The organism is Ligilactobacillus sp. RTP31139st1_D10_RTP31139_211217, from assembly GCF_040226755.1.
Taxonomy (GTDB): domain Bacteria; phylum Bacillota; class Bacilli; order Lactobacillales; family Lactobacillaceae; genus Ligilactobacillus; species Ligilactobacillus animalis.
On sequence record NZ_JBCOAR010000015.1, the window covers coordinates 1 to 43,541 of the forward strand.

Genomic DNA, 43,541 nt, shown 5'->3' on the forward strand with positions numbered 1-43,541 from the left:
TTCGGTTTTAACATTGTCATAATAACCACCCACATTTTTACTTCTTTCCATGGTTTGTTATAACAAATTTTTCTACACTATTCTATGTTTTTGGTAACAGTTAACCACTCCTCATTGACCTTGATCACATATCCAGCTCATCTTATGCTAAACTATATACCTTTTGACACCTAGCTTGCAACAAAAAAAGCCGCAGTCAATCGACCACGGCTTTTAAGCGACAAACTTATTCTTATAATGAGTTTGTGTCAAGTGTAACACTTGGTCCAAATGTTGATGCCAAGGAAACATGCTTGATGTATGTTCCTTTAACAGCAGCTGGACGTAATTTAGCAATTGTATCGTAGATTGCTTGGAAGTTGCCAACTAAAGCAGCTTCGTCAAATGATACTTTACCAACTGGCACGTGTACGTTACCGTCACGGTCTGTACGGTATGTTACTTGACCGCTCTTAGCGTCAGAAACAGCTTTAGCAACGTCCATTGTAACTGTACCAGTCTTAGGGTTTGGCATTAAGCCTTTAGGTCCAAGTACACGACCTAAACGACCAACTTGTGCCATCATGTCTGGTGTTGCAATCGCAACGTCAAAGTCCAACCAGCCATCTTGGATACGTGCAACTAAGTCATCGTCACCGACAACGTCTGCACCTGCATCCTTAGCTTCTTGAGCTTTAGGACCTTTAGCAAAGACAACAACTGTTTGTTCTTTACCTGTACCGTTTGGTAAAACTAAAGCACCACGTAATTGTTGGTCTACTTGTTTTGTATCTAAGTTTAAGTTAAATGCAACTTCAACTGTTGCGTCGAAGTTTGCAAAGTCGATTTCTTTAACCAAAGCAACTGCTTCGTTAGCTGTGTAAGCTTTGTCTGCTTCGACTTTTTTAGCAGCTTCTAAATATTTCTTGCTTTTCTTTTTAGCCATTAGTGAGTTCCTCCTTGCAAAATGTGGTCTATCGGATATACCTCCCACTTGACAGATCTGCTTTCACAGAAGTGTCCGTCTGAGAAGCATGGCCGTAGAAAATTAGTCTTCTACAACAAAGCCCATGCTTCGTGCAGTACCTTCAATCATGCGCATAGCAGCTTCTACGTCTGCAGCGTTTAGATCTTGCATTTTTGATTCAGCGATTTCCTTAACTTGTGCTTTTGTAACTGTAGCAACTTTGTTTGTGTTAGGTTCGCCGGAGCCTTTTTCTACACCAGCAGCTTTCTTAAGTAAAACTGCAGCAGGCGGTGTCTTTGTAATGAAGTCAAATGAACGATCTTCATAAACACTGATAACAACTGGGATGATCATACCAGCTTGGTCAGCTGTACGAGCGTTAAATTCTTTTGTGAATCCCATGATGTTGATACCTGCTTGACCTAAAGCAGGGCCTACTGGTGGAGCTGGAGTTGCTTTACCAGCAGGAATTTGTAATTTAACAACGTTGATTACGTTTTTTGCCACGGGTCATTCCTCCTTATTCCGTGTGTGGTACGGATGGTCAGCATATTTGACCTCCCACTTCAATATGCTAAAAGCATACTTATAAAATATAACACGCTTTTTTTCAAAAAACAATATTTTGCCCGAAATTTTTTCTGAACTGAGATCTACTTATCCGCAAATGCCTGTAAAGCTTGCTTACCAAATAAAAATTGGCCGATCATCTTATCGACTTGACGATTTTCATGGAGACGTGAATGCGATGCCTTTTTATCCTTCACGATCACTTCATGGTAGACTTGGCGTGGTAACAAATAGCGCAAACTCAAGACTGAATCTAAAGAGACCGAACCATCTGAAGCCGTCCCATTTTCCAGATCACCCGCGATATTCAAAAATTTCGTATCGGGTGAAATGATATAACGATGCTTTTTGATCTTACTAAATAGCGGTGCCATCGTAAGCGGCCCGTACTGAGTCAACGGGCGATATTCGATCTCCTTACCATCCTTGCCGACTTCAGTATCGTTGAAAGGCACACCTAAAGTCACGACTTTTTCCACATGTGGAACACGATCCGAGATCCCAAACTTGCTCAAAAAGTTCAAAACGGTCACGCCTCCCATCGAATGAGCAATGATATTTATCTTTTCGATGCCATAGTTATTTTTCAAATAACTCATCAAACGCCATAACCAGTCAGTCTGATGAATGATCGACATCCGATTTTTATCAAATAATACTTGGATAAAACCACCAGGGATACTAGGGTCGCCCTTGATCTTTAAACGGCCATCGGCTTTTACCACGATCACTGTACTTTTTTGCCCCCACCCATAGTGTTCGAACCGTTTGATCATCAAGCCTGAGGACAAGCGGGTCCCAGCATAGCCGTGAATAAATAATGTTGGGATCTGATTTTGAAGCGTCACTTCTCGATTTTTACTCGGTTCAGCTAATTTATACCACTCAAGCGCCGCTCCCAAAGCTAGACCGCCCGCCGCTATAACTGTTGTCTGGACCAATTTATTAGCATCTTTAAGCATCTCGCATTCACCCCATTTTGAAAAAAGACTACAGTAATTATAACTGTAGTCCTAGATCCTAAACTAAACGCTCAACTTGGTCAAAGTCCAATTCGGCCATTGTTTCACGGCCAAACATATCGATCATAACTTTGACTTTTGACTTTTCAGCATTGATCTCAGTGATCTTACCGACCATGCTTGCAAACGCACCTTCGATGATCGTCACTGCATCGCCTACTTCAGCATCAAAATCAGCTTGATGTTCACTACCTTGAAGTTGGTTCAAGATGTGATCGATCTCTTCATCAAGCAATGGAGCTGGCTTACTACCAGCACCGTGTGACCCAACAAAGCCTGTTACGCCTGGTGTGTTACGTACAACGTACCATGATTGGTCAGTCATCACCATTTCAACTAGCACATAACCTGGGAAAGTTTTCAAAGTTTCAACTTTTTCCTTACCGGTCTTAGTTGTTTCAACTTTTTCTTCTTCTGGAACGACTACGCGGAAAATATAGTCTTCCATCCCCATTGATTGTGCCCGTGATTCCAAGTTAGTTTTGACTTTATTTTCATAACCTGCGTATGTATGTAATACATACCATTTCTTTTCAAATGATTCTGCCATGTTTTTCTCCTTAATTATACTTATCATTTAACTGCAAAATAAAAACCCCCGAATGCGTTCGAAGGTCCTGTCCTTACTTAATTGTAACAAAAAAAGGCCGGTAATACCAGCCCTTTAAAAACTAGACTAACAAATTGATCACAGCTTGAGCCGCATAATCAACTAAACCAAAGAAGACTGCAAATGCTAATGACATGACTACTACTGTGGTCGTATCACGTCTGGTCTCCTTAGCTGTTAACCAAGTCGTATCCTTCATTGTTTTGATAACACTTTTAATGAATTTCATCTATATTACGCCTCCATGAACTACTTGGTTTCACGATGGATCGTATGTTTGCCACAGTACTTGCAAAACTTTTTAACTTCTAAGCGTTCTGCGCGGTTAACATTTTCGGTGATCGAATAGTTTCGTGAACCACATTCTGAGCAAGCAAGTGCCACTTTTTTCTTCGACATTCTTTTACTCCTTAGATCTTTATCAGTATAACTCTATCAGTAAAGTAAGTTGCTGTCAATTAGTTGAAATACTTAAGATTTTCCTTTGTTGCATCCAAAACTTCAGCTAATTCACCTTGAATGATCGTACGATCGACTTCGCCATCATCACCCGAAGCACAGGTCACCAAAGTTATCATCTTTTTGCCCGGTTCATCATAAATATATTGAACTTCACTCTTGTTAACAACTGTTTTAACAGTAGTCGTGTAAACATATACTTTCTTTTCATCGGTCACATAGATCTTGTCTCCCAGCTTGGCATCAGCTAGCGGACCAAAAAGTAATTTGGCATCTTTCATATGGTGCCCAGCTAAGGCATAGTTGCCTTCTGCCCCCATTTGTTCGCCTTGCTTCATCGTTCCCGCACCACGTACCAGATCTTCATTGTTCAAGCCTTCAAAGATCGGTAATTTTAACCCTACACTTGGCATAGCGATCTTCCCGATGGCATCATTTTTAGCACTCGTGGCCGCACTAACGACCATTTGATTATCGACAGCTTTGATCTTTTTAAAGTTAAAATTTGCCTTTTTGGAGTTTTGATCAGCTTTAACAACTGTCGTGCTGACAGCTGAATTAGTCATATGGTTGACTAAGGCATTTTTGATCTGTTGGTTAAAGATAAGCGCCAATCCTACAACAAGCAAGACTACGATCAAACAATACTTTAAAAATTTTTTCATTAGTATTTAGCCACCTCACTAAAAATTCAACTTGATATAAAACGGTGCAAAGTCACGCTTAGCTCGCTCACCCGCCAATTCAGCGGTCGTTCCAATCAAAAGCTCGGTCCCATCTGGTAGTAATGGAGTCACTTGAGCTGCGATCTGTTGCGCTAAACGCTCTTTTTCAGCACTAGCTACAGTAGAGGCATATTCTAGGGTCACCATATATTCATAGTCACTCTTTCCTGGTAATAAGATCCCCAATAGCCAAGCACTGAGAACATCAGGTTTTGTCTTGACTACCCGTCTGATCTCATTTTCCAACGTCAAAGAAAGCTGTTCGGGCATTGTCTTTAATTTAAAGTCAGCTGTCTTCTTCTTTAAAGCTTGGACCTGAAAAACATTCTCAGCTGGAATGATGACATCACGTTCACCTTCATCAACTAACATTCCCGCTGCTCCAAGCGTTTTTAATTCTTGAGCTAGCCGTTCGAGTCCTAAAGCGACCGTGCTTAACCCTGAGTTTTCAAGGAGCTTAGTCGGTTCTGTCGTATAGACTAAAAGCTCTTTTTTACCATCATTTTCTTTTGTCTTAGGATAGCCGTATTCCAAGATAACATAGAGCTTCACATTGCCCAAACAAGTATAAAAGCGCAACGCTTTAGCTTGATCAGTAACATCTGCCACAAACTCATCTAATGCATCTAGAAATTTGGCTACTTTTTGTTCATTCATCTCATTTGTCATCTGCTTTGCCTCGTTTCTTACTTACATGTCGTGTTGCTTCTGTCACAAAATTCTCAGGTTGGTTAAAGTATGGATAAAAGAAGAAGTCAGAGACCTTTAATTCATCTACTGTGACCTCTTTTTGGATCGCAAGTGAAAGCATATGCAGTGTACCCGCTTGATCTGACCGGCTTGCGATCTGGGCTCCTAAAAGGCGATGATCTTCTTTATGGTAGACCAAACGCAATTTGATCTTGCTATTTTCAAGCATGAATTTTGGTCTTTGCCAAGTCTCATAGTCAACGTATTCATGGGGGATACTATAACGGATGGCTTCATTGACTGTCACACCCGTTGAAAATAGATTCAACCCGTAGACCCGCACCGCATTTGAAGCTTGGGTCCCACTTGAGGAAATATTTTCCCCCGCAATATTTTTGGCTGCAACATAGGCCCCCCGCAAGGCATCCGAGACTGAAAAGTTAACGACTAATTCTTTTAGGATATTTGAATACGAGGTCGAACAATCGCCTACCGCGTAGATATCTGGATCAGAAGTCTGTTGATACTCATTTACAATATAGGCACCATTAGTGTATAGCTCTAAATGGAAACGTCCTAGGGAAGTATTTGGTAAGAATCCCATCGTCAAAATGGCCATATCAGTCGAGTATTTCCCACGGTCAGTAATGATCTGATCGATCCGACCAGATTTACCGACATAGCTTTGGACCTCTTCTTCTAAACATAGATCGATCCCTTTTTCACGCAAGCGTTCTTCGACTAGGCGGCCAAATGGTTCATCATAGTGCGACATCATTAAATGCGGGTTGGCATCATAGATCGTTACATGCTTTCCACGTTTTTGGATCGCTTCAGCCACTTCGATCCCGATATAGCCACCACCGATGATCGCAACATTTTTGACATTATTCAGATCCAAACGCTGATTTACTTCGAGTCCCTCATTTAAATTCTTGATACGATAGATCCCACGTAGATCATTACCATTGATCCCTAGACTAACTTGTGACGCCCCCGTTGCTAAAACTAGCTTATCATACTTGACTCCTTGTAATCCTTGTTTATCCCTAAAGATCACTTTTTTGTTCCTAAAATCGATCGATTCGACAAGTGCTTCTGTGTAAAGGGCTGCAAGCTGCTTGCGTAAAGTTTCATTATCGACATAGAAGAAATTTCGATAAGAATTGATCTCGTTTGATAAAAGTAATGGTGTACCACAACTAAGATAGCCTAAATTATCACTCTTATCGATCATAGTGATCTCAAATTCTTTTCCACTATCCATTAAATTCCGAGCAACCGCCAACCCAGCATGGTTAGCTCCCACAATAACGATTTTTTCTGCCGACATTTTTCTTATCCTTTCTTTTTTATCGTTCGAGCCATAATGGTACTAGCTTCATTTATTTTGCCCCCAGTTTAATAACAAAATTTTTATTCTATTCTCATATACTTAATTATACTAAAATCAGCATACGCTGACTACTACATCAGCCTAGAAATATCTTGTTCAAAACAAAAAAGAAGGAGAATAATTCCTTCTTTCTTGTATTCTATTCACTTAAAAATTTAGAAGTTTTTTTCATCCTTCTTTTTAACACCAAAGCCAACTAAGCCTAAAGTAGCTGCAACAATTGCGGCACCGACCGCAGCCATCGTTGTTTCATTTGCATCACCCATTTGTGGTAATTCAGCAGCAGCTTGTGGGGCTTCTTTAGCTAGTGCTGGCGTTGTTGGAACTTCAACTGGTGTATCTTCACCTGGAACACCTGGGGTCACACTCACGATACTTGTTGTGTAACCTGGAACATTTGCCTTATCAGCATAGTAACCTGTGTTCACAGGAACTTTGACATCTTTAACGATCTCATCAGGAATGTCTAAGTTAGCCTTGACTGTATCAGCCGCACTACCAACTGTTACACCATTGGCATTTGTTGATTTGATCTGTGCTTCATAACCATCGATCTTTGGTGTATTTACCGCATCGTAAGCTGTCTTAGTATTGACACCCTCAGCGATCTGCCGACCAGTGATCGCACCACCAGCTGAATAACATTGTAAGTTGATATACAATGGATCTTGAATATCGATCTTAGAGTCAGCAGCCCCAATGGGAAAGAGATCAATTCAGCATAGAAGTTTGTGTTATCATCGCGAATATCGATGATCGCACCTTTTTTAGAAACAAAGCTAGCTGAAGTATTGCTACCACGTGAATCAAGTGAGATCACGTCATCCCAAGGGTTATCGCCACGGTTAGTCAAGATAACACGGAAAGTGGCAAATTCATCAATTAAGATATTCCCGCCTTCATTGACCCCGATGTAATTGTAACCATCGTAAGAACCAAATGTACCAGTTTTACCGTTTGATTCAAATAAAGTATCTGAATGTTTAGAGATCGTAATGTTAGAATCGTTTGCCAAGTCTAAAGCGCCCCCACGACCTTTGTTTTGGAAGTGGACCTTAGAATATTCACCTGAGACAAAGCTTGAGTTATTGCCTAAGATGATCCCGTCACGACCAGTAAAGTTAAAGGTCGAGTTTTCACCCAATTCAACTTTACTTGGGCCAGCATTACGTGATTGACCTGTACCGTAACGTTATGACCATTGCTTCCGATATTTCCATTGCTGGAAGCCGTGATCGCGCCATTAACATTGATCGTTTGGTAATTAGAATACCATAGCGCTGATCAATTCTTGCCAACTAGAAACATCAGCGATCGTATTGTCTGTATTAGCAGCTAAAGCACAGGCTGAAGTATCGACATTAGCACGTCGGAAACCTGCTGTATCTTGAGGTGTTGCAGCGGTTTCTTCATTGGCTTTTGCTTGACTTTCAGCCGAATTTGCTACATTATTATTGGATAATACCGAATCATTATTTGATTCAGCTTGATCAGCGGTTGTCGCTTCTTGTTTATTGTTTTCTACCTGCGTATTTGTCTGGTTGATTTCATCTGCGGAGGAATCTTGGGCATCGTTGGTGGAAGTTGTGGAAGTCGATGCTTGAGTACTTGTAGCATTTCCAGCTGCTTGCGCTTGATCGGCATCTGTGGTGGAAGTTGATGCTTGATCTTGGCTAGCTTCTTGAACTTTGAGTCGGGAAGAATCATTAGTACTACTTGTATCGGAAGCTTTAACTGCTGTGTCAGACTGTTGCGTTGTTTCTTGTTCTGAATCATTTGCTTGACTAGTAGAACCGATGAAAAAAGTCGTACCTACTAAAACAGAAGTTACACCTACACTAAGCTTTTTGATCGTATATTTGGAGACCTTGTTGGCGGATCTTCTCAAATACAGATCTCGATTATTTTTTGAGACCATTTGTCCTTATTTCTCTCCTTTAAATAAACATTAAATTTTTGAACATTAATGATGTATAGTCTTTGTTGAATTTTTCGAGAATGAATAATTCAACAAGAATTGTAAAAAACGTCATATTTTTTATCTAAATAATTGTATTTTTCAATAAAAATTGCAAAATCGTTGAATTTGTTAACTAGATTAAACGAAAAAAAGTTATAATGTTAATTGGATTAGCCAATTATTAAAATCTCTATATATCAATTTTAATTTATATATGTAAAGAGGTCACGATTTATATGAAAAGGCTAAAAATGATCAAATCTCTGCATATTTGTCTCAGACTTCCAATTATTGTCTTTGACGAAAATTTAGAGATCATCGAAGAGTATCGTTCCAATCAGACAACGGTGCTCTTTAACGACTATGAAAATATTCTAAAAGAAGCTTTGAACTCACACGAGTTGTTCAGCTTCATCAGTGGGGAACTAAACGACATGTTTTTACTCTATAATTTTGAGAATTTTCATATCCTATTTGGTCCCTTCAAATGCAATATCGTTGATAAAACCTTCTTCTATAAGGGAATGAAAGATTTAAAGATCAGCGCTAAAGATCAAGAGATCCTCTATAGTTATTTAAATGACCTACCGTTATTTTCAACTAGTGAGCTGCGTGATATTTTGATCATGGTCCACTACTTCTTTTCCGGTGAGATAAAAGATCTAATGTCTGATAAGATCCACCTTGAAACAAAGAAATATTCAGCTGAGATCACCGATGAACGGATCGAATATTTAGTTTCTCAAAACTTCGATTCAAATATGTATCTCTATCTCTATGAACATAAGATCTTAGACTATGTGCGCAGTGGTGATGTCAACAAATTACGCGATATGGTCTTCAAGCTAAGCAATGGGGTCATCCCTGCAGTTACAGGCGATACCTTACGTTCAGAAAAAAATTATTCGATCGTGGTCTTTGAAAAACTCTCTCAGGCTGGGATCGAATTAGGGATGGATATCATCACTGCTTATGGTAGTCGTGATCTTTTCATCAAAAAGACTGAACTAAGCAATACTTTAGATGAGATCTTGCAAGTCCGTGATTCGGCGATCGTGTATTACACCAGCGAAGTAAATAAGGTCATCACCTTACACCTATCGCCACTTACAACTTCGATCATTCAATATATCAACACTAATATGTATCGACCTTTGAAAGTCAAAGAGTTAGCGAGTTATTTTAACATCAGTGAATCTAAACTGCGAACACTCTTTAAGACTGAATTAGGTTCAACGGCCCAAGATTACATCATCGATCGTAAAATCGAAGAAGCAAAACTCATGCTCAAGTCAAATGTTACAACCAATGAAGCAGCTTATACCCTTGGTTTTGCAGATGCATCTCACTTCTCTAGGGTCTTTAAAAAGATCGTCGGTAAAACGCCTAAGCATTATCAGCAATCAGCTACTTTAGTCGACTGATCAAAATCAATATCAAAACGAGGTCCCCCTTGCGATATATTTACATCGCAAGGGGGACCTCGTTATTTATACAACTTTAAAAGTGGATCCTCCGTAAGTCCCCACACTCTATGTACTGAAAAAGAGAAGAAAATTCTCCTCTTTTTCAGGCTCTAGAAATTAGATGTTTTCTTCATCTTTTTTCTTTTTGCTGGCAAATCCGAACAAGCTAAGTAAGCTTGTGATCATTACCGCACCAAGCACTGCGATAGAATTGTTGTCTGCGTCACCCATTTGAGGAAGTTCAGCAGCAGGCTTGTCTGCCTTAGGTTGTTCCTTAGCAGCTGGTTGTGGTTTAGCCTCTGGGGTCGTTGGGGCTGGAGCTGGTGTGCTTGGTCGACCTGGTGTCTTTTCAGGATCTTTTGGTGTTTCTACCTTGTTGTAGACAACTGGTGTGTCTTCACCTGGTATGTTTGGTGTCACACTTACAGTATCAGTTGTGTAACCTGGAACATCTGGGGTATCAGTTACGACGACCTTCGTTGGATCGTTAGGATCGTTCTTGTATTGAAGTGTTGGTACACCCGGAATTGGGTTACCTTCTGGATCAACTGGAACGATCTTACCGATTTCGTTGTAAACCACATTTGTTTCGATGTTTTCTTGAGTAGCCTTAGGACCTGGTACATTTGCTTTATCAGCATAGTAACCTTCGATCACAGGAACTTTAACATCGTTGTAGTTGCCCGTATCACTTGTCCATACAGCATCTGGGTTCTTGACCTTACCTGTAACTGTGTCAACGATCAATGTCCGTGTCCATGTTGATGTTTGAACGTCATCATCACGTAACTTGTTGCCGTCTTTATCAACGAAGTGCACTGTAGAAGTAAATTCCTTGGTGTATTCGTCTTTAGCTGGCCATTTTGGTCCATTTGGATCGTTAGGGTTGATCGGTGTACCTGGTTCGTGTGGATCATTTGGTCCAACTGGTGCTTCACCGTGTTTGAATGTTACATAGTAAGTTTGATCCACATCATTGTCACTATTAAAGGCTGCGTCACTTGGGAAACCGTCATTCACTAGAACATAACCTTTAGCAAGCAATTCCTTGATCTTATCAGCTGTGCTGTATGTGATCTTAGAACCTGACTTACCAGTGAATTTCTCTGTTGCTAAGTCCGTATCTGTTGTCACATCACGGAAGATGATCTTAGCATTTTGATCACGTTCATTTGAAATATCTGGTTTCTTAGGATCTTCATTCTTTTCGTAAACGACTGGTGTATCCTTGCCTGGATCTTCTGGCTTAACGCTTGGTACGCGTGGAGTGTAACCCGGAATTTCAGGAACTGGTGTGATACCACCCTTAGTTGGGTCTTTTGGATCATTGTTGTAACCTGGTGTTGGTGCACCTGGAATTGGGTTACCATTTGGATCTTGTGGTGTGATCTTACCTAATGGAGTATAGGTGATCTTTTCAACCAGATTTTCTTGTACCGTTGTCAGGTGTACACTTTCTGGTATGGATAAAAATTCCATACCAGTTTTTTGCGTAAAAAAACACTTCCCACATTTCTGTAGGAAGTGCCGTACGGGTCTATCCATATCGGTTGACGGACACCCATAAAATAAAAATCGTATAAAACCACATCATCATTCTTTTGGTTTCATACGATTTTTTCTAATACATATATTTATTTAGAGAGCTCATCCCGTAATTTAGCTAATGCATTTAATTGTTTATCGCTAAACGGTGAGCGTCTGACCAAGGCTTGGTCTTGATATTGTCTAGCTGCTGCATGGACTTCGCGTTTTGCCCGTTTTATATCTTGGTACAATTCCCAAGCTGGTTTACGCAGGGCACCTTGAGAAAAAACAGTCCATTGTTCTGCTCCATCACTTGTCGCCACTTCAACTTGGGTCAAACGTGTCTGCAATTTTTTAGCCAAGGCTTCGATATAGCTATCTGCAGTTTGGCCTTCATCGGTCCAGACGACTTGGATCCCATATTGCTCATAGCTCTTTGACAAACCTGGCACATACATGGCATCAAAGACAACGATGATCTCCGCGTTACTTTGCTTATAGTAATCTGAGAGAATATATAATAGTTTATCGCGAGCTTCTTCTAGGCGATCAGCCTTTTTCAACTTCTCTAATTCTGGCCAATGCCCGATCATATTGTAGGCATCAACGATCAAAATTCGCTTCTTCATCGTTAATTGCCCCGTGAAGTAAAGCCTTGATAGATCAAAAGACTAGCAGCAACACTAGCATTTAAACTTTGAACATGGCCAACCATCGGGATCGTCAACATCTCATCACAATTTTTCTTAAGTAATGGGGCGATCCCTTTGCCTTCATTACCGATCACCAAAGCAGTCGGTCCCTTGGCACTCCATTTTCTAAAATCAGTCCCATGCATATCAGTTCCAAAGACCCAAACGCCACGTTTTTTAAGCTCCTCAACTGTTTGAACGAGATTCGTTACCCGACATACCGGCACATATTCGATCGCCCCAGTTGAAGTCTTCGCTACTGTTGACGTCAATTGTACGGCGCGGCGCTTAGGAATAATGATTCCATGGACTCCCGCAGCATCAGCCGTTCGCATGATCGAGCCTAAATTGTGCGGGTCTTCGATACCATCTAAGATGATAAAGAATGGATCTTCATCTTTAGCCTGAGCTTTAGCAAATAGATCATCTAAACTCGCATATTCATAAGCCGCTACAGCCAAGACGACCCCTTGGTGGTTTTGACCATCAGCTAATAGATCTAACTTAGCTTTTGGAACTTGATTGACGATCACACCTTTTTTCTTGGCTAAACTAGCCACTTCTTTTAAGGCATCAGCTTTTAGCCCCGATTGTAAAAACACTTTATTGACCGCTTGCTTGCTCTTCAAAGCTGCCACAGCTGGGTGGCGTCCGATCACAAAATCTTCATTTGTTGCCATTATTTTCCCTCCGCTTCAACCGTTTTGATGCACCAAGCTGCCAATTCATCTAGGCGCTCAGTCTGTCCACTTAGGTAAAGATAACCGAACAAAGCTTCAAAACCAGTCGAGATCCGATAAGTCACAACTGATGTGTTCTTCGCCGAAGTATAACTCTTCGCATTTCTACCGCGGCGGAAATACTCTTGTTCTTCTGGTGTCAACAGTTCTTGTTCTTCCATTTTCTTGATCAGCATTGCTTGGGCTTTAGCCGACACATAGTGCGTCGCGCGATGATGCAAACGTGTTGGTTTGGTCATTCCTTCATCTAATAAATGCTTTCTGATATAAACTTCATAGATCGCATCCCCCATATAAGCAAGTGCGATCCCATTTACTTGTTTGTAATCTGACATTTTACCCTCTCTTCCAGCGTGTCCCTTGTGGGGTATCTTCTAAAATGATACCTTGCTCTTTCAAAGTATCTCTGATCTCATCACTTGTAGCAAAATCACGATTTGCACGCGCCTCATCCCGTTTTTTGATCAATGCTTCGATCTTTTCATCACCGAGCTCTTCATTTTCAAACTCGATCCCAAAAATTTCCGCTAAAGTTGCAAAATTTTGTAAAAGATATTCTAAAGTTGCACGGTTGACCGCTTCTCTAGCTGCATAAATGTTTAATTCACGCGCTAATTCGTAGACCACTGTGATCCCATTTTGCGTATTAAAGTCATCATCCATCGCTACTTTGAATTTCACCACTAATTCTTCAACTTTTTCTTGGACCTCAGCTTCGAGCGCACCATCACCGGCATCTTCTAAACGGTAACGCACATTTTGAACAGCTGTCTTTAATTTGTTCAAGTTAGCCTTAGCATCATCTAAATTAGCTTGGCTATAGCGGATCGGATGGCGATATTGTGTCGTTGCCATCAGAAAACGAACGATCTGTGGATCGATCTCTTTAACTAATTCATGAACTGTCACGAAGTTGCCTAGTGACTTGCTCATCTTTTCATCGTCTTGACCGATCGTCACAAAACCATTGTGCATCCAATAGTTGGCAAATTTTTGTCCATTTTTAGCTTCACTTTGAGCGATCTCATTTTCATGGTGTGGGAATTCCAAGTCTTGACCGCCAGCATGGATATCGATCGTTTTTCCAAGATATTTGCCAGCCATCACTGAACATTCGATGTGCCACCCAGGACGACCTTGGCCCCAAGGAGAATCCCACGCGATATCTTCCGGTTTAGCACTCTTCCAAAGTGCAAAATCTAACGGATCTTCTTTTTTGCCTTGGTCACTTGCTTGGACACGTTCACTCGCCCCTTGTTCTAAGGCATCGATCGATTGCCCCGAAAGTTTCCCGTAATCTTTAAATTTACGTGCACGATAATACACGTCTCCTTGCGCCTCATAGGCATAGCCCTTATCTACTAAAGCAGCGATAAAATCAATTATCTCGGGCATATTTTCCATGACCCGCGGATTTTTGCTTGCCTTTTTGATGTTCAAAGCAGCGATATCTTCATAAAAGGCTGCAATGAATTTAGTTGTCACTTCTTGAACCGACAGCCCCGTTTCTTGACTAGCTTTGATGATCTTATCATCAACGTCGGTAAAGTTAGAAACATAATTTACTTCATAGCCACGATATTCAAGATAGCGTCGAACAGTATCAAAAGCGATCGCTGAGCGGGCATTACCGATATGAATATAATTGTAGACAGTTGGCCCGCAGACATACATGCTGACCTTACCATCGACAAGCGGTTTAAAGTCTTCTTTTTCTTTAGTCAAAGTATTATAGATCTGGATCATATTGTAAACCCCCTTTTATTTTTTGAGTGTGGAGCAAAGCGGGGTGCTCCGTACGGATAGCCTAGCAGATCAGATGATGCGCTTTTGGCAGCATTTGATCTGTGTAGCTATACGCTAGGAGCAGCTTTGCGTAGCACGTTATTTTGAGTGTGGAGCAAGGCGTCTTGCTCCGTACGGATGTAAAATAAAAGGGCTGCAACTTTTGTCACAGCCCTGATTAAGCTGCCTTTGCGCAGACTGATGTCTTTTTTATCGCAGCTTGTTATTATATTCTAAGCTTTCATTTCAGCTAAAGTCTTATCCAAATGTTCCAAAACTTTTTGGCGACCTAAAAGCTCGATCGAAGGAGCTAATTCTGGCCCGTGCATTTCACGCGTCGTTGCGATCCGGATAGGCATGTAAAGCTTGCGCCCACGTACACCAGTATCTTTTTGGATCTGACGGATCATGTTTTGGATAGATACAGCATCAAAGATCGGTAATTCTTTTGCTTGCTTAGCAAATTCTTCCAACACGATCGTTGCTGACTCATCTGCTAATTCAGCCTTAGCTTCTTCATCTAACATTGGTGGTTCAGTGAAGAAGATCTCAGCCATTTCAGCTAATTGACCCGTATAAGACATTTGACGCTTATACAAGTTAACTAATTGACGGACCCATTGGATCTTCATCGTATCTGGATCTGCTTCGATCTTGCCCGCCTTGATCAATTGCTTCAAGGATGAATCTGTGATCTCATCACTATCAGCTGATTTGACATATTGGTTGTTGATCCATTCAAGTTTCTTACCATCAAAGGCTGCTGGTGATTTACTCAAACGTTTTGGATCAAACATCTTGACAAAATCTTTTTGTGAGAAGATCTCAGATTCACCCACTGGCGACCAGCCAAGCAAGGTGATGAAGTTAAACATTGCTTCTGGCAAGTAACCTAATGAACGGTATTGTTCGATAAATTGCAAGACAGATTCATCGCGCTTGGAAAGCTTCTTACCTGTTTCGGAGTTGATGATAAGTGACATATGCCCAAAGACTGGAGCTTCCCAGCCAAAAGCATCGTAAACAGCCAATTGTTTTGGTGTGTTAGCCACGTGATCATCCCCACGTAAAACGTGTGTGATATTCATCAAATGATCATCAACAACTACCGCAAAGTTGTAAGTTGGCATTCCGTCGCGTTTTTGGATCACAAAGTCGCCCCCAATAGTATCGGAGTTGAAGCTAACTTTACCCTTAACGATATCATCCCATTCGTAGACCTTATCATGTGGTAAACGGATCCGGATAACTGGTTTTAAGCCCTTTGCCTTAGCTTCTTCTTGTGAAGCCTTGATCTGATCATCCGTCATACCTTCGTATTCGTAGATATAACGTGGGGCTTCACCGTTAGCCTTTTGTTCTTCACGTTGCGCTTGTAATTCTTCTTCTGTCATGTAAGATTCATACGCTAGACCCTTGTCCAATAATTCTTGGATCAATGGTTGGTAGATATCTTTACGTTCGGATTGACGGTAAGGACCATATTTACCTGGTTTATCTGGGCCTTCATCCCAGTCGATCCCTAACCATTTAAGGTTATCGAGCTGGCTTTTTTCGCCGTCTGCAATATTACGTTTAGTATCCGTATCTTCAATTCGTAAAACGAATGTCCCTTTATTGTGACGTGCAAATAAGTAGTTAAATAACGCGGTTCGTGCATTACCGATATGCAAATGCCCCGTTGGACTTGGTGCATAACGAACGCGAATCTTATTTTTTGCCAATTTAAGCGCCTCTTTCTTGTTATTACTTTACATACCCTACAATTTTACAATGAATAAGGTAAAAAATAAACTACTCTAGGCTAATTCCTTAGTTTTTTTCACGTAACTTCTTCTTAGAATGGTAAGGTTTCGCAAAGATCATCCGCCCAGCATCGGTCTGGATCGCCGAAGTAACTTCAACTTCGATCGTCTTGTTCATGTAATAACGCCCATCTTCGACCACGATCATCGTACCATCATCGAGATAAGCGACCCCTTGTTGACGCTCAGTCCCATTTTTGATCACCATGACGTTCAACCGTTCACCTGGGATCACTCGCGGTTTGAGTGACTTAGCCAAAGCATTGACGTTTAAGACCTTCACATTTTGAAATTCACTGACTTTATTCAAATTATAGTCATTAGTTACGATCACCGCATCTAACATCTTAGCGAGCTTGATCAGTTTTGAATCGACTTCTTGAATATCATCAAAATCGCCTTCATACATCTCAACTGGCACGATCTTTTCATTTTGTAACTTGTTCAAAATGTCTAGCCCACGGCGCCCGCGAACACGTTTGATGCTATCACCTGAATCAGCGATATATTGCAATTCATACAAGACAAAGTTAGGTACGACTAAAGTCCCTTCTAAAAAGCCAGTCTTGGCGAGATCATAGATCCGACCATCGATCAAAATGTTAGTGTCTAACAATTTGTATTTATAGAAATTGTCGCCTACTTTACGTTCTAAAACGTTATTTTCTTCGGCTTCTTTTTTCTTAGATCGTGCCGAGAACAACTTCGGCAGATCGCCTAGTCGTGTGCGCCCTACGAACCAGCCGAGATAGGCAAACAAGATCATCACGATCACTGGCAAGATCGTATTGATGAAGAACAGTGGTGATTGCCAGAAAAGCGTTGAGATCAGGACCGCGATCACAAGTGACACAATAATTGCAATACTCTCAGAAATGATCGCTTCGGTCTTTTGTTTAGCCAGTGTCTCTTCGACTTTTTTTAGCGCCCCTTCAAGTGGTTCAGCTAAGATAAATGAGCATAGCATCATTAAAACCAACCCGATAAACATATTTACGATCGGATTATATAAAACTTGTATTTGAATGTTTAATAGGTTCCACAGACCGGGCAAAAAGGAATACCCTGCCCCGATACCGAGGAACGCAAAGATCAATTGGATTATTCGTTTGCGCATGTATTAATTACCCCTTTCTTAAAAAACATGCCGTAAAGCTTCACTGATCGTCTTAACGCCAACCACATCGATATTAGTTGGCAATTCCAGACCATTTAAATTATTTTGGGGAATAAAGACCCGTTTAAAGCCTAATTTAGCTGCTTCAGATATTCTTTGGCCGATCCGGGTCACCCGTCTGATCTCACCGGTCAAACCTAATTCACCGATAAAACAATCATCTGGTGCAGTTTGTTGGTCACGATAACTCGACACCAAACTCATCGCGATAGCTAGATCGATCGCTGGTTCGTCTAATTTAACGCCCCCAGCTGCTTTCAAATAAGCATCTTGATTTTGTAAAAGTAGCCCCGCCCGCTTTTCGAGCACTGCCATGATCAACGAGACCCGATTATGATCTAAGCCCGTCGTTGTTCGCTTAGCATTGCCAAATGCAGTTGGGGTGACTAACGCTTGGATCTCCGCTAAGATCGGCCGTGTTCCTTCCATTGAGACCACGACCGCCGAACCAGTTGCGCCACTCAAGCGCTCTTCTAAAAAGATCTCGGATGGATTAGGTACTTCAACTAGACCACCATCGCGCATCTCAAACACGCCGATCTCATTAGTCGAACCGAAACGATTTTTGACTGCCCGTAAGATCCGGTAAGTGCGATGCATATCGCCTTCAAAGTACAACACCGTATCGACCATATGCTCTAAGATCTTCGGTCCGGCGATCGCGCCACCCTTAGTCACGTGACCAACGATAAAGATCGTGATCCCATTTGTCTTAGCAATTTGCATCAAAGCAGCGGTCACCTCGCGGATCTGCGCCACACTTCCGACTGCTGAAGTAACTTTTGGCATCTGCATCGTTTGCACCGAGTCGATGATGACATAGTCTGGTTTTAAGTCTTCGATATTTTGTAAGATACTTCCCATATTGGTCTCGGGGTAAAGGTAAAATTCACTACCTGAGACTCCCAAGCGTTGGGCACGCATCTTGATCTGGTTGGCACTTTCTTCACCCGAAACGTAGAGCAATTTCCCCCCTTGATCGGCTAAACTTCCCGAAACTTGTAAAAGTAACGTTGATTTACCGATCCCAGGGTCGCCCCCGATCAAGACCATTGAACCAGGAACGACACCGCCACCTAAAACACGATTCAATTCACCGTTTTTCGTATCAACTCTAGGTGTCTGTGAGATCTCGATCGTGTCGATCTTTTGTGGGGTATTCGTTGTTCCTGTCAAAGTAACGCGTGGGGCTGCTTTAACGGTCGCACTTTTTTGTTCGACTTCTTCAACTAAAGTGTTCCATTCGCTACAGTTAGGACACCGCCCCAAATAGCGTGGTGATACATAGCCACAGTTTTGACATACATATCTAGTTTTGACTTTTGCCATAATTGCCCCCCTCTACTTATAAAATATTAGTATACCCGAAAATCATTAAAAAAATTATAAGATATCTTTAAATTCCTAACGTCCTGATGAACCAAAACCGCCAGTTCTCTTAGCTAAAGGCGCTGCTTCATCATCAGCCAAAAGATACGGTAAAAAGATGCCTTGGCCTAATCTTTCGCCCTTTTTGATCACTTTGTCCGTCAGCCCAAAATTGACCAATTGGAAAAAGATCTCGCCTTCATTGTTATCATTTCCATAATAATCAGCATCAACGATCCCGACTCCATTTGGCAAGATCAAACCGTGTTTTAATGGATTGCTGGAGCGGTTGGCCAACATCAAGAACTCATCTGGTTGCATATAAGCCTTGATCCCAGTCGGCACAAGGTATGGCTTTAAGACCTTATTAGCGGCTACTAGATCTTCTTTTGTGTACTCTTTTTGTTTGCGTAACGCATGTAAGACCTTCAAAAAGTTGCGTTTCCAAATACTTGGTAAGACAAAATCTTTAGCTGCACAAAAATCATAGCCCGCTGCATTTTGAGTTGCTCTAACTGGCAACGTCAGATCTTCACCTTCATATTTTGAAACGATTTCAAATCCTCTTTTCATTTCTCAAACCCCATTCATTTTAGTAGTTGTCAGCACTATATTTATGATACCATTAATTTTGAAGGCAAACAGCATTTCACATTATTTAATGTTATGTTTTTTACCGCTGATAATTATTTAATTTGGGGTGATAGATATGGATTTCATCTGGCAAGACGACCAACTAATTTGTCAAAACGAGCAGCAAGAAATGCTCGGTAACATTGGCTTTAAAATGATCAACAATGACCAAACTTATGTTATCGAACGTACTTTTGTCGCTGAACAAGCACGCGGCCAAGGACTTGCAGAAAAGATGACCGTCTTCTTTTTAGAGCACGCAAAGGTGCAAAACAAGACGATCCTACCTTTATGCTCTTACACGCAAAAATATTTTGCAGCTAATCCTGAACTTGAACACTTATTATTCAAGCAAAATAAATAAGTTAAATCTGAAAGGGTCTTTTACATGAATCAAAATGAACTAAAACGTCTGGTAGGCGAAAAATCAGTTGAATGGGTCAAAAATGGCATGATCGTCGGCTTAGGTACCGGCTCGACCGTCCGCTACATGGTCGATGCTTTGGGACGCCGGATCGCAGAAGAAGATCTTCAAATAACTGGCGTGACGACCTCAAGTGTTACGGCTAAGCAAGCAGAATCCTTAGGCATCCCTTTGATCTCAGTCGATGAAGCTGACCATATCGATATCGTGATCGATGGTGCCGATGAGATCTCAAGCGATTTCCAAGGTATCAAAGGCGGTGGCGCTGCCCTTTTGTTTGAAAAGATCGTGGCGGTCAACTCCACTAAAGTCCTTTGGATCGTGGATGAAAGCAAGATGGTCGATAAATTAGGGGCTTTCCCATTACCAGTTGAGGTCATCCCATATGGCAGCCAAAAATTATTCGACTGTTTTGCGGCTAAAGGCTTGAACCCGACTTTCCGCAAACAAGAAAACGGCAGCCTCTTATTGACCGACTCCGATAATTACATCATCGACTTACATCTCGAACAGATCGATGATCCACACGCTTTAGCCGAATATCTCATCCACCAAGTCGGGGTCGTTGAACACGGTCTTTTCTTAGACATGGTAAATGACGTGATCGTCGGCAAACAAGTTGGTCCTGTGGTCTTACATGCTCGTGACTAGTACATTTTACAAAAAGAAGCACATTTTTGGTGCTTCTTTTTGTGATTCAGTTAAAACTTGTAACTTTTATCACCATAGACTAATATTAAAAACTTTAGATTTAATAATTTAAAACTAATTACTTGTTTACTTATAGCTAAAAGAGGACTACACTATTAGTAGTTCATTAAAGGGGGATGATTTCCAGTGACTAAATCAATCAGCACTGCGCAACTTAAAAATTTTAAGAATTTACTTGAAAAACGTAATGATCACCGTGTTCTTGAACGGACTGTAACACAAAACGGGATCTTAGCTTCCAGCCGTGACTACCGGGCAGAAGTGAACACCACACCTGTTTTCTCGATCGATCTTGATACAGGTAAGGTCGCTAATCAGAAACAATCCGGTCGTTGCTGGATGTTTGCTGCCTTGAATACTTTGCGTCATGACCTACGCAATCGCTTGAATCTACCAGATGATTTTGAATTATCGCAAAACTTTACATTCTTCTGGGATAAACTTGAAAAAGCGAATTATTTCTATGAAAACATCTTAAAAACAGCCGGTTTCCCAACCTCTGACCGCAAAGTTGCGTGGTTGTTATCAATGCCACAACAAGACGGTGGTCAATGGGACATGATCATGGGCTTGATCGAAAAATACGGCGTTGTGCCAAAGTCTGCGATGCCAGAGACCCACAACTCCTCAGCTTCACGTGAATTCAACTCACTTTTGAACCTTAAATTGCGTAAAGATGCCGTCTTATTGCGTGAATTGGTTCAAAACAAAGCAACTGAAGCTCAGATCGAAACAGAAAAAGAAAAAATGTTAGCTGAAGTTTACCGTATGGCAGCTTACAGCTTTGGTGAACCACCGGCAACATTTGATTTTGAATATCGTGATAAAGATAACAACTATCACCTTGATCGTAACTTGACGCCAAAAGAATTCTTCGATAAATATCTCGGTTGGGAAACCAAAGATTACATCTCAGTGATCAACGGACCAACAGATGACAAGCCATTCAACCACATGTACACCGTTGATATGTTAGGTAACGTCGTCGGTGGGCGTGAAGTCCGGCACTTAAACGTTGATATGGATACCTTCAAAAAATTAGCTATCAAGCAATTGGAATTAGGCGAAAGTGTTTGGTTCGGTTGTGATGTCGGCAAATCTTCTGACCGCAAACAAGGGATCATGGATACTGAACTCTATCACCGCGATCAACTTTTTGATGTCGATCTGGCAATGTCAAAAGCAGAACGCTTAGATTACGGCGAAAGCTTGATGACCCATGCCATGGTCTTGACTGGCGTTGATCTCGTTGATGGTCAACCTAAGAAATGGAAAGTTGAAAACTCTTGGGGCGATAAAGTCGGGACAAAGGGCTTCTTTGTCATGACAGATGACTGGATGGATGAATATTGCTACCAGATCGTTATCAACAAGAACTTCTTACCTGATGAATTAAAAGAAGTTCTAAAAGAAGAACCTAAAGTCTTAGCACCTTGGGATCCTATGGGTTCATTAGCTTAATGATATAAAAAGATCTCACTGAAGTTTTGAGTATAACTTCAGTGAGATCTTTTTTATAATGTCGTTTTAGAGATGATCTGTAATTTCTCGTCTAATTCATAGATGATCGGCGCTGCATTAGCAACTTCGACCCCATCGATCCCTGTATCAGAGATCGCTTCTAGGTATTTGATCAACGCCCGTAAAGTACTACCATGAGCCACGATCAATTGATCTTTTCCTTGCAGCACTCGCGGAGCAATATGGTCGACCCAGTAAGGGATGATCCGGGCTGAAGCTTGTTTTAAGCTCTCAGCACGGGGGACGATCGTTTTAGGATACCTTTGATAACGGCGATCGCTTTGTGGTTTTTCCAACAAAGGCGGGACAGCATCAAATGAGCGACGCCACAAAGCAACTTGCTTTTTACCATAAAGTTTACGGGTATAGTCTTTATTCAGGCCCCGCAATGCGCCATAATGTCGTTCATTTAAACGCCAAGTTTTGGTGAGTGGTAAATAATTTTGCCCTAACTCAGCTAACACGATATCGGCTGTTTTGATCGCACGTTGCAAAACTGATGTATGTACGTGCTCAAACACGATCCCCGTTTGGCGTAATTTTTCCCCAGCTATTTTAGCTTCTCTGATACCTTGGGCTGTCAAAGGTGAATCCGACCAGCCTGTATATTCGTTTTCTTGATTAGCTAAACTTTGCCCATGCCGGATCAATACTAACTTTGTCATCCGTCGTTTCCTTTCCAATTGATCTTACTTCTACTACTATAACGAAAAAAGAAGCGTCAAAAAAGGTCTGTCGCTTCTTTTTTATTAAAATATCAATCACTATACCGCCATTTTGGATCCGTCAAGATCCGAGCTGCGATCAAGCCCAATGGTAAAGCCAAGACGATCAAGGTCGCTTGGGTCAACCAATATGCCCCCACACTGATCGAATTTAAGCCGATGTTGTACACCGCTCGATACATATAGAGCCCCGGGACCATGATCACGATCGCAGGTACTGTCAAAGAAATGCGAGGGTAACCAGCTTTTTTACCTAAGATCGAAGCTAACAAGCCCGCCAGCAAGGCTCCAGCAAAAGCAGCCGCTGCAGGCGGAACATTGGTAAAATCGACCAATTCCAAACGTAACGTATTCGCCAAGGCCCCGATGATCCCCGCAGTCGAAGCTAGTTTAGGTGAACTATTGAACATCAGAGAAAAGCCAAAGACCCCACAAAAACTAGCCGGTAGTCTTAACGCTAGCAACTGCCAAGAAGTGAGTTGCAAGGGAATGAAATCTTCAGGCTTAAAGTTGATGCTCATCGCAGTCAGCCAACCGACCATCGTAGCAACGATAATGATCGTCAAAGCATGTGCCATGCGTTCCAAGCCTGAACGCATATCAAGTTTAGCGATGTCTAGCCCACTCGTGATAAATGGAAAGCCTGGGATCACAAACAACATTGCCCCAATATAGCCCGCTTCGTGGCGACTAGAAACCGAAAATAGTGCTTCGATCCCCCGAAAAGAGACCATGTACATCAAACAGGCCACTGCCACACTGACAAAGATCCCCGCAAATAAAGTGATCTTGTGCTGATTCATTTTAGCACGCACATAATTACCAAAGCCCGCCCCGATAAAGGCACAGATCATTTCGATCAGACCACCACCAAGCAAAAAGACAAAGGCACCGCAGGCAAGAGCGGCTGCTAGACCTAAAACAGGTGGTTTATATAGGCCTGATTTAGCCCGGATCTGATCGATCAAATAATGGATATCTGAGATCGTCATCTGCCGACCGTGGCGTTCGAATTCTCGCACGAACCACTCAAGATCAGTCAACTTACTCGTATTGACCCCTGAAGTCGCTAGTGCCAAAGTTTGAGTGTAACTCTCATCGAGTTCGACACAGGTGTATTCGATCGAGACTAACCCCACATCAGCCGTACAGGTCAACCCTAGAACGCGGGCAATACTATTCATTGAATTTCTAACGCGCCAGGCCCCAGTTCCACAGGCGAGCATCAAGATCCCGATCCGTCCAACGATCGCAGCTCTCTCCTTTAAACTTGCATCAATTGCCAATTCATCGCCGGCATCTCCGATGAATTCGTCCCATCGGATAGTCATATGGTGATGCTTGGATAATGGCGCACGTTTTCTTTTAGTAGCCTTCTTACTAAAATTTTTCTGCTGTTCCATTTTATCCTCCAAACTATCAATGTAAATTACCGTTTTATTTTCACGGTTTTGTAAACAATATGTAACATTACCGATTATAGCACAAAATCCCTTTATTTTCGGGCTTTTTACGAAAAGAAATATTTGACTTAAATCTTAATTTAAATTAAAATTCCTTCCTAAACCTTATATTTTATGTCCAAACGTGTATAATTCAATTGAGAGAGCATAAAAAATAAGGAGCACCATATATGAATAATGAAATTGAACCGCGATCGAGAAAAAGTTCGTCCTCGCATGTCAAAAAGCGTGATCCCAAATTACGCAAACGGATCTGTTGGACTTTACTGGCATTGACCTTGATCGTTTTTTGGGGAGCTGGAACTTACATATATCACATTCTAAATTCAGCTAAAGATACGTTAGACAAGACCTACAACGGTTCAAATGTAACTAAGAGTCGCGATGTTTCCTCTGTCCTAAAAGACAAGCGTCCGATCTCAATCTTACTACTTGGGACCGATACAGGTGATCTCGGGCGCGATGACACCGGGCGAACCGATACGATCATTGTCGCTACTCTAAATCCCGAAACTAAGACGACTACTTTAACAAGTATCCCCCGCGATACTAAAGTCAGAGTCCCAGATTCGATCAATTCATATGATAAAGTCAACTCAGCCTACACGATCGGTGGGGTCTCAACTGCGATCGAAACGATCCAAGATACTCTTGATATTCCGATCGATTACTACGTGTTAGTCAATATGCGCGGGTTGACGCAGATCGTTGATGCTGTGGGTGGGATCACGATCAAACCACTACTTACTTTCAAGTATGAAGATGCTGACGTAACTAAGGGCAAAACAGTAACGATGAATGGGAAACAAGCTTTGGCTTACTCACGAATGCGTTACGATGATCCGGAAGGTGACTACGGTCGACAAAAACGGCAAAAGCAAGTTATCGAAGCCATCGTTAATAAATCACTTTCTGTTTCGGCGGTTTCTAACTATCAAAAATTACTTAAATCGATCGGAAGCAACATGCAGACCGATCTAACTTATGGCGATATGATCACGATCGCAACTAGCTACAAAGACGCTGGTCAAACGATCGAATCTAACGTGCTACAGGGACAAGATACTATGCTAGATGGACTTTCATACCAAGTCGCATCTGCTTCTGAAAAGAAAAAAGTCTCGGATGCGATCCGTAAACAACTTGGCTTAGAGGCTTCGAAGAAGAGCTTTGACGATGAAACGTCTCTCACTAATTCGACTGGTGGTTCTACCTATCAGACCACTGATGATCCAACGACTTACACCAATGACTATGGCGACACTTCTTCTGATTACACTGGAAATTATGCTTACTAATTAATATCTTAAAGACACGCTCCAATAATTTGGGACGTGTCTTTTTGTGTATGCTCATAAACGCTAGATAGTTGCATTTACAAGTGTTTATGAGAGTTCTCAAGGGAGGGGTTAGTCTTTCGTTTATTATAGCTGCAAGACGTATTTGGGCACCTTTTACTTATCTACGCTATATTTTCAGCATACAAAAAAGCTCATTGAAAATGAACTTGTCATTTTCAATGAGCTTTTGAAAACTTATCTTAACGGTGGATGTAGATATAGCTACCTGCACCAGAGATAGTTTGTGTGTTAGGACCAGCTGGATTGCTGAAGCCCATACCGCCTTGGCTGATCGTTACAGAGTTGCCGTTAACAGATTCAACGTAAGCAACGTGTCCGTAAGCACCATCAGCTGTCCATTGACCACCAACGGATTGGCCTGGTAAGAAGACGATGATCGAACCAGCAGCTGGTGAATGGTCTACTCTAAAGCCAGCAGCTGCTGCAGATGAACCCCATTGGCCACCATTGCCCCAGTTATTGCCAGCCCAAGGAGCAACTTGTTTTACGTACCATGTACATTGACCCCATGGATATGTGTTACCAGCTACGATACCATGTGTACTACCATCACCTTGGCTGATACTACCAGCGTTAGAACTTGTAGCTTCTGGTGTTGCTTTAGTTTCAGTAGCTTTGTTATCATTGTTGTTTGACTTGTTGTCATCTTTCTTAGCGTCAGCAACTTGTGCAGTTGCGTTTGCTTTATCTTGAGCAAGTTTAACTGTATTTGCAGCTTCTTCATATTGAGATTGTAAAGCAACTAAAGTAGCTTTGTTATCTTCGATCTTCTTGTTCAAGTCAGCTTGTTGTTGATCAGATTTTTCTTTCATTGATTTCAAATCATTTTGTTTTGTTTCAAGTTCAGATTTATCTGATTGCAAGTTAGCCTTTGTCTTTTCTTGTTCATTCAATAATGCTGTGTATTGATCTTTTGCTTCTTTAACATCGTTCAAAGCTTCTTTGTTAGCTTTGTTCAACTTGTTAACTGCAAAAGTACGTGAAACTAAGTCAGAGAAGTCTTCTGAGTTGATCACGAAATCAAGGTAGATGTTACCACTAACTGTATCGCCAGATTTCTTTTGTAAAGCAACTAATTGGCCTTTAAGTGCTTCTGTACGTTTTTCAACTTCGACCTTAGCACCTTCAATCTGACCATTTAACTGGTTGATCTTTTCATTTGATTGGTCGATATCAGTCTTTAATTTTTCGATCTTTTCAGTGTTATCTGAAATTTGTTCTTGTAACTTAATGTTGTCAGCATTTGCTGATGCAATATCTTTTAATAATTTATCTGTTTCGCTCTTATTAGTATTGATCGCATTTTGAGTATCAGATACAGTATCTGCACTCACTGCTGTTGTTGTGTTTAAAACAGACACAGCCAACATACTAAGTGCGACTGTACTTGTGATTACTTTCTTTAAAAACATAATTTTGGATACCTCATCGATTTATTTACTTTTCATAGTATACACTAGTAAGATTACAGAAATGTTACTCTTAAATTACATATTTGTGCTTATTTATCTAGCTTATGTTACTTAGAAACACGAAAAAACCCGTGTTTGTAACATTACATCCACGGGTCAAATACACTTTATTTACCAAATTCACTTAGATCTAACAAGATACTGCCATAGGCTAACCCGGCACCAAAGCCAGTCAGCAAAACTTTTTTCGGCCGTTTTCCCTGCGCTAAAGCTTGCGCCAAGGCTAACGGGATCCCTACTGAAGAGGTATTTCCCGCTTCAGTAACATTGATCGCAAACTTGTCTAGATCCAAAGCTAAATGTTGCGCAATATTTTCGATCAACCGCAAATTAGCCTGGTGCGTGACCACTAGATCAAGGTCAGCTGGCTTAACAGCATTATCTGCCAAAAATTCATCGATATGAGCAGTAACATCATTTGTTACAAAATTGTAAACTGCCCGTCCATCTTGATAGAATGCATCCAGCTGTGGATAATTGTCGGCAGCAACTTTTTGGAGCGGTTCAACGCGTCCGCTGTGGATAACCTCAGTGTTACCTTGTGTGGCGAGCTTTTCAGCTAAATAAGCTGTTTGGCCGGCACTTTTTTCTAAGATCACACCCGCTGCGCCATCTCCAAAAAAGACGGCTGAGGTCCGATCGGTAAAGTCCATCATCTTGGAATTAGTTTCCGCACTGATGACCATTGCCCGCTGATACATTCCACTGTAGATAAATTTTTCAGCTGTTGCCAGTGCAAAGATAAAGCCCGCACACGCTGCGGACAAGTCATACGCAAAAGCATTGCTAGCTTGAATATTTTTTTGGACGATCGCTGCTGTTGCTGGAGTTAAAGCATCTGGGGTGATCGTCGAGACGATAATCAGATCGATCGCGGTCGCATCTAACTTGGCTTGTTTCAATAACTTTTGAGCGACCTTCGTAGCTAGATCTGACGTATTTTCAGCGATCGCATAGTGCCGTTGCTTGATCCCAGTGTGGGACACGATCCATTCATCGGATGTATCCATCAACTGACTCAATTCATCATTAGTCACTACCTTTTCAGGAAGATACCCCGCACTTGCGGTAATTTTTACGGCTGTCATAGTAGGCCCTCTTTCCAAAATATTTATCATTAGCTTTATCATAGCATATCGTTTTGTGGACAAACTAACTCTTTGCTTTTATCCACAAATGAAAAAACAGGACTGTGAATATTCACAGCCCTGCTTAGTGATGCGGGTAAATGGATTCGAACCATCACGAGCTCAATTGCTCACCAGATCCTTAGTCTGACGCGTCTGCCAATTCCGCCATACCCGCGACAACAGAATTAATTATAGCAGACAAACTAGACCCCTGCAACTATTTTTTTAGATTTTTTTCAAAAGGCGCAACTTCCCGTGACAGCGACTGCAAACAAAACGGTTAATATCGATCCGGCGTTGGCGCTGATATTTTTGCCCGCAATTTTGACAACTGTATGTGTAACGATAATTCTTCGTACTGGCCGGAGCATACCGTAAGCCACCGACCTGACGCAATAATTGCTTGAAATCCTGATCCCGGTGCCGATATCCTTGCCCGGTCAAATGCAGATGGAGTGACATAGCTCATGTTTGATCGTTCCGATAAGGGTCGCTTCCCCATGTTCTGTCAACATCTTTTCATTGATCTCGACATCATGACTCGTCAGTAAATAACGGCCCCCGGTGGTTTTCAAACGTCGATTGAAGTAAGCGCGGTGAACAAATGCACGTTTGAAATATCTCAATGAGAGCTCTTCAACTAGTGTCTGAAGCTGTTGATCAGTCATCGGTCGGCGCTAACATACTCAACTGGATGCGCCCACGCTTAAGATCGACATCCGTCACATAAACATCAACGATATCACCAACTGCAACGACTTGACTCGGATGCTTGATAAATCTTTGACTCATTTTAGAGACGTGAACTAACCCATCTTGCTTGACTCCAATATCCACAAAGGCGCCAAAGTCGACAACGTTACGCACGGTCCCCTGTAATTTCATCCCTACCTTGAGATCTTCTAAATGTAAGACATCGGCTTTTAGCAATGGTGCTGGCATAGAATCACGCAATGTGCGCCCCGGTTTCTTTAAGCTCGCTACGATATCTTTGACCGTGGCTAGTCCTGCTTGATTGGCTTTAGCAAAAGCTTTCGCATCAAAATGAACTAACTTTTCTTCTGCTAGAGCGGTCCCGATCTCGGCTTGCTCGATCTGTGCTTGAGCCAAGATCGCTTTCGCTAAAGGATAACTTTCAGGATGAATATCAGTGTTATCAAAAACATTTTTGCCCCCAATGATCCGCAAGAAACCCGCGGCTTGCTCATACGCTTTTTGGCCTAAACGGGCAACTTTTTTGAGCTGGGTCCGCGTGGTAAAGCGCCCATTTTCATCCCGATAAGCGACGATATTTTTGGCAGTCGTTTTATTCAGACCTGAAATATGTTGCAATAAAGCGGCACTAGCTGTGTTCAAATTGACCCCTGCTTGATTGACCCCAGTCTCGATCACCGTTTGGAGTTCCTCATCTAATTGCTTTTCGGGCAGATCGTGTTGATATTGACCGACCCCGATCGCTTTTGGGTCGATCTTGATCAATTCCGCTAATGGATCTTGTAAACGCCGCGCAATACTTACCGCTGAACGCTCTTCCACATTAAAGTCAGGAAATTCCTCGCGTGCTTGGGCACTGGCAGAGTAAACTGAGGCACCAGCTTCGTTGACGATCACATAATAGGCCTTGTGCTTTAACTCGCTTAAAACTTCTGCCACAAAACTTTCCGACTCCCGACTCGCGGTCCCATTGCCGATCGCGATCATTTCAACTTGATATTTTTCAAGTAATTCCAGCAAAATTTGTTTGGCTTGAGCTCGTTTTTTAGGATCTGGGCGCTTGCCTTTAGCTTTTTCATGCGGATAGATCACTGCTTTGGCTAAAAATTTCCCGGTTGGGTCAACAACGGCTAATTTACAACCAGTTCTAAACGCCGGATCAAGGCCTAAGACTGTCTTGCCTTTTAAAGGGGCTTGCATCAATAAATGGTAGAGATTATCACCAAAGACTGCGATCGCACTAGCAGCAGCCCGCGCAGTCAATTCTTTGCGCAATTCGCGTTCGATCGCCGGCTGGATAAAACGTCTATAGGCATCGGTATACGCCTGTTCCACATATTGCATACTTGGCCCTAACTTTTGCCCGATGATCCGTGCATGAAAATAGCGAAGCACATACTCATCGTCAAGCTGGATCTTGACTTGTAAGATCTTTTCTTTTTCTCCCCGATCAAGGGCTAAGATCCGGTGGTCTAAGATCGTTTTGAGTCCCTCTTCAAACGTATAGTAGTCTTGATAGATGCCTTTTTCATCTAAACTTTCATCTTTGACTTTTGCGACTAACTTTCCTTTAGTTTGAGCATGTTTTCTGACCCACGCCCGTAGACTTGCATCCTCACCAAAGGCCTCAGCTAAGATCTCATGTGCGCCCGCCAAAGCTTCTTGTGGCGTATTGATCTCTTTTTTAGGATCGACATATTTTTGCGCCTCGCTGATAACATCGGCTGAGCTATCTGTCAGTAAAAATTTAGCTAAACCTTCTAAGCCACGTTGACGTGCGATCTGAGCCTTTGTCTGCCGTTTTTGCTTGAAAGGTAGATAAATATCTTCGAGCTGTTGTAAGGTTTGGGCTTGGACTAACATCTGCTCTAGTTTAGGCGTTAATTTCTTTTGCTCGGCTATTTTAGCTTTAATATCCGCCCGTCTTTTTTCAAGTTTTTCAACTTGCTGATAAGTCGCGGTGATCTCACGCAATTGAACTTCATCTAAGCTCCCCGTCGCTTCTTTACGATAGCGTGCGATAAAAGGGATCGTATTGCCTTCTTCGACTAATTTTAGAACATGCTTGATCTGATCAGGACGATAGGCTAACTGTTGCTCAACTAATTGTAAGTAATCTGCTTCCACATTTTTCCCTCACATTCTATGATTTAACTAGATTATAGTGATTTTTTGGTAAATGAACAAGTTTGCGCTTCGGCTGATAAAAAGCTAAAATCATACGTGACACTATTTTAAAGGGGGCAGCATTTTTTGACACCAACAGAAGCACTTAAACATTACTTTGGTTATACCGAATTTAAAGCCGGTCAAAAAAAGGTGATCGACTTGCTCTTAGGACACAAAAATACTCTCGCACTCTTACCAACTGGGGGCGGAAAATCCCTGTGCTATCAGATCCCAGCACTTTTAGAAGATGGTTTGACCTTGGTCATCTCACCTCTGATCTCCTTGATGAAAGACCAAGTCGATAGTTTACAACAAAATGGGATCCCTGCTGCCTTTATCAACAGTTCCCAGGAATTTGAAACGGCTAAAGCAGTCTTAGCCAAAGCGCGCCGGCATGAATTAAAACTGCTCTATATCGCTCCTGAGCGCCTTGAAAATCAATTCTTTCTAGAGTTACTGCAGACCTTATCAGTTTCTTTAGTCGCAGTCGATGAAGCCCACTGTATCTCGCAATGGGGCCACGATTTTCGCCCTAGTTATTTAAAATTACCCGCTTTATTGGCTCAACTGCCCGTCCGCCCTACGCTAGTCGCCTTGACCGCTACAGCTACTCCACAAGTCGCAAAAGATATCAAAGAATTACTTTTGATCCCCGCTGAAAATGAAGTCAAAACGAGTTTTGCCCGCGATAATCTGACCTTCAAGCTCATCAAAGGGACTGATTTTGAACACTATCTTCTCAGCTATCTCAAGCAAAATCCCAATGATTCTGGCATCATCTACGCTTCCACCCGCAAAAGAGTCGAACAGCTAGGCATCATGCTAAATAAAATGGGGATCAAAGCGGGTATTTACCATGCGGGCTTAAGTGAATTACAGCGGCGTGAAAGCCAAGAAGATTTTCTCTACGATCGTACCCCCGTCATGGTCGCTACCAATGCTTTTGGGATGGGGATCGATAAAAGCAACGTCCGCTTCGTGATCCATGCCCAAGTTCCCGGTAGTCTGGAGGCCTATTATCAAGAAGCAGGCCGCGCTGGGCGTGACGGACTACCAAGCGAAGCGATCTTATTTTACAAAGATGCTGACCTGCAAGTCCAACGTTTCTTCATCGACAATTCCCAAGCTGATGAACAGCACCGTGAATTTGACTACCAAAAACTCCAGGCCTTGACCCGCTATGCTAATACCGAAGAATGCTTGCAGCGCTTTTTAGTCCAATATTTCGGCCAAGATTGTCCTGATTGTCAAAAATGTACAAACTGTACCGATACCCGTGAAAAACAAGACATCACTAAAGAAACCCAGATGATCATGTCATGTATCGTGCGGATGCAATCGCGTTTTGGCAAAAAGATCGTCGCTCAAGTTTTAGCGGGCTCTAAGGCTAAACGGATCCTTGAATTGAATTTCGATCAGCTTTCAACTTATGGGATCATGCACCAAAAAACCAAAGAGATCGAAACTTTGATCGACTTTTTGACCGCCAGTGGTTATCTCAAAACGAGCAGTGGGCAATTTCCCACGCTCCATGTGACACAAACAGGGCTGGAAGTCTTACGTGGCCAAGCAAAAGTTTATGCCCGCATCGAAAAAGCCGAGCGCAACAGCGAACAACCGGTGGAAAGTGGCTTATTTGAACATCTCCGTAAATTGCGTCGACAGCTGGCTGAAGCGCAACACGTCCCACCATTTGTCATCTTCTCCGACCAAGCTTTACAAGACATGTGTGTGATCTTACCGACAAACGAGATGGAATTCTTAGAAGTCAAAGGTGTCGGTCATAGCAAACTTGAAAAATACGGAACGATCTTTTTAGATGCTATTAAAGAATATCAGAGTGCGAGCCAGCCCGGGTAGCTCCGTACAGATAACAAGGCCTCTACCATAATGCGTTTTTTTGCATTATGGTAGAGGCCTTGTTATTTGCTAGGAGTTGGGCTGGCGAGCACGTTTCCACTATATAACTCAGATGCGTTTAACAGTACGCAAAAAGACCACCCAAGTTTATCCAAAAATTCGAGTGACCTTTATGTAAATATATGTCACAGCTTTTTTATCTGAGTGGTCATACTAAGCTTATTTCCAAAATGTATCGTAGACTGTGATCGGCAAATGACGTTTGTGTCTTGTCTTAGTAAACCAATTTTCGATCTTTTCAGCTGCATCAGGGCGCACTTCTTTACCCTCTAAATAGTCATCAATGTCATCATATGTCACACCTAAGGCTACTTCATCGGGTAAAGCTGGGCGATCTTCTTCTAGATCAGCTGTCGGTGTCTTTTGGTAGAGATGTTCAGGCGCACCTAGGACTTCTAGCATTGCTCGACCTTGGCGCTTGTTTAGCCGCCATAACGGCATGATATCAGCACCGCCATCCCCAAATTTGGTGTAAAAACCTGTGATTGCTTCGGCAGCATGGTCGGTACCTACAACAGCCCCACTATTAGCACCGGCGATCGCATATTGAGCGATCATGCGTTGGCGCGCCTTGATATTGCCCTTGTTAAAGTCACTCACCATCACATCATTAGCTTGAACGGCTGCGACCATCGCATCGGCTGCTTCTTTGATGTTGACCCGCATCATTTCGTCAGCTTGCATAAATTCGATCGCATCCAAAGCATCACTTTCATCGGCTTGGGTCCCATAAGGTAAGCGCACGGCGATAAATTTATAACTATCATCACCTGTCTCGGCACGCAATTCAGTGATCGCCATTTGACATAACTTGCCACATAGCGTTGAGTCTTGGCCCCCAGAGATGCCTAACACAAGGGTCTTTAAAAATGAATGCTTGCGTAAATAAGCTTTCATAAAATCGATCGAGCGTCTGATCTCAGCTTCCGGATCGATCGTTGGTTGGACTTTTAATTTAGCAATGATCTCTTGTTGTAATGTTCTCATTAACTTTGACCTTCTTACTTTTCAAGTTTTTGATTGATACTTTCGCGAACCTCTTTGATGATCTTCATCTTGTTGTCGTAACATTTTTGTGAAAGATCGACCGGATAGTCTTGCGGATTTAGATCACGCTTGTATTCTTCCCACAGGCTATCTAAATGCAATTTGGAATATTCTTTGATCTCCTCTAAAGTTGGTAGCTCATAGACCAACTCACCATCCTTGAAAATATCGCGCAATAAAGGACGCGCGTTAAAGTCAGTCACATCTTTATTGATATACGTATATTGTGGGTGGAACATATAAAGCGATTTTTCTTTACGTGGATCTTCATCCCCGATCGTAATATAATCCCCTTCAGATTTACCATCGGTCTTTTTAGTGATCCGCCAAACTTGCTTGCGTCCCGGAGTCGATACTTTTTCGGCATTGCTTGAGATCTTGATCGTATCTTCAAGTACACCATTTTCGTCCTCGATCGCTACCATCTTGTAGACCGCACCTAGAGCTGGTTGATCATAGGCCGTGATAAGCTTAGTTCCCACGCCCCAAATATCGATCTTAGCTCCTTGCATCTTCAAGTTGGTGATCGTCTTTTCATCTAGGTCGTTTGAAGCATAGATCTTAGCATCTGGAAAACCGGCTTCATCCAGTTGTTCACGGATACGCTTTGAAATATAAGCCATATCGCCAGAATCGATCCGCACTCCTAAGAAATTGATCTGATCGCCTAGTTCTTTAGCCACTTTGATCGCATTAGGCACACCTGAGCGTAAAGTGTCATAAGTATCAACTAAAAAGACACAATCTTTATGCGTTTTAGCATATGCCATAAAAGCATCATAATCATTGCGGTAGGCTTGAACTAACGCATGGGCATGTGTCCCACTGGCTGGGATCCCAAAAATCTTAGCTGCCCGCACGTTGCTGGTCGCGTCAAAGCCCCCGATATAGGCTGCCCGTGTTCCCCACAAAGCAGCGTCAAATTCTTGCGCGCGCCGTGTACCAAATTCAAGCAAGGCATCATCCCCACAAGCCGAACGGACACGGGCTGCTTTGGTTGCGATCAGAGTTTGATAATTAACAATGTTCAAGATCGCGGTTTCGACTAATTGGCAATCTACCAATGGGCCTTCCACTTGGATCAAAGGTTCGTTGTTGAAGACGACTTCACCTTCAACGACTGAACGGATCGTTGCTTTAAATTTAAAATTGCGGAGATATTCGATAAAATCATCCGGATAGTCACCGATCTCTTTTAAGTAGGCGAGATCATGTTCAGTAAAGCGTAAATTTTGAATATAATCAACGACACGTTCTAATCCTGCAAATATTGCATACCCATTTTGAAACGGTAGCTTACGAAAATAAACTTCAAAAATCGCTTTCCGATCTGCCAGACCTTGACGCCAATATGTCTGCATCATATTGATCTGATAAGCATCGGTATGCAATGTATAACTATCATCTGGATATAATTTAACCATTTTTTTCCTCTTCATTAATCAATTGTTTTTCCGAAAAAATTTTAGCGGATTTGACTACATGTGTTTAATTTTATCACTTTCGAGCCAAAATACCAATCTAACTGCTATAATAATAACAAATCCTTAGATTTAAATGAGGTATATCATGCAAAATAATTTTGAGACTGTAAATGTTTTGGGGCTTGATTTTATCAAAGCCACCCAAGCTGAATTTTTGGAACAACTAAAACGCGATAGCCAAACTAAAGATGACCGTTTTATCGTGACTGCTAATCCTGAGATCGTCTTAGCGGCCAAAGATGATACTGCCTATGCTAAAACGATCCGTAGTGCCGACTACATCACGGCCGATGGGATTGGGATCATCAAAGGAGCTAAGATTTTAGGTGATCCGTTGCCCGAGCGCGTAACAGGCTATGATACACTAGTGGCTCTGTTAGCTTTTGCCAATGAGCATCAAAAGAGCGTCTTTTTCCTCGGCGCTAAACCAGCTGTTTTGGAAAAAGTTCTAGCTAAAGTAAAAACTTCCTATCCTGATCTAAAGATCGCTGGGAGTTGTGATGGTTATTTCAAAGATGAAGCTAAAGTAGCCCGTCAGATCGAACAAGCCCGACCAGATTTTGTCTTTGTGGCCCTCGGCTTTCCCAAGCAAGAATTCTTTATCGCTAAACACCGCGAGCTAGCACCTGCTATTTGGATGGGAGTCGGTGGGAGCTTTGATGTTTTGTCCGGTCAAACAAAGCGTGCACCTAAATGGTGGATCGACCATCATCTTGAATGGGCTTATCGCTTATTAAAAGAACCAAGTCGTTTCATCCGGATGCTCGCTTTGCCCAAATATCTTTTATTAGTCTACCGCAAAAAAATTTTTGGTCGTTGATCAACAAGCCGTTGTTTAACGGCTTATTTTTTTCTATAATGGAAACTGCATTTATAAAAATCAAGGATAACTTGGACTGGTTCGCAAACTTCCCAGGATAAAAAACCAAGGATCTCATTAAGGAGGTTGGAAATTATGGATGCAACAACAACTCAAAAAGTTATCATTGACTGTGACCCTGGTATTGATGATAGCCTAGCTTTAATGTTAGCTTTGGCTTCACCTGAGCTCGAAATTCTCGGGATCACTACGGTCGCCGGCAATGTCCCTTCAGATCTAGGTGCTAAAAATGCACTCAAAATTTTAAATCATTGTCATCGTTTAGACATTCCCGTCTATTGTGGAGCTTCTAAGCCACTTAAACGTACCTATGTCAGTGCCCAAGATACTCATGGCGCTGATGGTTTAGGTGAAAGTAAGCTCCCCGAAGTCTCTCATCCGTATCATTTAGGGGCCAGTGATTTTATCAATCAAGCGCTCTACAACGAACCTGATTTAACGATCATCACTTTAGGTCCACTGACCAATATCGCACAAGCTCATCAAAAAGCGCCCGCAGCTTGGAAAAATTGTGGTCGTTTGGTTTCTATGGGTGGAAATTTCAAAAGTTTTGGTAATTGCTCACCAGTTGCTGAATATAACTACTGGTGCGATCCAGATGCAGCAGCCTACTGTTTTGATAACTTACCCTTAAAGATCGAAATGGTCGGACTCGATGTGACTCGTAAAATGTTATTTACCCCTAATATTTTGGAATTGATCCGCCAAACACGGCCTAAAGAAGCTGACTTCATTCAAAAAATAACCCGCTTTTATTTTGATTTTCATTGGCAATACGAAAAAGTTATCGGTTGCGTCATCAATGATCCGTTGGCTGTCGCCTATACACTTTGGCCCGAACTTTGCCAAGGCTTTGCAGCTCACACTAAGATCGCAACAACTGGGCTTGCACTGGGACAAAGTATCGTTGATGAAAAAAACTTTTGGCAAGCTCCAGCTAACAGCTTCGTATTGACTCAAGTAAATGCTTTAGCAGCTATGAAATTATTTTTAAGTCGTGCTTGTGGCTTAGATCCGGATATGTTGGAACAAACACTACCTCAGATCGCTGATTTGGAGGTGCCACATGCCTAAAAGAACAACTCCACGGTACCTCACCCTATGCGCCTTAGGGATCACTTTGAATATCATTGGAAGTAATTTGGCGCTGTTTTTACACCTGCCACTTTATCTCGACACGTTAGGGACTATGTTATGTGCCACCTTGCTCGGCCCAACTGCGGGTCTACTAGTTGGGGGCAGCACGGCATTATTAGTTGGAATGACGACTGATGTTTTTTCTCTATATTATTCACCGATCCAATTGCTGATCGGTCTGATAGTTGGGTTTATCTTCAAATATCGTACTCCCACTAAAATTTGGCAACTTTTTTTGGCCGCTCTCTTGATTTCTTTACCAGGAACTTTAGCTAGTACTGCGATCACCTATTTTTTATTTAATGGGATCACTAGCTCTGGTTCAAGCATGTTCGTTCAGATCCTAAGTGGAGCAGGCGTCCATCAAGCACTGGCGATCTTTTTGGTCCAGATCAGTACTGACTACTGCGACCGCTTGTTGACCCTTTATCTCATCTGGTTGCTTTATCGCAAATTACAACCGCGTTTTTCTTTTAAAGCCTAATAATAAATAGCGCCCCAAGTTCAAATGAGCTTGAGGCGCTTTTTTTATTTTTCTAGATAAAATTCAAACCGTTCACCAGCATACTGCGTACGAACGTATTCAAAAGGCCGACCATCACCTAATTTAGTGATCTGACGTAGGCGTAAGATCGCTGAACCACGTTTTAACTCGAGATACTCAGCGATTTTTTCGGAAGCCAACATCGAGCTGACCGTTTGTTGCGCATGGCCGATCGTCAAACCATTTTCTTGCAACGTACCATACAATGAATTGGTGATCTGCTTGCGTTGATAATTTTTGATCAGATCATACGGTAAAGTCGCCACTTCAAAACAGATCGGAACTTCATCGGCGTATCGGATCCGCTCCATCCGCAATACTTTTTGACCAGGCCCTAACTTTAAATGCTCACTTTCACTGAGCGAAGGGGCAGTCACCAAATAAGAGACCGTCTTACTGGAAGGCGTCTTGCCTTGCGCTTCCGTCAACGCCGTAAAACTCGTGACCCCAGACATCTTTTCTTGGACCTTTTTACGCGCTACATAAGTACCTGACCCGATCTGGCGCTCTAAGATCCCTTCTTCGACTAGAGTCTGGATCGCTTGGCGCAAGGTCATGCGACTGACACCAAACTGCACCGCTAGATCACGCTCTGATGGGATCCGATCACCGACCGCCCAGCGATTTGCTTCGATCTCCTGTTTGATTTTATTGTGGATCTGAATGTAAATTGGTGAACCCATGACTACCACCTTCCATATTTAGGGTTATTTTTTGAATCGACGTCCAAAACTATAGGTCTCGACTAGATCAAGTTCATGGTCAAAGACGTTAAAATCAGCATCTTTACCCACTGCTAACACACCTTTTTGCGTCAAGCCAAATTCTTTAGCTTGATTTAAGGAAGTCATCTTGATCGCGTCTTCTAGTGAACAACCGGTAAACTTCATAATATTTACAAAAGCGTCTTTATATTGTAAAACACTTCCGGCTAAATTACCACTCTCAAGGCGAGCTTGTTTGTCTTTGACGATAACTTTTTGGCCACCTAATTCAGAGACTCCTTCCGGCATGCCCTTAGCCCGCATCGAATCAGTCACTAACTCGATCTTATCTGGTCCCTTCAATTCATAGGCTAATTTGATCATATCAGGACACACATGGAAGCCATCAGCGATCAATTCACAATAGATGTTATCTTCCAGCAAAGCATGGCCCGTCACACCTGGCTCACGATGTTTAAATTCGCGTTGGGCATTATACAAATGCGTCACGTGACTGGCACGGGAATGTTTCATCTGTTCACGCGTCGCATTACTATGCCCGACAGAAGGCACGATCCCATGTTCAAGACAGTATTGCTCAAATTCAGGCGAAGTTTCATGCTCAGGTGCATAAGTCACCAATTTGATCATATTACCGGATAATTCGTTCCAATGATCGAATAATTTTGTATCTGGAGCTTGAATGTATTCTTCTGGTTGTGCCCCCTTGAAGACTGGTGAGATAAAAGGCCCTTCCAGGTGGATACCTTGGATAACTGGATTCTTAGCTGCAGCTTCTTTGATCGCTGTCATCGCATGCGCAATATTTTCCGGTGATTGGGTCATCGTTGTTGGAAAATAAGTCGTAACACCTTCATAGACCATGTCATCGACCATTTCACTCAACTCTTGGTCATTCCCATCCATGGCATCAAAATTATAGCCACCGTGACTATGCACATCGATAAAGCCCGGTACGATGATCTTACCATCGACATCGATCACCTCTTGATCAGCTGGTGAAACTCGATATTCACTCATTGGACCGATCGCTTCGATCTGCTTATCAAATCGAATATAGGCGTCATCTATCTTATCTTCTCCTGTATAAACAACAGCATGCTTGATAACTTTGCTCATAATTGAACCCGCTTTCTTATTTTAATTACACCTTAATAGTAATAGGTATAGACCAAAATTACAAGCACAAACGCTTATTTTCCTTGATCTTTATTGATCGTCGCATCCATGCCCTTGATCACAGCCGTCATAAAGCCAGCTTCTTCCATGGCAAGCAAGCCGGCGATCGTCGTTCCACCAGGGGAACAAACATCATCGACTAATTGCATCGGTGTCTTTTGATCAGCTAAAACTTTTTGCGCACTCCCTAAAACAGCTTGGGCCGCGATCTTAGTTGCTTGCTCTTTTTTCAAACCGTATTTGACCCCAGCGCGCGACATCGCATCGATAAAGAAATAAACATAGGCCGGTGAACTACCCGCTAAAGCGACAAAGGTACTAAAATCTTTTTCGGGTAAGATCTCAGTTTGACCGATCATTTCAAAGAGTCCTTTGACACGCGCAAAATTAGTCTCTGTCACAGCAGGACTTGCATTCAAAGCCGTCATTCCAGCCGCGATCTCTGCATTGACATTTGGCATGATACGGATGATCTCTAAGTCTTCAGGTGTCAGCTCTAACAAATCAGCGATCTCTGCGATAGATACACCTGTTACCATCGAAACGATGACTGGCTTTTTTTCTTGTACCGTCGTTTTGATCTCGTGTAAGACCTCAGCTAACACGATCGGCTTGACCGCTAAGAAAATAATGTCTGCTGTTGAAACGACTTCAGTATTGCTAGCACACGCATGTAGTCCATGTTCTTTAGCATATGGTTCATAACTTGCTTTGCGAGCACTGTGCAAGTAGATCTCTGCTTTTTGCCCTTGACTTAACCAACCATTGATAATTGCCCGTGCCATATTTCCAGCACCGATAAATCCTAATTTCATTTGCTCACCTGCTTTTTTAAATTAAAAAAAAGGTCACGACCTAAGTAAGTCGTGACCTATCAGTCATTGGGCTAGCTGGATTCGAACCAGCGCATGACGGTACCAAAAACCGTTGCCTTACCGCTTGGCTATAGCCCAATATGGTGGAAGGGAGTGGATTCGAACCACCGAACCCGAAGGAGCGGATTTACAGTCCGCCGCGTTTAGCCAGACTTCGCTACCCTTCCGTATTCCATATCTCATATCAGATGACTTAACGCATCCGACTTAATTATAATACCCTGTTTGGGATCAAAATGCAACACTTTTTGAAAACTTTTTTAAATAATTTTTTTCTGACCCTTTTTAAAGCTTTAAACTAATTCCCAAATAAAAAAACTGTACCGCTGATCTGAAGTGATCTGCGATACAGTCAAATGTTAATTAACGTTTTCCATTAGTTTTTTGATACGTGGTGTTAAGACTAAAAGTAATCCACCAAAGACTACGGTCACGATCCCGATCGTTCCAAAGTAAACTACTTCAGTTCCTTCATTGTAGAGACGTACGATCTGTGCATTGAAGGCTTGGGCCACCGCATCACCTAAGAACCAAATACTCATCATTTGAGCTTGGAAAGCTTTAGGGGCTAATTTAGTCGTCACGGAAAGGCCGATCGGTGAGATCAACATTTCCCCGATGATAACTAACGCCCAGCTCATGATCAACCATAATGGGCTGACCTTAGCGTCTGTTCCAAATAAAAGACCTGGTAACATCATCCAGATAAAGGAAGCTCCGGCAAAGAACAGACCAAAGGAGAACTTCGTTGGTGATGATGGTTGTTTCTTCCCTAACTTAGTCCATAATTTTGCAAAGAATGGAACATATAACATGATAAAAAGTGGGTTCATACTTTGGAACCAACTTGATGGGAAGTTAAAGCCAAATAATGATAGACGTGTTTGTTCGTTGGCAAATAATGCTAACACAACTGAGCCTTGTTCTTCGATCGACCAGAAAAGCACAGAAGCGATGAACAATGGAATATAGGCTAACACACGTGAACGTTCAACTTTATCGATCTTGTTACTTGCCAAGATCTTAACGAAGTAATAAACCGGAATACATACCGCAAAGATCGTCAATAAGTTGATGATGTTCATGATCGTAAACATATTGAAGAGCAACATCAAAGTAATGATCAAGGCAACTAAGACAGTCCAAACGGCAGTCTTTTTACCCAAACTCTTCAATTCATCTGGTTCAAGTGGATCAGTTGGATATAAGCTTTCTTTAGAAAGATACTTCCGGCCATCGATCGAGTATTGGATCAAACCAAAGAACATCCCGATCGCTGCCAATGAAAAACCAAGGTGGAAGTTGACTTGTTGTCCCAACCAGCCAACTGTCAGTGGTGCAATGAAAGCCCCCATGTTGATCCCAAAGACAAAGATACTAAAACCTGAATCTCGTCTTGTATCTTCAGGAGCATATAAGCCACCGACCATTTCGGAAACATTTGGTTTAAGTAGCCCCGTCCCGATCACGATCAAAGCGATCGATAAGAAAAGAGCCATTCTGCCAAATGGAGTCGCTAAGACGATATGCCCTAACATGATCAAGACCCCACCGACAAAGACCGTTTTCCGACTACCCCAGATACGGTCACTGACAAAGCCACCGATCACACTGGATAAGTAAACAAGCGAACCATAGATCGACATAATTGAAGCTGCTGTCGTCTTATCAAAACCAAGACCGCCTTGTGAGACGGAATAATACATATAGTAAAGTAAGATGGCACGCATACCATAGTAACTAAATCTTTCCCACATTTCTGTGAAAAAGAGCGTTGATAAACCGCGTGGATGCCCTAGAAACGTGGGCTCCTGTGTTTTATCTGTCATTTAAATTCCTCCAAACAGTGCCAAAAGACATCAATTGTTCGTTACACAATTACAATACATTGAACAAATAATAAGAAAAATGCAATGTATAACAGTACTATTATAAGTTTCAAAAAATGATACGTCAAATCAATATTAGAATAAACTTACTGAATATCCCTCCTAGCTGAGAATAATTACATTATCATATCATGTTTTTTTGCATAAATAGTTAAAATAATGGATAAAAGTCGCTATCTGACTTAATTTCCAACATTTTTCCTCAAATGTCTTACTTCCCAATAATTCGCCTGAGTAAGTTAAAATATTTAAGAATTTCCCTCAGAAAACTCATGTTATTCAGATACTTAAGTATGTTTAATGCAAAAAAAAGACCTAGGAATTTTCCTAGATCTCTTACCGTGTAAAACCTACTGCCGGTTGCAGGATTCGAACCTGTGACCCTCGGTTTACGATACCGATGCTCTACCAACTGAGCTAAACCGGCGAAATAATGATGACCCGTACGGGATTTGAACCCATGTTACCGCCGTGAAAGGGCGGTGTCTTAACCACTTGACCAACGGGCCATGATATAAAAATCAACTCCGGCAGGCGGACTCGAACCGTCGACAGCCTGATTAACAGTCAGGTGCTCTACCAACTGAGCTATGCCGGAAT

General features: G+C 42.1%; 41 protein-coding genes, 6 tRNA genes, 1 pseudogene and 1 riboswitch. Of the genes and pseudogenes, 9 read left to right on the forward strand and 39 right to left on the reverse strand.

Annotated features, from left to right (window positions below):
• Positions 1–232: 232 nt before the first annotated feature.
• From rplA to ABT996_RS08670, 12 genes are all read right to left on the reverse strand, one after another.
• A complete protein-coding gene (gene rplA, locus ABT996_RS08615) occupies positions 233–925 on the reverse strand; it encodes a 50S ribosomal protein L1 (RefSeq protein WP_035448482.1) in 693 nt (230 codons plus the stop codon).
• Positions 926–1,027: 102 nt separating this feature from the next.
• Positions 1,028–1,453 carry a 50S ribosomal protein L11 gene (gene rplK, locus ABT996_RS08620; RefSeq protein ID WP_004051392.1) on the reverse strand — a complete coding sequence of 142 codons (426 nt, stop codon included), beginning with the start codon at positions 1,451–1,453 and terminating at the stop codon, positions 1,028–1,030.
• A gap of 146 nt (positions 1,454–1,599) precedes the next feature.
• Complete coding sequence (locus tag ABT996_RS08625; protein WP_010688515.1) at positions 1,600–2,478, reverse strand: alpha/beta fold hydrolase; 879 nt, start codon at positions 2,476–2,478, stop codon at positions 1,600–1,602.
• A gap of 58 nt (positions 2,479–2,536) precedes the next feature.
• Entirely contained in the window at positions 2,537–3,088 is a 552-nt protein-coding gene (gene nusG / locus ABT996_RS08630; RefSeq protein ID WP_035448485.1) for a transcription termination/antitermination protein NusG, read from the reverse strand.
• A gap of 121 nt (positions 3,089–3,209) precedes the next feature.
• Positions 3,210–3,377: a preprotein translocase subunit SecE gene (gene secE / locus ABT996_RS08635; protein ID WP_004051387.1), complete on the reverse strand. Its 168-nt coding sequence runs from the start codon at positions 3,375–3,377 to the stop codon at positions 3,210–3,212.
• A 20-nt stretch (positions 3,378–3,397) separates the two neighbouring features.
• Positions 3,398–3,547, reverse strand: a complete 150-nt coding sequence (gene rpmG / locus ABT996_RS08640; protein WP_005918839.1) for a 50S ribosomal protein L33 — start codon at positions 3,545–3,547, stop codon at positions 3,398–3,400.
• 59 nt (positions 3,548–3,606) lie between these two features.
• The gene (locus ABT996_RS08645; protein ID WP_005918837.1) at positions 3,607–4,272 is read right to left on the reverse strand and encodes a class A sortase; all 666 of its coding nucleotides are present in this window, start codon (positions 4,270–4,272) and stop codon (positions 3,607–3,609) included.
• Between the two features lie 18 nt (positions 4,273–4,290).
• A complete protein-coding gene (locus ABT996_RS08650; RefSeq protein ID WP_035448487.1) occupies positions 4,291–5,001 on the reverse strand; it encodes an enhanced serine sensitivity protein SseB C-terminal domain-containing protein in 711 nt (236 codons plus the stop codon).
• Positions 4,991–6,355 (reverse strand): FAD-dependent oxidoreductase, encoded by a 1,365-nt coding sequence (locus tag ABT996_RS08655; RefSeq protein ID WP_035448489.1) that lies wholly within the window; start codon positions 6,353–6,355, stop codon positions 4,991–4,993. The genes ABT996_RS08650 and ABT996_RS08655 overlap by 11 nt, the downstream gene beginning before the upstream one ends.
• Positions 6,356–6,573: 218 nt before the next feature.
• A complete protein-coding gene (locus ABT996_RS08660) occupies positions 6,574–7,080 on the reverse strand; it encodes a hypothetical protein (RefSeq protein WP_035448490.1) in 507 nt (168 codons plus the stop codon).
• Positions 6,984–7,562 carry a hypothetical protein gene (locus tag ABT996_RS08665; RefSeq protein ID WP_225361431.1) on the reverse strand — a complete coding sequence of 193 codons (579 nt, stop codon included), beginning with the start codon at positions 7,560–7,562 and terminating at the stop codon, positions 6,984–6,986. Before ABT996_RS08665 ends, ABT996_RS08660 begins: the two co-directional genes overlap by 97 nt.
• Positions 7,563–7,682: 120 nt before the next feature.
• Positions 7,683–8,336: a YSIRK-type signal peptide-containing protein gene (locus ABT996_RS08670; RefSeq protein ID WP_035448492.1), complete on the reverse strand. Its 654-nt coding sequence runs from the start codon at positions 8,334–8,336 to the stop codon at positions 7,683–7,685.
• A 278-nt stretch (positions 8,337–8,614) separates the two neighbouring features.
• Here ABT996_RS08670 and ABT996_RS08675 point away from each other — a divergent pair, with 278 nt between their 5' ends.
• Entirely contained in the window at positions 8,615–9,802 is a 1,188-nt protein-coding gene (locus ABT996_RS08675; protein ID WP_005919016.1) for a YSIRK-targeted surface antigen transcriptional regulator, read from the forward strand.
• A gap of 159 nt (positions 9,803–9,961) precedes the next feature.
• Here ABT996_RS08675 and ABT996_RS08680 read toward each other — a convergent pair whose 3' ends face one another.
• The 9 genes from ABT996_RS08680 to ABT996_RS08720 form a co-directional block, all read right to left on the reverse strand.
• Positions 9,962–11,323 carry a mucin-binding protein gene (locus ABT996_RS08680; protein WP_052006365.1) on the reverse strand — a complete coding sequence of 454 codons (1,362 nt, stop codon included), beginning with the start codon at positions 11,321–11,323 and terminating at the stop codon, positions 9,962–9,964.
• Positions 11,324–11,478: 155 nt separating this feature from the next.
• Positions 11,479–12,000 carry an NYN domain-containing protein gene (locus tag ABT996_RS08685; RefSeq protein WP_010688524.1) on the reverse strand — a complete coding sequence of 174 codons (522 nt, stop codon included), beginning with the start codon at positions 11,998–12,000 and terminating at the stop codon, positions 11,479–11,481.
• A 2-nt stretch (positions 12,001–12,002) separates the two neighbouring features.
• On the reverse strand, positions 12,003–12,743 hold the full coding sequence (gene rlmB, locus ABT996_RS08690; protein WP_010688525.1) for a 23S rRNA (guanosine(2251)-2'-O)-methyltransferase RlmB: 741 nt from the start codon (positions 12,741–12,743) through the stop codon (positions 12,003–12,005).
• The gene (locus tag ABT996_RS08695; protein WP_005917892.1) at positions 12,743–13,138 is read right to left on the reverse strand and encodes a Mini-ribonuclease 3; all 396 of its coding nucleotides are present in this window, start codon (positions 13,136–13,138) and stop codon (positions 12,743–12,745) included. Before ABT996_RS08695 ends, rlmB begins: the two co-directional genes overlap by 1 nt.
• Before the next feature lies 1 nt (position 13,139).
• Complete coding sequence (gene cysS / locus ABT996_RS08700) at positions 13,140–14,549, reverse strand: cysteine--tRNA ligase (RefSeq protein WP_035448494.1); 1,410 nt, start codon at positions 14,547–14,549, stop codon at positions 13,140–13,142.
• Positions 14,550–14,821: 272 nt separating this feature from the next.
• Entirely contained in the window at positions 14,822–16,312 is a 1,491-nt protein-coding gene (gene gltX / locus ABT996_RS08705; protein WP_010688528.1) for a glutamate--tRNA ligase, read from the reverse strand.
• 88 nt (positions 16,313–16,400) lie between these two features.
• On the reverse strand, positions 16,401–17,510 hold the full coding sequence (locus tag ABT996_RS08710) for a PIN/TRAM domain-containing protein (RefSeq protein ID WP_010688529.1): 1,110 nt from the start codon (positions 17,508–17,510) through the stop codon (positions 16,401–16,403).
• Positions 17,511–17,528: 18 nt separating this feature from the next.
• Complete coding sequence (gene radA / locus ABT996_RS08715; RefSeq protein WP_035448496.1) at positions 17,529–18,899, reverse strand: DNA repair protein RadA; 1,371 nt, start codon at positions 18,897–18,899, stop codon at positions 17,529–17,531.
• A 75-nt stretch (positions 18,900–18,974) separates the two neighbouring features.
• Entirely contained in the window at positions 18,975–19,511 is a 537-nt protein-coding gene (locus ABT996_RS08720) for a dCTP deaminase/dUTPase family protein (protein ID WP_010688531.1), read from the reverse strand.
• Positions 19,512–19,647: 136 nt separating this feature from the next.
• Here ABT996_RS08720 and ABT996_RS08725 point away from each other — a divergent pair, with 136 nt between their 5' ends.
• From ABT996_RS08725 to ABT996_RS08735, 3 genes are all read left to right on the forward strand, one after another.
• A complete protein-coding gene (locus tag ABT996_RS08725) occupies positions 19,648–19,935 on the forward strand; it encodes a GNAT family N-acetyltransferase (RefSeq protein WP_010688532.1) in 288 nt (95 codons plus the stop codon).
• A 24-nt stretch (positions 19,936–19,959) separates the two neighbouring features.
• Entirely contained in the window at positions 19,960–20,646 is a 687-nt protein-coding gene (gene rpiA / locus ABT996_RS08730) for a ribose-5-phosphate isomerase RpiA (protein ID WP_035448498.1), read from the forward strand.
• 186 nt (positions 20,647–20,832) lie between these two features.
• Positions 20,833–22,167, forward strand: a complete 1,335-nt coding sequence (locus tag ABT996_RS08735) for a C1 family peptidase (protein WP_035448500.1) — start codon at positions 20,833–20,835, stop codon at positions 22,165–22,167.
• Positions 22,168–22,220: 53 nt separating this feature from the next.
• Here the strand turns inward: ABT996_RS08735 and ABT996_RS08740 are convergent, their stop codons facing one another.
• Both ABT996_RS08740 and ABT996_RS08745 read right to left on the reverse strand, forming a co-directional pair.
• Complete coding sequence (locus tag ABT996_RS08740; RefSeq protein ID WP_010688535.1) at positions 22,221–22,892, reverse strand: 2,3-bisphosphoglycerate-dependent phosphoglycerate mutase; 672 nt, start codon at positions 22,890–22,892, stop codon at positions 22,221–22,223.
• A 92-nt stretch (positions 22,893–22,984) separates the two neighbouring features.
• Positions 22,985–24,355, reverse strand: a complete 1,371-nt coding sequence (locus ABT996_RS08745) for a threonine/serine exporter family protein (protein WP_010688536.1) — start codon at positions 24,353–24,355, stop codon at positions 22,985–22,987.
• Between the two features lie 230 nt (positions 24,356–24,585).
• Between ABT996_RS08745 and ABT996_RS08750 the strand changes: the two genes are divergently transcribed.
• Positions 24,586–25,713: an LCP family glycopolymer transferase gene (locus ABT996_RS08750; protein ID WP_005917861.1), complete on the forward strand. Its 1,128-nt coding sequence runs from the start codon at positions 24,586–24,588 to the stop codon at positions 25,711–25,713.
• A 242-nt stretch (positions 25,714–25,955) separates the two neighbouring features.
• Here ABT996_RS08750 and ABT996_RS08755 read toward each other — a convergent pair whose 3' ends face one another.
• The 5 genes and pseudogenes from ABT996_RS08755 to ABT996_RS08775 all read right to left on the reverse strand — a co-directional run bounded on the left by ABT996_RS08755 (position 25,956) and on the right by ABT996_RS08775 (position 31,219).
• Positions 25,956–27,188 carry a CHAP domain-containing protein gene (locus tag ABT996_RS08755; protein ID WP_005917864.1) on the reverse strand — a complete coding sequence of 411 codons (1,233 nt, stop codon included), beginning with the start codon at positions 27,186–27,188 and terminating at the stop codon, positions 25,956–25,958.
• Between the two features lie 167 nt (positions 27,189–27,355).
• Positions 27,356–28,336, reverse strand: coding sequence for a beta-ketoacyl-ACP synthase III (locus tag ABT996_RS08760; RefSeq protein ID WP_035448502.1), 981 nt, complete (start codon positions 28,334–28,336; stop codon positions 27,356–27,358).
• A gap of 131 nt (positions 28,337–28,467) precedes the next feature.
• A tRNA-Leu gene (locus tag ABT996_RS08765) sits at positions 28,468–28,553 on the reverse strand.
• Positions 28,554–28,603: 50 nt separating this feature from the next.
• Positions 28,604–29,046, reverse strand: a pseudogene (locus tag ABT996_RS08770) (SprT family protein).
• Positions 29,039–31,219: a Tex family protein gene (locus ABT996_RS08775; protein ID WP_035448504.1), complete on the reverse strand. Its 2,181-nt coding sequence runs from the start codon at positions 31,217–31,219 to the stop codon at positions 29,039–29,041. Before ABT996_RS08775 ends, ABT996_RS08770 begins: the two are co-directional and overlap by 8 nt.
• 126 nt (positions 31,220–31,345) lie before the next feature.
• Between ABT996_RS08775 and recQ the strand changes: the two genes are divergently transcribed.
• Positions 31,346–33,121, forward strand: a complete 1,776-nt coding sequence (gene recQ, locus ABT996_RS08780) for a DNA helicase RecQ (protein WP_035448506.1) — start codon at positions 31,346–31,348, stop codon at positions 33,119–33,121.
• A gap of 219 nt (positions 33,122–33,340) precedes the next feature.
• Here the strand turns inward: recQ and nadE are convergent, their stop codons facing one another.
• Positions 33,341–34,168 carry an NAD(+) synthase gene (gene nadE / locus ABT996_RS08785; protein ID WP_035448508.1) on the reverse strand — a complete coding sequence of 276 codons (828 nt, stop codon included), beginning with the start codon at positions 34,166–34,168 and terminating at the stop codon, positions 33,341–33,343.
• A gap of 14 nt (positions 34,169–34,182) precedes the next feature.
• Positions 34,183–35,652, reverse strand: coding sequence for a nicotinate phosphoribosyltransferase (locus ABT996_RS08790; protein WP_010688543.1), 1,470 nt, complete (start codon positions 35,650–35,652; stop codon positions 34,183–34,185).
• A 145-nt stretch (positions 35,653–35,797) separates the two neighbouring features.
• Between ABT996_RS08790 and ABT996_RS08795 the strand changes: the two genes are divergently transcribed.
• The 3 genes from ABT996_RS08795 to ABT996_RS08805 all read left to right on the forward strand — a co-directional run bounded on the left by ABT996_RS08795 (position 35,798) and on the right by ABT996_RS08805 (position 38,213).
• Entirely contained in the window at positions 35,798–36,532 is a 735-nt protein-coding gene (locus ABT996_RS08795; RefSeq protein WP_010688544.1) for a WecB/TagA/CpsF family glycosyltransferase, read from the forward strand.
• Between the two features lie 70 nt (positions 36,533–36,602).
• A riboswitch (PreQ1 riboswitch) is annotated at positions 36,603–36,647 on the forward strand.
• 20 nt (positions 36,648–36,667) lie between these two features.
• Positions 36,668–37,666 (forward strand): nucleoside hydrolase, encoded by a 999-nt coding sequence (locus ABT996_RS08800; protein WP_035448510.1) that lies wholly within the window; start codon positions 36,668–36,670, stop codon positions 37,664–37,666.
• On the forward strand, positions 37,659–38,213 hold the full coding sequence (locus ABT996_RS08805; RefSeq protein WP_010688546.1) for an ECF transporter S component: 555 nt from the start codon (positions 37,659–37,661) through the stop codon (positions 38,211–38,213). The genes ABT996_RS08800 and ABT996_RS08805 overlap by 8 nt, the downstream gene beginning before the upstream one ends.
• A 44-nt stretch (positions 38,214–38,257) precedes the next feature.
• Here the strand turns inward: ABT996_RS08805 and ABT996_RS08810 are convergent, their stop codons facing one another.
• From ABT996_RS08810 to ABT996_RS08850, 9 genes are all read right to left on the reverse strand, one after another.
• The gene (locus ABT996_RS08810; RefSeq protein ID WP_010688547.1) at positions 38,258–38,956 is read right to left on the reverse strand and encodes a GntR family transcriptional regulator; all 699 of its coding nucleotides are present in this window, start codon (positions 38,954–38,956) and stop codon (positions 38,258–38,260) included.
• 24 nt (positions 38,957–38,980) lie between these two features.
• Positions 38,981–40,117 (reverse strand): N-acetylglucosamine-6-phosphate deacetylase, encoded by a 1,137-nt coding sequence (gene nagA, locus ABT996_RS08815; protein ID WP_035448512.1) that lies wholly within the window; start codon positions 40,115–40,117, stop codon positions 38,981–38,983.
• Positions 40,118–40,191: 74 nt separating this feature from the next.
• Positions 40,192–40,992 carry a pyrroline-5-carboxylate reductase gene (proC, locus tag ABT996_RS08820; protein WP_035448514.1) on the reverse strand — a complete coding sequence of 267 codons (801 nt, stop codon included), beginning with the start codon at positions 40,990–40,992 and terminating at the stop codon, positions 40,192–40,194.
• A 66-nt stretch (positions 40,993–41,058) separates the two neighbouring features.
• Positions 41,059–41,130, reverse strand: a tRNA-Gln gene (locus tag ABT996_RS08825).
• A 3-nt stretch (positions 41,131–41,133) separates the two neighbouring features.
• Positions 41,134–41,219: transfer RNA gene (locus tag ABT996_RS08830), tRNA-Tyr, on the reverse strand.
• 192 nt (positions 41,220–41,411) lie between these two features.
• Positions 41,412–42,881 carry a peptide MFS transporter gene (locus ABT996_RS08835; RefSeq protein WP_010688550.1) on the reverse strand — a complete coding sequence of 490 codons (1,470 nt, stop codon included), beginning with the start codon at positions 42,879–42,881 and terminating at the stop codon, positions 41,412–41,414.
• A gap of 414 nt (positions 42,882–43,295) precedes the next feature.
• Positions 43,296–43,368: transfer RNA gene (locus ABT996_RS08840), tRNA-Thr, on the reverse strand.
• Positions 43,369–43,378: 10 nt separating this feature from the next.
• Positions 43,379–43,450: transfer RNA gene (locus ABT996_RS08845), tRNA-Glu, on the reverse strand.
• 16 nt (positions 43,451–43,466) lie between these two features.
• Positions 43,467–43,539: transfer RNA gene (locus ABT996_RS08850), tRNA-Asn, on the reverse strand.
• Positions 43,540–43,541 lie beyond the last annotated feature (2 nt).

Bases quoted from the DNA above. Each gene is read 5' to 3' on its own strand.
- rplA (WP_035448482.1), bottom strand. From the start codon at position 925: ATGGCTAAAAAGAAAAGCAAGAAATATTTAGAAGCTGCTAAAAAAGTC.
- ABT996_RS08625 (WP_010688515.1), bottom strand. From the start codon at position 2,478: ATGCTTAAAGATGCTAATAAATTGGTCCAGACAACAGTTATAGCGGCG.
- nusG (WP_035448485.1), bottom strand. From the start codon at position 3,088: ATGGCAGAATCATTTGAAAAGAAATGGTATGTATTACATACATACGCA.
- secE (WP_004051387.1), bottom strand. From the start codon at position 3,377: ATGAAATTCATTAAAAGTGTTATCAAAACAATGAAGGATACGACTTGG.
- rpmG (WP_005918839.1), bottom strand. From the start codon at position 3,547: ATGTCGAAGAAAAAAGTGGCACTTGCTTGCTCAGAATGTGGTTCACGA.
- ABT996_RS08645 (WP_005918837.1), bottom strand. From the start codon at position 4,272: ATGAAAAAATTTTTAAAGTATTGTTTGATCGTAGTCTTGCTTGTTGTA.
- ABT996_RS08650 (WP_035448487.1), bottom strand. From the start codon at position 5,001: ATGACAAATGAGATGAATGAACAAAAAGTAGCCAAATTTCTAGATGCA.
- ABT996_RS08655 (WP_035448489.1), bottom strand. From the start codon at position 6,355: ATGTCGGCAGAAAAAATCGTTATTGTGGGAGCTAACCATGCTGGGTTG.
- ABT996_RS08670 (WP_035448492.1), bottom strand. From the start codon at position 8,336: ATGGTCTCAAAAAATAATCGAGATCTGTATTTGAGAAGATCCGCCAAC.
- ABT996_RS08675 (WP_005919016.1), top strand. From the start codon at position 8,615: ATGAAAAGGCTAAAAATGATCAAATCTCTGCATATTTGTCTCAGACTT.
- ABT996_RS08680 (WP_052006365.1), bottom strand. From the start codon at position 11,323: ATGGAATTTTTATCCATACCAGAAAGTGTACACCTGACAACGGTACAA.
- ABT996_RS08685 (WP_010688524.1), bottom strand. From the start codon at position 12,000: ATGAAGAAGCGAATTTTGATCGTTGATGCCTACAATATGATCGGGCAT.
- rlmB (WP_010688525.1), bottom strand. From the start codon at position 12,743: ATGGCAACAAATGAAGATTTTGTGATCGGACGCCACCCAGCTGTGGCA.
- ABT996_RS08695 (WP_005917892.1), bottom strand. From the start codon at position 13,138: ATGTCAGATTACAAACAAGTAAATGGGATCGCACTTGCTTATATGGGG.
- cysS (WP_035448494.1), bottom strand. From the start codon at position 14,549: ATGATCCAGATCTATAATACTTTGACTAAAGAAAAAGAAGACTTTAAA.
- ABT996_RS08710 (WP_010688529.1), bottom strand. From the start codon at position 17,510: ATGCGCAAACGAATAATCCAATTGATCTTTGCGTTCCTCGGTATCGGG.
- radA (WP_035448496.1), bottom strand. From the start codon at position 18,899: ATGGCAAAAGTCAAAACTAGATATGTATGTCAAAACTGTGGCTATGTA.
- ABT996_RS08720 (WP_010688531.1), bottom strand. From the start codon at position 19,511: ATGAAAAGAGGATTTGAAATCGTTTCAAAATATGAAGGTGAAGATCTG.
- ABT996_RS08725 (WP_010688532.1), top strand. From the start codon at position 19,648: ATGGATTTCATCTGGCAAGACGACCAACTAATTTGTCAAAACGAGCAG.
- rpiA (WP_035448498.1), top strand. From the start codon at position 19,960: ATGAATCAAAATGAACTAAAACGTCTGGTAGGCGAAAAATCAGTTGAA.
- ABT996_RS08740 (WP_010688535.1), bottom strand. From the start codon at position 22,892: ATGACAAAGTTAGTATTGATCCGGCATGGGCAAAGTTTAGCTAATCAA.
- ABT996_RS08745 (WP_010688536.1), bottom strand. From the start codon at position 24,355: ATGGAACAGCAGAAAAATTTTAGTAAGAAGGCTACTAAAAGAAAACGT.
- ABT996_RS08750 (WP_005917861.1), top strand. From the start codon at position 24,586: ATGAATAATGAAATTGAACCGCGATCGAGAAAAAGTTCGTCCTCGCAT.
- ABT996_RS08755 (WP_005917864.1), bottom strand. From the start codon at position 27,188: ATGTTTTTAAAGAAAGTAATCACAAGTACAGTCGCACTTAGTATGTTG.
- ABT996_RS08760 (WP_035448502.1), bottom strand. From the start codon at position 28,336: ATGACAGCCGTAAAAATTACCGCAAGTGCGGGGTATCTTCCTGAAAAG.
- nadE (WP_035448508.1), bottom strand. From the start codon at position 34,168: ATGAGAACATTACAACAAGAGATCATTGCTAAATTAAAAGTCCAACCA.
- ABT996_RS08790 (WP_010688543.1), bottom strand. From the start codon at position 35,652: ATGGTTAAATTATATCCAGATGATAGTTATACATTGCATACCGATGCT.
- ABT996_RS08795 (WP_010688544.1), top strand. From the start codon at position 35,798: ATGCAAAATAATTTTGAGACTGTAAATGTTTTGGGGCTTGATTTTATC.
- ABT996_RS08800 (WP_035448510.1), top strand. From the start codon at position 36,668: ATGGATGCAACAACAACTCAAAAAGTTATCATTGACTGTGACCCTGGT.
- ABT996_RS08805 (WP_010688546.1), top strand. From the start codon at position 37,659: ATGCCTAAAAGAACAACTCCACGGTACCTCACCCTATGCGCCTTAGGG.
- ABT996_RS08810 (WP_010688547.1), bottom strand. From the start codon at position 38,956: ATGGGTTCACCAATTTACATTCAGATCCACAATAAAATCAAACAGGAG.
- nagA (WP_035448512.1), bottom strand. From the start codon at position 40,117: ATGAGCAAAGTTATCAAGCATGCTGTTGTTTATACAGGAGAAGATAAG.
- proC (WP_035448514.1), bottom strand. From the start codon at position 40,992: ATGAAATTAGGATTTATCGGTGCTGGAAATATGGCACGGGCAATTATC.
- ABT996_RS08835 (WP_010688550.1), bottom strand. From the start codon at position 42,881: ATGACAGATAAAACACAGGAGCCCACGTTTCTAGGGCATCCACGCGGT.